This window comes from Paraflavitalea speifideaquila (assembly GCF_032395985.1).
Lineage (GTDB): Bacteria > Bacteroidota > Bacteroidia > Chitinophagales > Chitinophagaceae > Paraflavitalea > Paraflavitalea speifideaquila.
Genome location: NZ_CP135920.1, coordinates 1,179,376 through 1,234,096, shown reverse-complemented (window position 1 = coordinate 1,234,096; position 54,721 = coordinate 1,179,376). Strand labels below are relative to the sequence as shown.

Sequence of the window (54,721 nt, the reverse complement as noted above, 5' to 3'; positions counted from 1 at the left end):
CGTTTTGAAACCTTCCATGCGGCTTTACAGTATTTGTCTTTTGCACTGGCTGGCATGCCTTATATGGGTGTAGGCCGTAACCTATCGTACAAGAAAGGGTTATTTTTGCCAATAAAGGGTTTTCCTCCATTAACCATGTATTGAGTGGTGATGATGACCTGTTCATCAACCGGGTGGCCAATAAGGACAATACGGCCATTATGATCGACCAGGACGCTATTACGCTTTCTACGCCCAAGAAAACCTTTAGCGACTGGTGGCGGCAAAAGAATCGTCATTTCACCACCGGTAAGTTTTATAAACCTGTACATCGCTTTCTATTGGGCCTGTATTCCTTGACCCATTTTCTATTTTACCCATTGCTCATCCTCAGTGCCATATTCTTTGATTGGCGCATCAGCCTGGGTATCTTCCTGGTACGCAGTATCAGTCAAGCCATTATCTATAATAAGGTCATGAATAAGCTGAACGAGAAAGACCTTTTTGCCTGGTGGTGGTTATTGGATATCTGGATGTTCATTTATTATTGCATCTTTGCGCCGGCATTATGGAAAAAGCCCAAGAAAAACTGGCATTGATCACCAAATACTTTGGTGATTTTACTCCTGCTCAACTGGACAAGTTTGGAGCATTGGATGAATTGTATACAGAGTGGAACAGCAAGATCAATGTCATATCCCGCAAGGATATGGAAAGCTTGTATGAGAAACATGTATTGCATTCCCTTAGTATTGCGGCAGCTTTTGAATGGACGCCTGGCACTGAGGTAGTTGACCTGGGTACAGGCGGAGGATTTCCCGGCATTCCGCTGGCCATTTTTTACCCCGAAGTACGTTTTCACCTGGTGGATAGTATTGGTAAAAGATCAAAGTGGTACAGGCCGTTAGTGAGGCCCTTGGCCTGCAGCATGTAACTGCTCAACATAGCCGTATTGAAGATATTAAGAACCGTAAGTTCGACTTTGTCATATCCAGGGCTGTAGCCCCGCTTAAAGACCTTTGGCAATGGTCGAAACCATTGTTGAAAAAGCCTTCCGCCACGCCCCACCGTAACCCCGGCTTAATATGCCTGAAAGGTGGTGATTTGGCTGCTGAAATAGCCGAAAGCGGTTGCAAACCAACCGTTTTAGAGATGTTTGAAATATTCCCTGAAGAATATTTCAAAGAGAAGTACCTACTCTTTGTTCCCCACATTTAACATGGACCATCACACTGTTTTATAAGTGGCTGTACAGGCTATTCCCCATTTAGGTATACTTATGCACAACATTCGCCGACTGTATAAGGCATCCCCTACTTATTAAAAACTACCACAAAGTGGTATTCCCTGTTTCACCAAAACCCTGAACTTTGTGTTATGGATATTAGCATTTGCATAGTTGACGATAATAAGGATATCCGCTCAGCATTGGAACAAATCATCCTCATGTCTGACGGGTACCAGTTATTGGGAAGTTTTGGTTCTGCGGAAGAAGCCTTGCAACAGATCCCTTTGCTGAAACCCGAAATAGTATTAATGGATATTAACCTGGGTGAAGGAGAAAGTGGTATTGATTGTGTGCGGCACCTGAAAGCCGAATTTGCCGACATTCTTTTCATGATGTGTACCGTATATGAAGATGATGAAAAGATATTTGAAGCATTAACAGCCGGCGCCAGTGGATACATTCTGAAGAAAACAGCCCCCATAAGCTATTGGAAGCCATCCGGGAATTACAAGAAGGCGGTGCTCCCATGAGCAGCCAGATCGCCCGGAAAGTAGTAAGCGCTTTTCAACACAGTAAACCACACGAAAAAGGCGCTGAACCCTCTACCCTCAGCGTACTGTCAAACCGGGAAAAAGAAATACTGGAACTGCTGGCTAAAGGCATGTTGTACAAAGAAATAGCCGCCAGCCTCTTCATCAGTCAGGAAACAGTTCGCAAGCACGTATACCATATTTATGAGAAGCTGCATGTGAACAACCGGGTAGAAGCCATCAACAAATACTTTGGACGTTAACAGATAGATCTAAACGGCTTTGGCAGTCATACCTATAGCGATGATTACCAAGGCCGTTTTATATGCTACTGAAATACCTGATTGCCCCGCAAAGAATAGCAGCCAGCCAACTGGTCAGCAGCCCTTACCAGTTGATAATGGTCACCAGTTTTGTGGACTAAAAACTACCACAAAGTGGTATTGATTTCACTCACCGCTCCTTCTACCTTTGCTCCGGGTCGCACAAGTCTAATAACGTTAGCCATTATACCTTATCCAATTTTTTTCTGTCACTCCGCTTAGGCTGATCAAACAGACATTAACCAACCCACCTTATCATTAGTAAAAACCGTCTACTGATTCCAGTAAGACGGTTTTTCATTGTATACATTGCTGTTATTGAAATCAACTAAGGATATAATTTCCTGGTGTCCTTCATCGATTGTACGATCACTTTCTTCAACACTTCTATATCTATATCCATGAGCTTTTTTACATACAGGCAACCTTTACCCATTTTATGTTTACCCAGTTGTTGTAACAATTCATCCTTCCCTTCAAAGGTGGGGGCCAGGTAAATTACAAATGCATCTTTCCTGGGTGAGAAAGCTGCCAAGGGTGCATCTCCTTCATGCCCACTTTCATATTTATAATGATAATTGTCAAAACCAACGATGGTAGGTCCCCACATATAGGGTTCAACACCAGTAAGTGTCTTGAAAATTTCAATGAGTTGGAAGCTTTCATCCCGCTTCGTTTCATTGTCAACAGCAGTGATAAACTCCTTTACACTTTTGCCGGTAGCAGTAGTTTTAGTCTTTGCCATGTGTATTGAAATTTATATAAGCTACCATTTGTTGTGCACTTAAACAAATGATATACTTCGATCGAAAAAGAAAGGTGGGCCACCCTGCCGCGCTGCTATGCCTGGCAGCAGGGTGACTCACCTTTATTAAAATATTCGATGCTCAAAGAGATTAGGGTATCTCCAGCTTATTATTGAGCCTCTCCACATCGGCCATCCTTTGTGAGGGGTCAATTTCCAACAACTTCAGATCGCTCAAGCGGTGGTTCACTTCAAAAGTATAAGTTGTATGCGTCCATTTCCAGGCTTCACGTGTAGAGTAAGGCAAGGAAGCGTCTTCTTGCTTCTTAGTACCAAACATCAGGTACATAGGAATATTGACGATTTCCCTGGTGCCATCTTTATATCCCAACAATACATCGATGGGCATGGGCATTTTGCCAATGCGTTTCAAGCGGATCTTTGTTTTACCACCTTCTTCCCATAAGCTGTCAATACCATAATCAATCGTCTTGGTGGTATTCACAAAATACTCCCGGTACCAATCCAGTTTCATATCACTTACCTTTTCAGCCACCCGGATCAGGTCATTTACATTGGGGTGCTTAAACCGCCATTGACGATAATACTCCAACAGTATTTTATCCCGTACGTCAGCCCCTACAATGTATCCCAGCTGCTCCATGAATATTTCACCTTTTGAATAGGAGGCAATGCTATAGGCAAAATTGGTTTCAAAATGATCGGCATGGGTAGTAAGGGGTTCTTCCAGGCCACTCTTTACAAGTGCGAAATAGCCCTGATAGGCACCTTTGTGAGGGCTTTCCTTTCCGAGGAAGGTATTGCTGTGGGTAAGGGAATCTACCAATTGTGGTTTACGTGGACCGGTACCTATTTCCGATTGAGTTACCTGGTTTTTGGTCACGGCCTGGTAGTATTCTGTCACTAATGCTTCGGCATAGCTGGTAAAGCCTTCATCCATCCAGGCGTATTCTGATTCATTGGTGCCCAGCAGCATTTGGTACCAGGTATGCATCCACTCGTGGAAGGCGGTGCCCAGGCTGGCACTTACAATAAGGGTACCCATGGGATATTCCATACCACCATCGCCACCATGGATAAAAGTGTACTGCTTGTACGGATAAGGGCCAAACTTCTTTTCAATAAAGGGTAATACGGTTACGGCTGCATCGGCCACCCGCTTCCACTGATCGTCATAACTGGCGAAATATTTATTGACATCGTTTTCATAACGACGCTTGTTCACATCAGTCATGGCATCAAACTGCTTCCTCAACATGGCTTCATCTCTGTTGTAGATCACATGGATCACCGGGCCATTCACCATATTGCGGGAGATATGCGCATACTCAGGATCAGCAGCCCACATGAAATCGTGCACATTGGGCGCCACAAAATGCCAGGTTAGTTTATCACCGGCAGGCCGGGTTACTTTAGCACCGGGGTTTCATAACCATATCCTATCTGATTGGGGTTTTGCAGGTAGCCTGTTCCACCGATCAGGTAGTTTTTATCAATGGTGATCTTCACTTCAAAATCGCCCCATACGCCATAAAATTCCCTGGCGATATAGGGAGTGGGATGCCAGCCTTCATAATCATACTCACACAATTTGGGATACCATTGGCTCATGGATAAACGTACACCGGTTTGCGGATTGTCTCTTCCACTGCGGCGCACTTGTAAAGGCACCTGGGCTTCAAAATCCATATCGAAGGTAACTGTGGATTTGGGCAGGATAGGTTTGGTGAGCTTTACTTCCAGGATGGTTTCTTCCACGGTATAAGGCTGGGCTACGCCATTCAGTTTAAGGGACAAGATCTTCTGGTAACCAATTTCATCAGGCTGCAGGTTGGCAATACGATCTCTTACCCGGCCATCCCAATCGGGGCCTCTATTGGTTTTTATTTTTCCCAGCGCCTGGCTACGGGCATCCATCATGCTATTGGGCTGAAAGGCATTCCAGTAGAGGTGATAATATACTTTGGTCAGCGTATCGGGAGAATTGTTGGTATACTCCAGTTTTTGCTTACCGGTAAAGCGGTTGGTATTTACATCCATGTTGATGTCCATAGCATATTTCACCCGCTGCTGCCAGCGATCAGGCTGTGCTACTGCTGCCGTTACTGCAAGCAGACCAGCCATTACAAGCATGTGTTTTCTCATTGATTTCCTCGGTTTTTGTTCTTAAATCTAAAGCGGGAAGGTAGGGAAAAGTAGGAAAAGTCTGCAAAGACCGAAAGACGGAAAGTCCGAAAGCTTGTTTCCGGTAAAATAACACTTATGAACGGCAATAAAAAAGCCCGGAAGAAAACGGCTTACCTGCCTGTCTTTCTTCCGGACCTTCAACTTTCCGTGTTCCGGTCTCGATGGATTATAAGGTAATATTCTCTTTCAGCAGCCTGCCTTCGCTATTAAATAGCAGGTTCTTTTTTTGCAGGTCGCTTTTTACAGCCAGTACCCGGTATTGGGTTTTATTGTCGGGCAGGTCGATCTTGGTAACACCTCCCACCTTCCATTCGGCCCATTTGCTTTTATTGAATCCATCTTTTACATCTGCCGGCAAGCCGCTTTCACCAACTGCTTCTTCGGTATACTGCCATACTGCTTTATTGTTGAAACGGGCTTCATAGTGGTGACCATCATGATCAAATGCCGCTACAAATCCGGATAATTTATCTTTCCATGCTACATTGGAAGCCGAAGGGTATTTACTCTTGAAGGCTTCGGTAACGCTGGCTGGCACACTGCGTACTTGTGCTAATACGTTATTGGTCAATACCAAAGACAATACGATTAACAGTGAGGGGATTATTCTTTTCATACAGAACTATATTTTAGGATGGTTATACAAATATCAATCCTGGCTGTGGTAAGGAAAACTTAAATCCTGGAACGGGCAGCCGGCATTTACGACTCATATCCAGCAACGACCATTACTATTTCGCCTTTTACTTCTTTCTGCTTAAAGTGTTCACATACTTCCTGTAGGGTGCCACGGGCATTCTCTTCATAGAGCTTGGTCAACTCCCGGCTTACACTGCACAAGCGTTCTGCACCAAAATACTGGATCATATCCTCCAGGGTTTTCACCAACCGGTGAGGCGACTCATAGAAGACCATGGTACGTTCTTCTTCGGCCAGTTTTTAAACATGGTTTGCCTGCCTTTTTCTGGGGCAGGAAACCTTCAAAGACAAAACGGTTGGCGGGCAATCCACTGTTCACCAGGGCCGGAACAAAGGCTGTAGCGCCGGGCAGGCACTCTACCTTCACGCCAACCTTCACACATTCACGTACCAATAAAAACCAGGATCCGAAATACCGGGGTACCGGCATCAGATACCAGGGCGATGGTTTTGCCTTCCATCAACTGGTTTACCAGGTGCTGCAAAACCAAGTGCTCATTATGCTGGTGAAAGGGCGATAAAGGCCGTATCACCTGGTAATGATTCAATAATTTAATGGTAGTACGTGTATCCTCAGCCAGTATCAGGTCAACCTTCTTCAACACCTCCAATGCACGCAGGGTTATATCCTGCAGGTTGCCGATGGGTGTGGGAACGATATAGAGCATTAATTTGATAATTTGAGAATGAGGAAATTTGAAAATGCTTTACTTTCAATGGGCTTCCCACCAGCAACTTGCTGTTTTGGCAGCACTTCTTCCAGGTCTTCCATTTTCAAATTGTCAAATTATCACATTCGCTAATTAACAGATACTTCAAAGTATTCCATTACCGGGTTGGCCAGTAGTTTTTAGATGCTTCTTCAGCAATCTTTTTGGCTTCTTCGGGCGTATTGGCCTCAACCTGCAAAGTGATGTTTTTCCAACACGAACATCCTGCACTTTATTCAATCCCAGGTTTTGTAATCCGCCCATCACGGCTTTTCCTTGTGGATCCAGTAATTCTTTCAGCGGCATTACGGTAACCTGAACATTATACGTCATGTGGTTTTATTTTTGAAGGCCAAAGATACAATGATATAGAGAATAAATACGACTGGAACCGCCAGCCACTTCAATAAAATGGCACCCAATACGGCTCCCAGCAGCAAAATAATTTTGGGCAGATTGCTTTTCAGTGAAAAGTCTTTGAATTTTAAAGCCAGTAAAGGAATATTACTCACCATCAGGTAACTAACTATTACAATAATGGCATATAATACCCATTTATTGGCGAGTAATAGGTTAACAGATGATTGGTTACCATAGAAATAAATCAAAGGCAGGGAGGCTATCAACAAACCGGCTGCCGGGGTAGGCACGCCTTTAAAGCCATATTGCTGACTGGTATCGATATTAAACTTGGCCAGGCGATAGGCTGCCGCACAGGGTACAATAAAAGCAGGCAGTATCCAGCCAATGCTGATATCCAAACCATCGGGTTGCTGGGCATAAGAAAGGCGCAGGAATTGGTACAATATCAAACCAGGCGCTACACCAAAACTTACTACATCGGCCAGTGAATCCAGTTGTTTACCCATTTCGAAGTAGCCTTGAAAAGCCGGGCTACAAAACCATCCAGAAAATCAACCACTGCACTCAAACCAATGAATATGGAAGCCAGGGCCAGCTGTTCGGGAAACCGGACAAAGTATTCGCCCTGTTCATCAATAGCATGGTCAATACCATTTTGAAGAGTGAATACAATAGCACAGCAACCAAAAAATAAATTCAGTAACGTAAAAAGATTAGGGATCTGTTTCATTTAATTGGAGTGTTGGGAAATTTGAGAATTTGAAAATGTGATAATTTGAAAATGCCTCTGCCTAGCGCTATTCTATTCCATTTTCAAATTTTAAAATTAGCATATTAACACATTAGCAAATTGGTTATTTATTTCTTCATTATTGCTTCTATCTCTTCCACCGTGATCGGTATTTTAGCCATCAGGTCTTTATTACCGGTTTTGGTCAACCACACATTGTTCTCTATCCGGATGCCCATTTGTTCTTCCTCAATATAAATACCCGGTTCAATGGTAAATACCATACCGGCCGTTACCGGTTCGGTACGCGTGCCCAGGTCATGCACATCAATACCCAGGTGATGGGATATACCATGATACAAGTATTTTCGGTATGCCTGGTTATTCTTGTCTGCATTCTTCAGATCACCCTTACTTAGCAATCCCAGTTTCAGAAATACTTTATTGGCTTCCGCTCCTACCTTGTCGGTATAAGTGGCGATGGTAATACCTGGTTTCAAAATGCTTTTGGCATAATTGTGCAGGTGCAGGCAGCCGTTATATACTTCTTTTTGCCTTTTAGAAAACTTCCCATTCACGGGTATTGTTCGGGTAAGATCGGCACAATAACCACCATATTCAGCGCCAAAATCCATTAAGATCAATTCTCCATCCAGGCAAGCCTGGTTATTTTCAACATAATGCAGCGTGCGGGCCCGATCGCCACTGGCTACAATACTGTTGTACGACGGCCTGGTAGCTCTTTGGGAAATGAAACTATGGATAATTTCCGCTTCAATTTCATATTCCATCACCCCAGGCTTCACAACCTTTAATAAACGTAAAAAAGCGTTGTGTGTTATGTCCATGGCCTGTTGCAAAACAACTACTTCCTGGGGTGTTTTAACAGCCCGCAGGTCCTTCATGATCCGGGCGCTGCGTTTATATTGGTGCAGGGGATATCGTTGCTTCATGGCCTCGGCATAGCGGTAATCGCGTACTGCCACCAGGTTGGCCTTGCGGTCATTCTCATTACTATTGAGGTAAATATTATCGGCCAGGTGTATCCAGGGTTGTAAGATGCCTTCCAGGCTATCCAGCCAGATCACTGTGGATATACCCGATATTTTCCGGCCTTCTTCGGCCCTTAGCCTTTTTCCATCCCATTTTTCCTTCAACTCATTAGGGCGTACCAAAACCAGCACTTCCCTGAAAGCCGGGTCGGGATTGTCGGGGAAAAGGATCACCATACTTTCTTCCTGATCTATTCCACAAAGCCAGTACAGGTCGGCATTCTGTTTAAATGTGTAAGTAGCATCGCCATTGGCAGGCAATTCGTCGTTGCTATTAAAGATGGCAATACTGTTTTTTCCATCCTGTTGGCAAAGCGCTTCCGGTTTTGTACAAAGATGGTTGGATCAAGCGGCAAGTATTTCATGAGGTAAAAATAACCAATGAACGGATAAACGGGTGAATTCCAGTGTTTTTTAAAACCGGAGGCTGGAAGTCGGGAAGTCCGGAAGACGGGAAGACTGAAAGTCCGAAAGCCCGGAAGCCCCGATAGCTATCGGGAGGAAAGTTTGGGGTCTGACCGTTTACCCCGCCCTCGTTGCCTTGTTGCCTCGTTGCCTCCTTGCCTTTTTGTCTGATTCCCCCGTTGCCTTGATCTCCATCAAGCCAATCTGCCAGCAGGTCAAAAACGGTCAATGGGTTGATAAGTTTTAACTAAAAATTCCTCTTTTTAGGAATGATTCAGTGAAACCAGCTTATTGTTGAACATATATAAAAACTAACATTTGTTAGCGATATAATCATCAATGAATGCGTTATCCTATTGAATGATATTCAATTTTTGAGCCTTTTGGGGCTTTGCATTAGATTTTATTAAATTCTACCTTTACCGCCTAATCTATAAAGTCGCTTGTTATGTCATTACCAACCATCTCTATGCCCATTGATCAAATGACCCGTCTTGGGTTCCGACAGAACCTCACGCTGCATTATCAGTTGACCCCTGAAGAACTGGTACAAGATACCCTCCGTGTGAAGGAAGGTGTATTAAATGATACCGGCGCCCTGGTTATCCGCACCGGTGAGTTTACCGGCCGCAGCCCCAAGGACAAGTTCACGGTGAAGGATGAAATAACAGCCAATACAGTACATTGGAATGAGTTTAACCTACCCCTGGAAGAGAAGTACTTCCACATCATCCACAAGAAGATCGTGGAATACCTCAACACCAAGGAGGAACTGTGGGTACGCGACGGGTATGCCTGCGCCGATCCCCGTTACCGTACCAATATCAGGGTAGTGAATGAACAGCCGGCCATCAATCTCTTTGCGTATAATATGTTCCTGCGTCCTACAGAGGAACAATTGGAAACCTTTGCCCCCGACTGGCATATTCTGTCGGCCCCCGGCTTAAAGTTGGACCCTACCGAGTGTGGTACCCGTCAACACAATGCTTCCGTGATCAGCTTTAAACACCGCACCATCCTGATTGCAGGTTCTGGTTATACCGGCGAAACCAAGAAAGGCATCTTTACCATTTTGAATTATATCCTACCCCAGGAAAAAGGGGTATTGAGCATGCACTGTTCGGCCAATATGGGCAAGGATGGCGATACCGCTTTATTCTTTGGCCTAAGTGGTACTGGTAAAACCACCTTGAGCGCCGATCCGCAACGTTTGCTGATCGGTGATGATGAGCATGGCTGGACCAATAACGGCATCTTCAATTTTGAAGGTGGTTGCTACGCTAAATGTATTGACCTGAGTGAAGAAAAAGAACCCGAGATCTACCATGCCATCCGTCCCGGCGCCCTGGTAGAAAATACCCTGTTCCATCCCGGCACCACCCGGATCAATTTTTCGGATAAGACTATTACTGAAAATACCAGGGTATCCTACCCATTGGATTTCATCAGCAATGCACAAGAACCTTCGGTAGGTAATATACCCGCCAATATCTTTTTCCTGACCTGCGACGCCTATGGGGTACTGCCTCCTATTTCCAGGCTTACCCCGGCCCAGGCCATGTACCAGTTCATTTCGGGTTATACGGCCAAGGTAGCAGGTACAGAAGCGGGTGTAACCGAACCCAAGTCGACCTTCAGCGCTTGCTTTGGCGCTCCTTTCCTACCCCTGCACCCGGGCAGGTATGCCGCTATGCTGGGCGAAAAGTTGCGTAAGCATGAAGTGAAAGTGTGGATGATCAATACCGGCTGGACAGGCGGCGCTTATGGCACCGGCAACCGTATGAAACTGGCGTATACCCGCGCTATGATCACCGCAGCCCTGGAAGGCGACCTGAACCAGGTGGAATACAGCAACCACCCCATATTTGGTATGGCGGTGCCCCAAAGCTGCCCCCAGGTACCTGCCGAACTATTGAATCCCCGGAATACCTGGGCCGACAAAAACGCTTACGATACAGCAGCCTGTAACCTGGCACAGCAGTTTATCAAGAACTTTGAAAAATATGCTGCCGGCGTACAAGCTGAAATCCTGGAAGCAGCGCCTGTCATTTAACAGGTGTCTTTCTATAACACTTTGCTAATCCCTGCCAAACGAAACGAGTACTGACGGGTTTTAGCCTGGCCTCAAACGATTTTTGCTATAAGAACTCTATCCCATCAACCGGATAGAGTTTTTTTATGCAACTTTATGATATCGTTTGAAGAATTTCACCAAACTTTGCCTGCGTATCGCAAGCGTACTATGATCACACATCTTTTCACCTTCCTGCTGGCTGCCCTCACGGGCATCGAACAAGCCAGTCTTATCAATTGGTCTGCCTCACGGAAACTTACCTGGGACGATTTTAAGGCCCCGCCCGACCCTGCCTCCACCAATGCGGCCCTTACCAGCAGCTCTATCAATGTAGAATTTGGCTACGACGAAGAAGAATTACAATACACCATCAAATGCCGCTTTGATAAACATAAATCCTGGGTACGTATTCGCAACCAGGTGATCCTGTTGCATGAGCAAGGGCATTTTGATATTGCCGAATTGCATGCCCGCAAGCTCAACCAGGCATTGAAGACCTATCGCTTTAATGCCAAATCGGTGAATGATGATGTGAACAGGATCTATGACAGTGTGATGGTCCTGCACCATACGGCCCAAAGTGAATATGATAAGGAGACTGATTTTTCCCGCAAGAAAGAAAAGCAGGATCTATGGCTGAAGAAATTGGCCGATAACCTGGATGGGTTAAAAGTGTTTGCTAACTACGGCACTCCAATGCCTACTCACCAATAAGAAAGATAACCGGTTCTTTTTTATAGCAGTTTTTCGCATATAACTATCCCAATCCTGCCGGTTGGTGCCTGCTTCAATTTCCACTGCCTTAAATACAGGATCCCAAACTTCAGCCGGCTTCTTCTTCACCACCTTTTGGGCAATAGCACCGGTTACCGTGCTACATAAGATCAACGATAAAAATAAACGAAGTGTTTGCATAGGCGATACAATTGATGCCTATAAGAAGATGCAACAACACCTTATTTCCATAAAATGCCATTAAGGAACCAGGGAATCCTTCAACATGGGCATTTGCTGGTGAAAGAGGGTATTGAATAGCACCCTGAACTGGTTCACATTGGTCATGCCATCGTACCAGCCTGCATAATTACCGTCTGGCAGGTATACGGCATTCAGGTTGTGATAAACAAGTTCCCGGCTCTTTCGTATGGCACCCCGGAAACCGTGATCACTCATCAATAATATCGCCGCCTTTCCGTTCGTATGCTCTTTTAATGTGCGGATAAAACGCATGATCCGCTTATTCGTATAAATCAAATATTGTAGATAATCCTGATCCGCTTCTTCCAGGGTAATGCCCTTCCGCAATGCATAGGGAACCGTACGCCGGCCTGTGCTATCCGTTAAATAAGGGTTGTGGGGCATCATTAAGTGCACGTAATGAAATCCGGGTTGGGAGCCTTTGTGAACGGCATCATCCAGCACACGGTTCATCATCTTTTCATTGACGTTGAAATAGTCATCTTCTATTTTACGTACCCAGGAATGCATCAGCCCCATATGAGCGATACGGTTGAGCAGATCCGGTTCCAGCCGGCTCCACATCGTTTCGCTGGAGAGCAGATTGAGGTCGTTTGCCAGCAGGAAAGTAGTATATCCGCGGGCCTTTTGCTTCAGATCAAAAGGGGAATAATTATTAATAGAGTAGCCGAGGTTGCTAAAATAATTACATACCGCATTACTTTTGATATTGCCCACCGCCAGTTTGTAAGCATCGCGGTTTCGTCCATGAATATTATCTATGTCAAGATAATCCATTCCCAATACGGACGACATGGAATAGATGGTATACGGATAGTTACTGCGCGTTTGTTTCAATAGATGAAAACCTTCCTGCTGTAATGAATCGTCAAACAGTTGATTGTTGTGTTTGAAATAACTCAACTGGGCTGCGCTTCCCATATATTCATCCAGCAAGATCAGAAAAACAGGCGGTTTTGAACAGGTATCGCAAACCGGCAACGCTGCCTTCGTCAAAGCAGGGGGATACCAGGCAGGTGGCGCCAATTCATTTTTTAGGATAGTGCCAACATCCACCAATACATATACCCACAACAGAACGTTGATAAATAAAAGGGGCCTGTTCAACGGCCGGGAGGTTTTACGGAGCAGTATTAAAACAATGACCAGTGTAATAAAACAAACAGGCGCCAATATTTTTCGTTGGGAGAATCCGGCAAAAGGGAGGTGCCGGCCAGCACATCCTGAAAAGCGCCAAAGAAAAGGAGCATAATGAAAAACAGCGAAGTAAAAATGCCCGCTTTCCGCTGGCTCCTGAATAGTTTTGTACTCAGCCAATACAACAATAGGCCACCTGCTATGAGCCCGGTCAGCAGCCACAATAAATTGTCAAAAGAAATAATGGGACCACATTCAGCGTATCCATGAAGACCAAAAAACAAAATTACTCCTATGAAATGCCAGTTCGTGAGCAACAGTTTTTTCAGGCGTTCCTGTACCATGATGATGCTTTAAAACAAACCGTACAGTTGGGAATCGATCTTGCGAATGATCTCACCCAGGTGCTCTTCATTTTCGGGGAACTTATTCTTGTCGATGTCTATCACCAACAAGGGACCTTCTTTGTAGTTATCGATCCATTTATTGTAGAAGTCATTGAGTCGCTTGAGGTAATCCAGCCGAATATTCTCTTCATATTCCCGCCCTCTTTTTTGTATCTGGGCCACCAGGGTGGGTACAGAAGCTTTGAGATATATGAGTAAGTCGGGCGGTTGTACCATCGACTTCAGGGTTTCAAAAAACAGGAAATAGTTATCAAAGTCCCGCTTGCTCATCAGGCCCATTTCATGCAGGTTGGGTGCAAAGATGTGTGCATCCTCATAAATGGTCCTGTCCTGCACTACTGTTTCTGTACCACGGTGTATATCCAGTAATTGATTGAGACGGCTGTTGAGAAAGTAGATCTGGAGGTTGAAGCTCCAGCGGGGCATGTCCTCATAAAAATCAAACAGGTAAGGATTATGGTCAACATCTTCAAACTGAGGGATCCAGCGATAATGCTTGCTCAGCAGTTCTGTAAGGGTAGTTTTTCCAGCGCCAATATTTCCTGCTACAGCTATATGCTTGGGTTTTTGCTTTTTGCCATCGTTATTAGTTCATAGAATCAGATCCCTGTTTCCTGGATAGCGACCCAAGAATTATGGACCAAAAATTTAAGGTAATTAATTCTTTTGGTTTTGGTTTACAAAACAGGGGTTTTTAATAATAATTCAGCCCCATCGCTGTACGCACCAGTTCCATGGTAGCCTTGGCGCTGGCACTTGCCTTATCGGCGCCTTTCTCCATGACTTCTTTCAGGTACTTTTCGTCATTACGAATGGCTTCGGCCTTCTCACGTATGGGCGCAATGAAGTTCACCATATCTTCTCCCAACTGCTTTTTCATATCTCCGTAGCGGATGGTGCAATTGTTGTAATCCGCTTCAAACTTTTGGATCACCTCCTCTTTGCTCACCAGTTTCATCAGCAAAAAGATATTCTCGATATAATCGGGTTTTACAGAGTTGGATACCGTGGGGCCACTGTCGGTCTTTGCTTTCTTGACCTTATCCAGTATCTGTTTATCAGTATCAGACAGGTAAAGCGTAGCGTTCTGGTTTTCACTCTTGCTCATTTTGCCGGCGCCATCCAGACTGGGCACCTTGGTAAGCTGCTCGCCATAGTTGAAGGCAACGGGTTCGGGAAACACCTCACCATACCGATGGTTAAAGCGGTTTACATAGGTACGCGCCATTTCCAGGTGTTGCTCCTGGTCCTTGCCTACCGGCACCAATGTTGCGCGGTGCAGGATGATATCTGCAGCCTGTAATACCGGGTAGGTTAACAGCCCTGCATTGATATTATCTGGTTGCAGTTTGGCCTTATCTTTAAAGGTGGTGGTTTTTTCCAACTCCCCTTTATAGGCCAGCATATTGAGGTAGAGGTACAGCTCGGAGGTTTCATATACGTGGCTCTGGCAGTAAAGAGCTCCCTTGTCGGGGTCCAGGCCACAGGCGATGTATTCGGCCAGTACCCGCTGTATATTGGACTTCAGTTCTTTGGTATCCGGATGGGTAGTAAGGGCGTGTAAATCGGCCAGCATAAAAAAGCAGGTATATTCTTCCTGCATCCGCACAAAATTGCGCAAGGCGCCAAAATAATTCCCCAGGTGTAAAAAGCCGGTGGGCCTAATGCCACTCATAACAATCTGTTGCTGATCACGCTGTTCCATAGGGCGCGAAGATAGGAAGTTTGAAGCTTTTAGCCTTTGGGGCTGCAAAGTCTCCTATAAACTGTTATTTTTGTTTGGTATGGAAGTCAATGACGCTTTAGTGGAAAACCTGGCCAACCTGGCCCGTTTGCAGTTCAATGAAAGGGAAAAACAAATAATTAAGAATGACCTGCAACGAATGATCCATTTTGTCGACAAACTCAATGAACTGGATACAGCCGGCGTGGCCCCCTGCTACACATGACAGATAATGAGCATGTATTGCGGGAAGATACAGTGCAGGGATCTGTTTCCAGGGAAGAAGGAGTTAAAAATGCGCCTGATACAGATGGCATATTTTTTAAAGTACCCAAGGTGATCCGGAAAACGGAAGCCTGAGTACGTATCAACCAAAAACATTTATGAAGTCTATTATTCACCTCGAAGAGATCCGTAAGAGCTATTTCATGGGAAGGCAGGAAGTACGCGTACTGAAAGGTATCAACCTGGAGATCCTGAAAAACGAGTATGTAGCCCTGATGGGGCCTTCCGGGTCGGGTAAGAGTACACTCATGAATATTTTAGGTTGCCTGGATACGCCTACTGCCGGGAAATATATCCTGAATGGCCAGGATGTAAGTAAGATGCTGGATGATTCCCTGGCCGAGGTACGCAATTCAGAGATAGGCTTCGTATTCCAGCAGTTCAATCTGCTTCCCAGGCTTACTGCCTTAGAAAATGTGGCCTTGCCCCTGGTCTATGCGGGTGTTCTAAAAACGCCGTACCGAAATGGCCATGGATGTGATCCAAAAAGTAGGGCTGGAAGATAGAAGCCACCACAAACCCAATGAACTGTCGGGTGGTCAAAACCAGCGGGTAGCTATTGCCCGGGCCCTGGTAAACAGCCCCTCCATAATATTGGCCGATGAGCCTACCGGTAACCTTGATACCAAAACATCCATAGAGATCATGGAGATCTTTGGGAAGATCCAGCAAAGCGGTAATACCGTAGTACTGGTAACCCATGAAGAAGATATTGCCAACCATGCCCATCGCATTGTACGTTTACGCGATGGCGTAATTGAAAGCGATAAACGCAAAACGGATCAATTGGTTACTGCTTAGCACAACGTCCTTAGCTACGAGCTCCGAGCAGCGAGCTACGAGCAAAAAGCAACTCCGCAACAAAAGGCTCGCAGCTCGAAGCTCACAGCTCGCGGCTATAAAATCGTCAAATATGGCCTTCAAGATCTATACAAAAACCGGCGACAAAGGAAATACCTCCCTTATTGGCGGCACCAAAGTGCCTAAATCACACCTGCGCATAGAAGCTTATGGCACGGTTGATGAGTTGAATTCCTATATAGGCTTATGCCGCGATCTGATCATGGACAATACGGGCAGGGTGGTACTGCAGGAAGTACAGGATCGCCTGTTCACCATTGGATCGGCCCTGGCCTGCGATCCGGTGAAGGAGCCCAAAATGCGTATTCCCGATCTGAAGGATACCGATATTCAATACCTGGAAAAAGAGATCGACCGGATGACGGAGGCGCTGCCGCCCATGAAGCATTTTATACTGCCCGGCGGTCATGAAACCGTGTCGCAATTGCATATCGCCCGCTGCGTATGCCGCCGCGCCGAACGCTGTTGTGTAAGATTGGAGTTAGAAGGACAAGAAGTAGAACCCATTATTCTTAAATACATCAATCGCCTTAGCGATTACCTCTTTGTATTGGCCCGTTTTATTGGCCAGCAACTGCAGGCACCAGAAATACCCTGGAAACCAAGGGTTTAATGTGGTAATTTGAGAACTAGTCAATTTGAAAATGCCTTTGCGAGGCAAAGTTGTGGCCCCACTCGAAGCAGCCGTGTATTCCATTACCACATTTTCAAATGCTTAAATTAGCACATTATCAAACTAGCATTTTTCCGTCTTTCATATGCAGTATCCGGTCGCTCATTTTCGCCAACTCTTCATTGTGCGTAACGATCAGGAAAGTTTGATTGAACTGCTTGCGCAGGTCGAAGAATAGCTGATGCAATTCCCGGGCATTGGCCGAATCCAGGTTTCCTGTAGGTTCATCAGCAAATACAATTTTGGGGTTATTGATCAGGGCGCGAGCCACGGCTACGCGCTGCTGCTCACCGCCCGACAAAGCATTGGGCTTATTTTCGAGCCGGCTTCCCAATCCCAGCATTTCCAGCAGGTGTACCGCTCTTTCGGCCACCTCTTTTTTTCCGGTTGCCCGCCATCCATCCTGGAATGCAGACATTCTCTACCGCTGTAAATTCGGGTAGCAGGTGATGGAATTGGAATACAAACCCAATATGCCGGTTGCGGAAAGCCGCCACCTGCTTATCATTAAGGAAGTTGATTTTCTGGCCATTGATCGTTACCTCCCCCTTGGAGGGATGATCAAGTGTACCTAAAATATGGAGTAAAGTGCTCTTTCCCGAGCCCGAAGGGCCCACAATACTGGCTATTTCCCCCTGTTGAATGGTCAGGTCTACCCCCTTCAGTACCCACAGCTGATCGTAATATTTTTGTATGTTGGTGGCCGTTAACATCTATTGCAAATTGTAAAAGAAAGCGTCAAGATACTACAAACCATCGGCTTCCGGCCGGCCCAATGGAGGGGGTATTTTTTAAGAAAATGTTATTCCCGCTTTTCAAAGATTGATTTGGTTTTTCCCTAAGAAGGTTACTTTTGCGAAAAAATTGCCGGGTACTGTAGCGCCTGCCGGAAAAAGAAATCCAGCTCCAGGCAACTCTCCCGGGATCATAATTGTTAGGTTTTGCTGGCCTGGTGAACGGGCAGTTTCCTGATAAAAAATTAAAACGGCCAACTCATGTTTTGGACACTAGAATTAGCATCATATCTTGAAGACGCACCCTGGCCTGCTACCAAGGACGAATTGATCGACTACGCTATCCGTAGTGGCGCACCCATTGAAGTAGTAGAAAACCTCCAGGAGTTGGAAGATGAAGGAGAGATCTATGAAGGTATTGAGGATATCTGGCCCGACTATCCCAGCCAGGATGACTTCTTCTTTAATGAAGACGAATATTAATACCCGATCAAACTTATTTATAAAGCGGACTTCAGCAGTTCGCTTTTTTATTCTGTATTAGAGAGGTGACACTTTTTGTCCACGCGGCAAAAGAAAGGTGTCTCCTCTTTTTTTAAACACAAAAAGCAAAGGGTGAGCCGACTGCAAAAGGCGACGCACCCTTTGCTTTTTAATACAATCCAACAAAAAGAGAATGGTGGGTCAACCCTTGCAGGATGGCTTACTATTCTCTTTTTAGCTTTTACTTACTTTACCCGCTCGCCTCCGGCGAGTGAGGATATTTACAAACCTCCGGCTTGAGGCTGTGGGCCAGAGGCCCACCAGTACCGTCACCAGCGAGACGCTGGCGACTACCAACAAGCTGGCGACTATCGATTAGTAATTATTTCTCCATCTGATCAATCACAGCTTGTGTAACGCCTGTGAAAGAGAATCCGCCATCATGGAAAAGGTTCTGCATAGTTACCATCTTTGTAAGATCACTAAACAGGGTAACGCAATAGTTAGCACAGTCATCAGCACTGGCATTACCCAATGGGCTCATCTTTTCGGCATAGGTCAAAAATCCATCAAAGCCCTTTACCCCGCTACCAGCGGTTGTTTTTACCGGTGATTGAGATACGGTATTAATCCTTACTTTTTACGAATGCCATAATGATACCCAAAGTTGCGCGCTACTGCTTCCAGCAGAGCTTTGGCATCGGCCATTTCATTGTAATCGGGGAATACACGTTGCGCAGCGATATAGGTAAGTCCCACCACGCTGGCATGCTCATTCAAGGCATCCATATCCCAGGCAGTGCGTAATACGCGGTGCAATGACATAGAAGATATATCCAATGTCTTTTGATTCCAGTTATAATCGATCTCTGTATAATGTTTGCCCTTGCGCACATTCATGCCCATGGCCACAGAATGTAAGATAAAATCAATACCACCACCAAAATGATTCATGGCACCTTCAAACAACTTCTTCAGGTCATCCATATTGGTTACATCGGCAGGGATTACAGGCGCCTTGGTTGTTTCGGCCAGTTTATTGATCTCTCCCATACGCATGGCAACCGGTGCATTGGTCAGTACCAGTTGAGCACCTTCTTCATGGCAACGCAAAGCAGTTCTCCAGGCAATGGATTTTTCGTCAAGGGCCCCAAATATGATCCCTTTTTTTCCTTTCAGCAGGTTGTACGACATAGCAGGCTTATAGTTTATTGTTTTTATTATGGTTGAGGCGTAAAAATAGGAATAATTGACAATTAAAACTCAGCTCAACCATTCATATACCCTTACCAGCGCCAATATTCCCAGCAATACAATACCGAGGTTAACAGCAATCAATAAGAAGGAAAACAAGAGTAAAGCTGGCAGGTTACGGCTGCTGATGATCTTTTCATTGAAATAGTGGTACACCCTATAGCCTATCAGGAAAACGATGCCAATCAGCAGGGGAAACAGCAATAATTTAAGGATAGGTAGCATAAGAACCCATTAAGAAGGAAATACAAATTTCACCAATACGATAATCACAATACTGGTATATAGTACGGCTGCTGCCAGGCAGATAATAATATGGGCCAGCAGCCTGGCTACCGACTCCTTTGGTCTGATCAATTGCAGCAGGTATTTATTGGTATACCAGGCCGGCAATACAGCGAATACCAGGAAAAGCAATAAGCCAAATAAATTGGTCAGTATAGGGTGCATTTGCATTAATTCATCACCATTTCACGGGCATTTTCCAGGGCCGCGGCTGTAGGCTTCTCTCCACTGAGCATTTTGGCAATGGCCGTGATCCTTTCTTCCTGAGACAGTAATTTGATATTGGTTTTGATCGTATCGCCTTTGATCTGTTTGTACACGAAGAAATGGAAATCGGCCTTGCCCGCAATCTGCGGCTGGTGGGTGATGCTGATGAGCTGCCTTTTTTTGGCCAGGTCCTTCATAATAATACCTACCTGTTTGGCTGCTTCGCCAGAAATACCTGTATCAATCTCATCAAAGATGAGGGTACCCAGGTCGAGCGATTGTGCTACCAGCGATTTAATGCACAGCATTAACCGGCTCAACTCGCCACCTGAAGCCACTTTACGGATGGGCTCAAACCGGTTGCTTTTATTGGCATCGAACAAAAATTCAATGGTATCCAATCCATGCGCCTGTAATGTTTCGCCTTGTTGCGCCTCTACCTGCAAGCGGGCATTGGGCATACCTACCTGCGCCAGCAACTTATTTACTTTATCCTGTAATGGCTTTATTTGTTTTACCCGATTGGCCGATATGGTCTTAGCCACCGCCAGCGCATCCTGTTGTAATTGCTGCACCGCCTTTTCTTTACTTTGTATAGCTTCATCAATGTTCAATACCGCCTGCAGTTTTTCTTCCAGGGATGCTTTAATGGCCAGTAGTTCGGCAGTTGTTTTTACAGCATGTTTTTGAGCAGCTTATAGCCAGCCGCCATGCGGTCATTCAATTGCTCTATGCGCTGAGGATCGTATTGTACATGGTCATTAATACGCTCTACTTCGTCGGCTATATCCTGTAACTCTATCTGTGCTGATAGTAATCTTTGCAATAAAGCCGGCAGGTCGGTATGAAAACCGGTATAGGCCTGCAACTGGTTGCACAGTGATTTAAGTTGTTGCACCATGGGCTGCTCACCTTCCTGCAATTCATAAGCTATTTTGGTCAATGCTCCTTTAATACCTTCTGAATTGCTGAGTAGTTTCAGGGTAACTTCTGTTTCCTCCAATTCATTTTCTTTCAAGGCTACTTCTTCCAGTTCATCAAACTGGAACTTATTGTAATCATATTCCTTCGTAAACTGGTTCTTCTGTTGCAACAGTTCATCCAATTCCTGGCGACCGTGTACCCACTGCATAAATAGCCCACGGTATTGCTGTAATAAACTGGCATGACCCGCCAGGGCATCCAATACATCCCGTTGGAAATCCGAAGCTCCCAGGTCGAGTGTATCGAACTGACGGTGCAGATCTACCAACAGTGAACTTAACTGGCGTAATTGTTCCAGATTCACGGGTGTATCATTAACAAAGGCCCTTGATTTACCATTGGCGGCTATTTCCCGGCGTATCACCAATTCCTCTTCTGGATCCAGGTCATATTCCTTCAGAAAGGCTTTTATTTCCTTTTGTCCATTGGTTTCAAAAGTACCTTCTGCCACGCTTTTCTTAGCGCGGTCCAATAGTACGGAAGAATCGGCCCGGTCGCCCAGGATCAGCGACAAAGCACCCATGAGGATGGATTTACCAGCACCTGTTTCACCGGTAATAATATTCAGTTTAGCCGAGAAGTCGATTTCGATCTCGTCAATGATAGCGTAGTTCTGAATAAAAAGTTTCTTTAGCATAGGGAGTCAACGATTCGGCAAATTAGCTAATCCGGGAGTAATTCTATAAAGATGTTATCCTCATTGGAAAACTAGCTGTGAGCTTTGAGCTACGAGCTGCGAGCCCCTTGCGTCGCAACCTTTTGCTACGAACCTTGCAGCAAAGCCGGCTGTTTTAAAGCTCACAGCTCGAAGCTCGTGGCTCGAAGCTATTCTTTGCATCTCCCGATGGCAGCTTTTGCCCGCTGGTCGAGTGAGTTCTTAAAATCGTGGTCTTTCATGCTGATGCACTTCTCAAACCAGGCGATGGCCGTTGCTTTGTCTTTTCGTTCTTCACAGATGAAGCCGATATGCAGTGCAGCCCGGGCGGCAAAATATTCTTTGCGCTTTTCGCCCAGCGCAATGGCTTCTTTATAACAAACGATGGCCTCTTCATCGGCCCCCAGGTCATCATACAGGCGGCCTACCCGGTAAGCAAATTCCAGGCGTTCTTCAATGACCGGAAAATCGTTCACTGTTTTTCCATGCAGTAAATGCAGGGCTTCCCGATGGTAGCCCCCATCATTCAGCAACCTTGCCTGCAACAATAAACGATTGGGCCAGCGGGTGACTTTTCCTTCCTTTTGCGCCAACTTATCAGCGTCCGTATCCGTATTACCTCTTTGCCCAATTTCTTTGCGGTACCAATCTGCTTTGGCCAGATCATTTTGCAGGTAATAATGCCAGCTTAGTTTCAGCAATACATCCTTTACATAAAACTTCCCTTTGAATTGGCGGATAAAATTTTCAAAGTAGATAGCAGCATCCGGCTCCAGGTGGTGCAATTTGGCATAGCCCATCTCAAGGTCCCACACCGGTGTAACCAGGTATGCCGCCGATGGGCTCCTGGCTTCCAGTACCTGCTTTGCTTTTTCGGCTTGCTGATTATTCAGACTAAGGTTGGCAGCCAGGTAGGTAAACAGGTGATTGTTTATTACATCCAATTGCTGGCCGGCAATGAATGCTGCTACTCCTTTTTTATCGTTATTGAGGTAAAATTGCAGGTAACAATAATAAAATACGGCTTCCTCATGCAGCAATTGCGTCCATTCATCTTTACCATCCAGGAACTGCTTTACCCGGTCCATGCCCTCTTTCATATTGCCTTTCATGCCCAATAGGTTACTCAGCCATTTATACCCATCTGGTATAGTAGCGGTTACCATTTGCATGGCGCCATAATAAAGCTGGTTGGGTGAAAAAGAAGGCCAGGTTTTCATATTCTCTTTTGCCTGCAGAAAAGAACGCCTGAATGCCCATCCTGCATCCCAACGCTCGCCAAACTTAATACGGATGGCCGCCCACTGAAAATGCAAGACCGATTTGGTATAGAGATAAAATGGCGACTCCTTTGGACCCTCATTCATCAGGTCAAGCCGTTCCTCCAGGTGGTCGATCCGCGCTTTGTATTCAGCCGGATCTTCATTAAAGAATAGTGTAAAGAAATCAATATAGTTTTCAAGAAAATAAGGAATGAGGTTATTGGGGTGCCGGGCTTTTTCTGCATTCAATAAACGCTGCCCATTCTCCAGTTTCAGTTGAACTATTTCCTTATAAGCCTGCCGGCAGGCCGTATTGAAGTCGAAAGTCTTTTGCGCCACGGCGGTATATACCGGCACGATTAAGAGCAATAGGATATGACAGCATAGCCGGTAGTTCATAGATACTGCAATATAATGAAAGGTGAGACGTGAGCGGTGAAACGTGAGAGGCGGGAAAATAAAAAAGGCGCTCATTCCTGAACGCCTTTTCAATATTATAAGACATATTGTACTACTTCACTTCTACACTGTCAAACAGGTCACGGTCAACCAGGATACGACCACAGTTTTCGCAAACGATGATCTTTTGCGTTGGCGGATCTCGCTCTGACGCTGAGGAGGGATGGCATTGAAGCAACCACCACAGGCATCACGTTCTACCGGTACAACAGAAAGACCATTGCGGTAGTTTTTGCGGATGCGGTCATAAGAATTCAACAAACGCTCTTCTACCTTTTCACGGGCATCGGCCGACAGTTTATTGAAATGTGTTTCTTCTTTTTCAGTAGAAGCGATGATCTTTTCCAGTTCACCTTTCTTGGTATTCAATACCCCTTCTTTAGCGGCGATATTCTTTTGGCTTTGTCCAGGATCACTACTTTCTCTGCAATTTCTTCATTGGCATCGCGGATATGTTTTTCAGCCAGCTTCATTTCCAGCTGCTGCATTTCGATCTCTTTGTTGATCGCTTCAAACTCGCGGCTGTTCTTTACATTCTCGCTTTGCTTTTCGTATTTCTTGATCAGGGCTTCGGCATCCTTGATCAGGTTCTTCTTGGTATTGATGAACTCCTGGATACCGTTGATCTCTTCTTCAATACGTGTTTGGCGGGCATGTAACCCCTGTATTTCATCTTCCAGGTCACTCACTTCCATCGGCAGCTCACCTTTCAAAACCTGGATCTCATCAATTTTAGATTCAATTTTTTTGAGGGAAACCAATGAGGATAATTTCTCCTCAACAGAATACTCTTTTACGTTAGCCATATATGCTTTATGGTTTTTTATTTGCAGATACGTACCCAAATTGCTTTGGCCAGATCAGACGAAGTAACGTACCGGATTGGTTTTCACTTCGCTTTTAGGACGGCAAAGGTAGTAAATTTTTCCTGCAAAATAGTAATCAACAGGTCGGTGGTAAACTGTTCACTTTCAAAATGGCCAATATCGGCAATTACCATCCGGTCATTGGCATCAAAAACTCATGGTATTTCATGTCGGCTGTGATGTAAAAATCGGCCCCGGCAGCTAAAGCCCTGAAACCAATAAACTACCAGCTCCACCGCAGAGCGCTACTTTTCTTACCGGCTTGTCAGTCAAGGGAGTATGGCGAATGACGGCCAGGTCAAATTGCTTTTTAATCAGGGCCAGGAACTCTTTTCCCTCCATCAGGTCGGGCAATTCGCCCAGCAGGCCGGCGCCGATACCCGGATGGGCATTGGCCAGCTCAACCACATCATAAGCCACTTCTTCATAAGGATGTACGGCAATCAGGGCCTTTACAAGGGCCGATTGCAACCAGGCCGGAAAAATGGCTTCCACCTTCACTTCTTTCTCTTCATGCCGGGTTCCTGGTTGTCCTACAAAGGGGTTGGTGCCTTCCCCGCCCTTAAAAGTACCGGATCCTTCCACCCCAAAGCTACATTCACTGTACTGGCCAATATGGCCCCCGCCGGCAGCAAACAAAGCTGCCCGTACCTGCTCGACATGGGCAAGGGGTACAAAGGTGAAGAGCTTTTTGAGGGTAGCCGATTTAGGGGCCAGGATGCTCCTTTTTCCAATCCCAGTCTGTCGGCCATTTTTCCATTCACTCCGGCCAGTACATGGTCCAGGTTGGTATGTATGGCATAAATAGCGATATCGTGTTTGATGGCCGCTATCACCGCTTTTTCAACATAATTCTTTCCATTGATCTTCTTCAACCCTCCAAAAATGATGGGATGGTGGGCCACCACCATATTACAGTTACGGGTTACTGCTTCCAGGATCACTGCTTCGGTAGCATCGAGGGTACATAGTACCCCGGTACACTCCCAGGCGGCATCGCCGGTAAGCAGTCCGGCATTGTCATAACCTTCCTGTAAAGAGGGCGGCGCAATGGATTCCAGGTGGGCTATAATGGCGGCTATATGCATGATAAAGAGGCTTTAAAGTGGGCAGATAAGTCAGGTACCTACTACCCGATCACAACAATTGCCCAAAGATAAACATTGAGCCAGGCAGTGCGTCAAATCGCCGTAATATTCATACCCGGCCAGCCCCTCGAAATGGACTGATTCATGTTTAACCCATTTATAAGCTGCAGCTAACTCGTAGATAAACTGTAGATAAGCCGTACTTTATAAGGACAGCTTATCTACGGCTTATGTACAGCTTATATACAGCTTATATACGACTTATCCCCTAATAAGGGGAGAACATGACAGGTATTGGACCCCAATGGGGTCACCAAGAGGGATGAGCTGATCTAAAAGAAGGGATCAGGGGTTGGTAAAACCGCCATTAACGAATGAACAGCCTCTTAAAACAACATTTTCGCCTAAAAACAGCTATAGCCAGGGGTTCTAAACTATCAATTGAGGGTTTAAAATAGAGTTTTGATGTATAATTTAAAACCTACGTGGATAAAATATGCGTATAGGTTTTAAGTTAAGGTCATGTCGAGCTGTTATGTTATTTTTGATTAATATGCAATCCGGCTTAAACATGCTTTCGTATAGTTTTATGCGTTCTGCTGCCGGATAAGACCTTCAACCTCACTCCTTTTTGGTATTTATTCCTGTGTTTGATCCCCCTTGATTTAATGACCTGTTAGAATTTGTTTGTGTAACCAAACTGTGACTTCATGCCCAGGATCTTCCCTGCTGAAATGATGCAGGACTCAGCCTATTCCTGGCTGCCCAAAGTGCAGCCCAAAAGCCAGATCATCTATACTATCGTAGCGGGTGCGGTGGTGGCTGCCCTGATTGTAGCCATCTTTATTAAAGTAGATGTTTCGGTCAATGTGCCTGGTATTATCAGGCCGCTTTCGGAAAAATCAGAATTGCATAGTCTTACCAGCGCCAATATTGCCAAAGTATGGGTGAAGGAGGGGGAGCATGTAAAAGAAGGGCAACTACTGCTTAGCCTTCAGCAGGATGTAACCAATAATAAACTGGACCAGGCGGGTTTTGAGCTTTCGCAGCGGGAAACGCATATGCACGACCTGGCATTACTGGCCAAAGGGGCCGGCCCATCACGCCTGTATTCCAACCTTTACAAACAGCAATACCTGGGTTTCCAGGCCAACCTGGCCGAGAAGCGTTCGATATTGGACAAGCTGAAATCGGATTACCAGATGTACAGTAAGTTGTTTGACGAAAAGGTGATAGCAAAAAAAAGAATTCCTGGAAAAGAAATATGCCTATGAGCAATCCAGGGCATCTTACCAGGCGGCAATAGCTTCACAAAATAGTCAGTGGCAGCAAGAACTGGAGCGCCTGCGCCTGGAGGCCAGGCACTGGCAGGCGGGGAAAAAGGAATTACAACGGGAAAAGGACATGCTGGAGATCAGGGCTCCCGTAAGCGGCACCATACAGCAATTCAGTGGCCGGTATGCAGGAGGTAGTGTGCAGGCCGGTGAACTGATCGGTTATATATCGCCCGATTCGGGCATGCTGGCCGAAGTATATGTATCACCGCAGGACATTGGCTATATCTATGCCGGTATGCCGGTCAAAAGCCAGATAGATGCCTTCAATTACAACTCCTGGGGCATCCTTCCCGGTAAAGTACAATCCGTTGACAATGATTTCACGCTTGTCAATAATGCGCCTGTTTTTAAGGTTAAATGCCTGCTTGATAAAAACTATCTGCAACTTTCCAATGGTGTTAAGGGCAACCTCAAAAGGGATGACCCTGCAATGCCGTTTTATACTGGCCCGCCGGGGCTTATGCAGCTTTTGTATGAAAGGACCGATAAATGGCTCAACCCACATGCGGCGGCAGCAGCCAGTACCGGGAAGGCCCAATAATGCACTTCAATATCCAAACCGGCAATTTGCACCAATACCATGAAAAAGTCAATTAAAGTAAAACAGCATGATATTACCGATTGCGGAGCCGCCTGCCTGCAATCCGTTGCTGCTTTTTATAACCTGCAGCTACCCATCGCTGCCATCCGTCAATATGCAGGCACCGATACCAAGGGCACCAATGTACTGGGCCTTATTGAAGCGGCGCAAAAAATAGGCTTTGAGGCCAAAGGAGTAAAAGGGGGTTTTGAAGCGCTGTTTAATATGCCGGTACCCGCCATTGCGCATGTAGTGATCAATAAACGGTTGAGCCACTACGTGGTGATCTACAAAGTGACCAAGGATTTTATACAGGTAATGGATCCTGCGGATGGGGAAATACACCAACAAACGCACGATGCCTTTAAAGAGATATGGACCGGCGTTATTGTGTTGCTGATGCCCGCCGAGTCCTTTAAGGAAGGCAATGAAAAGATATCCCATCTCCGCCGCTTTTGGATCCTGTTGCGCCCGCATAAGGAAGTGACGCTGCAGATACTATTTGGCGCCGCGATCTATACGATATTAGGACTTGCCACTTCCCTGTATGTTCAAAACATCGTAGACCACGTATTGATCGGCGGCAATACCCGCCTTCTCAACATGATGGGTATTGTGATGTTGTTTATCCTGGTGATCCAGTTATTTATCGGCGGTTTTAAAAGTGTTTTTGCCTTGAAAACAGGACAACAAATTGACGCCCGGCTAATACTGGGTTATTATAAGCACCTGCTGAAATTACCACAGCAATTCTTTGATACGATGCGGGTGGGCGAGATAACTTCGCGTATTACGGATGCGGTAAAGATCCGGTCGTTCATCAATGAAACCGCCACCGGCCTGGTGGTCAATGTGTTCATTGTAGCTTTCTCCTTCCTTGTAATGTTCCTGTACCAATGGAAACTGGCGCTGTTGGTACTTACCATCATACCCATTTATATTTTACTGTATGCGCTAAGCAACCGGTTCAATAAAAATGGCAGCGTACGCTGATGGAAAACAATGCCGAACTAGGCAGCCAGTTGGTGGAATCATTGAATACCATCAGCACCATCAAGCGGTTTGGGCTGGAAGAACATGCCAATATGAAGACAGAGTCGAAGTTCATCCGGCTGCTGCAAACGATCTACAAAACCAGCATCTTCAATATTTATGCGGGCAATGTAGCCAGCTTTGCCACCAGTTTACTGGTGGTAGCCTTATTATGGACAGGGGCCTATATGGTGGTAAACCGTAATCTTAGTGCGGGTGAATTGCTTTCGTTCTATGCTTTGATCGGTTATTTCACCGGCCCTGCTATGAGTATTATAGGAGCCAATAAAAGTATGCAGGATGCGCTGATCGCTGCCGACCGGCTTTTTGAGATCATGGACCTGGAACAGGAAGACAGTACGCACAAGATAAAGCTTGCGCCGGGGGTTACGGGCGATATCATTTTTCAGGAAGTAGGTTTCCGCTATGGAACACGGGTGGAAGTATTCCGCCAGTTCAACCTTACCATACGGGGAGGCTGTATTACAGCTATTGTAGGAGAAAGCGGCAGTGGCAAATCGACCTTAATGTCTTTATTACAAAATATCTATCCATTGCGTGAAGGGCAGATCAGTATTGGGGGTAAGGATATCAAATACCTGGATATGGAGAGTTTGCGCCAGCGGGTAAGTGTGGTGCCCCAGCAGGTAGACCTGTTTGCGGGTACGGTATTGGAAAATATTGCGGTGGGTGATTTTGAGCCGGATATGCAGCGAGTACTTACTATTGCCACAGAACTGGGCATTGTTGAATTTGTAGAACAGCTGCCGGCAGGTTTCAATACCTGGCTGGGAGAACATGGCGCTACGCTTTCGGGCGGTCAACGGCAACGGCTGGCCATTGCCCGCGCGCTTTACCGGCAACCCGATATACTCATTATGGATGAGGCTACCTCTTCTCTCGACCCCATTGCCGACCAGTTGGTGCAGGCCACGATGCAAAAATGGAGAAAGGCGGGTAAAACGATCATCATCATTGCCCACCGGTTGAGTACGATCATAAAGGCCGATAAGATAGTAGTATTAAAGAATGGCCAGTTACATGAAGAAGGTTCGCATGAACAGTTATTGGCCAATAAGGCGATGTATGCCCGCTTGTGGGAGCGACACCAGGGTGTAATTGAAGTATTATGACCACCTGCCCAGTTAACCATTGTCATGGCTGATGAGTAGGATTGATCCAAATATATTCTGACATGAAAAACAAAGGCCGCCGGAAACGACATCAAGGGCCAATCCAAAAACCTGTTGAAATTATGCTACCGGAAACCAATTCAGCAACCGAATTGCTTGCCACCAAGATCAGGCTATTGCGGCGCAATAGGAGTACTCACAGGAGTACATGGCCGTGATGTTGCATATATCACAGAATGCGTATAGCCGACTGGAGACTGGCAAAACGCCCATGACCATCGACCGGTATTATGAAGTATGCCAGATACTTCAGATCAAACCTTCAGAATTATTGGATATGGTAGAAATGCCCAAGCCCAAGGCGGTCTGGCGTAGAAGTAGCTACTAGACCGCCAAGGGTGAGCTGTTAGTTATAGGGGACGCAAAAAGACATTAACCAGATTATTTAATACAGTTTTTACCCCACCAACTATACTGTGCACTGCGCTGGTTGCACCGTTGAACAATGGATCGACCACGGTGCCTATCAGGCCGAGTGGATCGTTCACAATGAGAATGGGCTGAAGAAGGTCGAGAAGACCGCCGCCATTGACGTTTTCTACTTCAGCTTCTGTTAAAGCTTCAAATTGATCAAAGTTGTTCATAAAAATGATTTTAAAAATGAAGGGACATTTTCCATCATAAAATTGTTGGCAATTCGTCTAAATACCTAACCACGTAATGATTAAATTATAGTCCCAGGTTGTAAGACTACCGCATAGCCTGGCTCTTTTATCCTACAAACAAGGGTATCCCTGGCTGGTAGCAGATCAAATCTACAGGTCGCTTATTGCTGTTATACAAGGAGGGGGCCGAATGTGTTATTATCAGTGCGTTGCCGAACTGCATAAAAAAGCCGGCATACGCCGGCCTTTAAGGCTTCAGAAAAGTTTGCACAATCCTGTTTGCCGTCACCGTCCAAGTGAATACGTTTTATTTCATCAGTCCTTATCAGGCCTTAGCCTGCTTAAATTATAACCAATGTGCGGGAATACAACGCCTTCCTGGATTAAGTGAGGTACCTGGTGTAGTACTTATACAGGCAGTTTGATACCAGCAATGAGTACGCCTAAACCTGTACCGATAGCGCCAATAGCGATACCAGTAAAGTTGAGGGTGCTGCCAGCACCAGCGCCAAGCAGTGTAAGGGCATTACCTGCACCAGTAGAAATACCACCTATTCCAGTCAGTGCATTACCGGCACCAGTGAAGAGGTTACCAAGACCATTAACCAAACCATCGAAGGTGCCACCGCCATTGATAGTTGCAACTTCGGTATCAGTTAATGCTTCAAATTGATCAAAGGTTCTCATAAAATAGTATTTATAAAATGAAGGAATGCTTGATGAGTTAAAATTGCTCTTTATCCACCTTTTTACCTAACCACTACGCGGTTAAATTATAGTCTCTGGTTGTAAAAGTGACGGGCATTCTATGGCATGATCGGCAACAGGATGAATCGATTATGCAGGGAAGGAGTAATACCGGTGTATCGTGCACCAGTAGCCGGGGCTAAAAAGATATCAACAATAATTTCCATCATGGGAATGGCGCCATTAGCATTCATTGACGCCTAAATGGCCCATAAACCGGTCCCATTGGACAAGAAAAAGGCTGGGGATTAGCCCAGCCTTTTTCTGACTATATATTCCCGACATCCTTATATAGGCAGATTTGGCAAATTCAATCCAAGGGAAGCCAGTAGGCCCTTAACAATATTGATCAGGCTTCCTAACAAGGGACCAACGATGGGAATACCATCAAAAATACCGCCGCCATTAATTGACATCATTTCTTTTTCCGTCAGTGGAGAAAACTGATTGTTTTTCATAATAATTGTGTTTTAAAGTGAAGAATAGATTTTGGAGGCCTAAAGTTGACAATTGCAGTTGGACTATCCTAACCCATAGGTGGTTAAATTAAACACAGAGGTTTTAAAAGATGGCGGCACATAAATTGTATAGATTTGTATTACCCAACCATAAAACACAAAAGATGCGCACTACCTGGCTAATCTTACTGGTAATGGTATTGGCTGGTGGTGCCATGTATTATATTGCCACCCGCAAAAGCCGGTTGCCCCTTTTGACACCATCAGCCTGCACAATACACCTGATAGTATTGGCAAAAAAATACGTGTATTTGTAGCTTTTAATCCCACTGAAATTACCTATCGGGACAGTGCCTGGTTTCAACAGGACTCCATTCCACTGAAGGAGATCCCCATCGACAGTACCCTCCGCTTCTTCAACAAGCATTATACGTCGGCTACTTTTTACCTGGATTATAACCATACCTGGTTCTATGATGTGGAGGTCAATAAGCCGGGGCCGGAGGTTTCGTACCAGATCAGTTTCGCTATTAATCAATTGCGGGATACCCTGCGCGTACAAGGAGTTATCAATGATCCGCTCAAAGATCAACTTCGCCTGAACGGCCCCATGATGAAAATGTATCAATCCTTTATACTTACCTATAATGACAAGTTGCCACCGGTGGTCGACTCCACCCAGGTGACAGATCCTACGCCGGGCGAGGCGCCCGTGAAACGGCCTACAAGAACGATTACAGTGGTAAAGAAATAAAAATCCGCTACCGGGATGAGCGATAGCGGATCACTATGATGGAAAGCGGTATTTATTGTTCGATCAGTTTTTCTATTCTTGTCAGCCGGCCTTCTTCATTCATACCTTCCAGGATCACCTTGATACGCCTGGTAACATCATTGTTATAGAATTGGATATTTACCCGGCGGGCCGATTTATCAGTCAGCAGGTAAGGCGCCCAGTAAAGGGTAGTACGTACATCGGGCACATCATGCAGTGCCGCTTCTTTGGAATAATCGGGCTGATAAAACTCTTTTAAAGAAGCATATCCCGCCAACAGGTTCTTTTCCATACCACCGGGAATGGACGCATTATTGGCTTTGGCATCATTGCCTTTGCGGGTATAGATGGCAATGGCGCCACCGGAACCACCTCCGGAAGCACCAAAGAAGGGCGGACGGAATGCTTTCACATAGGCAATATCAGAAACCGGTATGTTCTGGACCATGCTGGCATCTACCGGCATTTCATCCAAAAAGAGGGAGGTATTTGACTGGCGCCAAGTGAGGCTTGGTCCATTGGCACCATTCATATTGACCTGTAAGCCGGCTACCCTTCCTTGTAAATACTGGAAGATATTGGTGGCCGACTGGGCAAAAGGATCGTTGACCATATCGAATGAAATGGCATCACCACCGGAAAACAAACCACGGGCATATTTTTCATCCATGAGGTCTTTGGTAGACTTCTGTTTGGCTCTCACCGTTACGGCTTCCAGCGTTTTGACTTGTCTTTCCAGTTCGGGTCTTATCCTGGCTGCTTCGGAAGCAATGAACTTACTACGGTTCAAAGCACTGGTATCGAGCGGGATTGGTATACGCCAGGCCGAATCCATCGGCAGCGTACTTTGTCCTCTCAAAGTACCATTGTTGAAACTCACTACGGCCCTTTCGGTGAGGCGCTTGTCTTTATTGAATTGGTAGTATACCCGCACGGTATCAAAGAAGATCAGTCCTTCTTCTTTGAATTGTCCACGGCTATCCAGGGGCAGGGAAAAGAACTGGCGGGAGGAGTCTTTTCCTTCCACAAAGGCATTGATGGAAGAACCCGTAGGGATCTGGCTGGCCTGCATCCCCAACACTTCTCCTTTTAAGGAAAGATAATTGTCGCGGGGATATTTAATGGTGGGCAATTTACCAACGGCCAGGTCATTCCATTTAAAACGGCGCCAGCCATTGGTCAACATCACCAGATCCAGGTAATAACGGGTGGAATCATCTACCACATTAAAATAATAGGAAGGTTCATATACATATCCCTTAATATCGCCTGTAAGCATCAAGCGGGAAATGATATTATCCTCGCCTTTATCGGCCATGGCCGCATCAGTAATAGAAATAGAGAGGTTGGAACGCAGGGTATCCGGCACCTCTACCGAAATTACGTTCTTGCCCCTGTTATTGACATTTTTGGTGCCTACATTAATGGTGGCATCAAAAGTATAATCTTCCTTATTGATGTACACAATGCGTTCGGCCAGGGGCTCCCACTTGCTGTTGAAAAGCGTCAGTTCAAGAATACCGCTGGGCAATTCAGTGAGGGAATGGTACCGCTGGTCATGAAGTTGCCCGACAGGTTAATGGTTGCTTTATAAACCACCTGCTGGTACATATTGCCTACCAGGTACAATTTCTGCAGTTCGGGGAAGCGTTGGAAGAACGTTTGATGATAAAGGATTGCAGTTTTTCAGAACCGGTCATTTGCAGTAAGGCGCCATTGGGCCGGGCTGCCGGCAGATCGGTTTTATACGACTTCCCCTTTTCATCCTGCCATTCGGCATAATAGGTGGTATTGGGTTGAGGCTCCAGCTCAAATTTACCCATGCCATCATGTACGCTGTTAAAATTAGCCACCACAGCGCCTTTGGCATTCTTTACAACGCCTTTTACGCCTACGGGGATGCCATAGCTATCGACCGCTTTAAAGGCCACGGGGTTGGACAGTTCGGCAATCATATCGCCACCTTCCGGGAAGAATTTAAGTACCGTTTTATTATCAACAGGCTTTTTATCGGCCACGGTATTTTTATTGACGATCCGGATATTCTTACTGTATACGAATGCTGTATCGAAATTCAGCATCCAGGTAGTATAGGCCCTGAAAATAAGGGAAGCATTAGTGAGGGTAAGCGGCAGGTCGAAGGAGCCTGCCGTTGTACCCTCAAATATGGGCGTTATTTTTCTTTGCAACAGTTTGCCCGTAGCGGGGTCGATCAATTCTGTGTAAAAGTTGCGGCTAATGGGTGAAGGCAGTAAGCCGGAAAACAAATAGGCCTTGAACCAGATTGTTTCGCCGGGATTGTACAATGCCTTGTCAAAATGGATATGTACTTTCTCCTGGGGAAATCGCTCACCATACACATTGATCATGGAATCTATTTGTTGTGCCTGGGCCAGGCGCGGAGTTAAGGATACAATGAGTAGGGTAACTAAAATATAAAAAACGGATGCGTATTTCATGTACAGGTTTCTTATTAACAAATTAATGGCTTTATTGCCTTAAAATTCACAATTTTTGTCTACGAATTGTTAAAAGGCCCTAACAATCCTGGCTCATTCAATAAAATGACGGGCATATCAAACATTTTCGGACTTTAGCGGCGGAAAAAAATAATATATGACGCATACTTCATCAGATAAGTTATACCAGCAATATATCAGTACGATGCGCAAGATAGCGGACATCCGTTATTCTTCCGCTTTATTACAATGGGACCAGGAAACCTACCTGCCACCCAAGGGAGCTGGTATACGGGGACAACAAATAACCACGCTGACGGAAATAGCCCACCAATACTTTACTGATGATAGCCTGGGCGGATTATTGCAGGAATTGAATGGCCGTAATGACCTTACGCTTCAGGAAAAGAAAAACGTATCGCTTACCTGGGAAGATTATGCCAAGCAAAAGAAATTCAGTCCTGATTTTGTGCGGGAGCTTACAGAAACCATCAATAAATGTTTTCATAGCTGGCTGGAAGCGGAAGGCCAATAACTTTGGCTTGTTTGCTCCCGAGCTGTCCAAACTAATTACCCTGAAAAAGCAGGAAGCCCAGTTATTGGGCTATCAGCGGCATCCCTATGATGCTTTATTGAACGATTTTGACAAAGGCTCCAATGTGCAATTGCTGGATGGGGTATTCAATACCATCCGGCAACCTTTGAAAGAACTACTGACCAAGATTGGATCGCGGCCGCAGGTGAGCAATGCTTTTTTGCACCGGCATTATCCAAAAGATAAGCAATGGGCCTTTGGCATGCAGGTATTGAAAGACCTGGGCTATGACCTGGAGGCTGGCCGGCAGGATGTATCGGAACATCCCTTTACGATCAATTTCAACAGCAAGGATGTACGGGTAACGACCCGTATTGATGAAAACGACCTGGGCAATATGGTATGGAGCTGCATTCATGAAACGGGCCATGCACTCTATGAACAAGGGCTGCCCGATGAAGCCTATGGTTTGCCACTGGGCGAAGCCGCCTCTTTAACGATCCATGAATCCCAATCGAGGTTATGGGAAAACCATGTAGGCCGCAGCCGGGCTTTTTGTGAACATTACTTTCCGGTACTACAGCAATATTTTCCGGAACAGCTGAAAGATATAACGGTAGAAACTTTTTACCAGGGTATTAACCAGGTAGCCCCTCTCTTATCCGTACGGAAGCGGATGAAGTGACCTATCATTTCCATGTGATGATCCGTTATGAGTTGGAAAAGCAATTGCTGGACAATTCACTGAGCACGGGTGATATTCCAGCCTGGTGGAATGAACATTACCACCAATACCTGGGTGTACAGGTGCCCGATGACAAACGGGGCTGCCTACAGGATGTGCACTGGAGCCATGGCAGTTTTGGCTACTTTCCTACGTATAGTCTGGGTAGCTTTTATGCCGCCCAGTTCTATGCCAAAGCTTCGGCCGAAATCAAAGACCTTGAGGCTCAGGTACAAAAAGGCCAAACAGCCCCTTTGTTACAATGGCTGCGCAGTGGTATACACCAATACGGTCGCTTCTATACCAGTGAGGAGCTAAGCCAGCAGGTAAGCGGAGAAATACTCGATATTCAGCACTTTTTACGGTACCTGCTTGATAAATACAAGGATATTTACAAATTTTAGGGAAGCGAGTGGAAAAAGGCGAGTGGCTAATGGTGTTGACAATTCAGCAAACGGCCCACTGGTTACTTGCTACTAACCGCTGGCTCCCTAATATCCTACTATGAAAACACTTGTACCCTCTCTCCTGCTTTTGCTGGTAACAGCTTCGTCCTGTCAAAAATTGATTGACAAGCAAAAGGAGAAGATCGCGATGGACATCATCACCAATGGCGATTGGTATGTAGAGCAATACATTGAAGACAGCACCAATATCACCAGCGATTTCCTGAACTATACGTTCCGCTTTAATGAAGACCGTACGCTCACAGGAACCAGGGCTGCAGAAGTGTATTCAGGTACCTGGCAGGAAAATATCTCCACCATTTCCATTACCTCCCAATTCCCTACCGCTCCCTATCCACTCCAAAAGCTCAATGGCACCTGGAAGATCAAAGACAGTTCAAAAGATTTTGTAAAAGCAGAAATGACTACGACTAACGGGAAAAACCAGTTGCGCCTGCGTAAGAAGGTCTAAGACCTATATTAATTTTTCAACATTATATTTTAATGCCAGCTATGGCTCCACTTATTAGATTACACTATTGACATATATCAATAGATCAGACAGCCAATTATTTGCCTCCACTAATCACTAACTCATAATAGATTTCACTTATCTATCAGATCAAATATTATATACTTACTTCAATTATTACCCGCCCATTCACAGTTCATATTATCTTAATTAATTTATTTGAGTAAGTAAAGTTGTAAATTAGATACAGCTTTACCCAACCACATTAGATCATCACTCAAAATCCCCAATATTCTATGAGGACTCATAGCCTCATAAGCCGTGCTATATTGGCTAACTGCTTATTTCTGCTATGCAGTAATGTGCTTACTGCTCAACTGAAAGCAGGCTTCTCGGCCACTCCAGCTTCCGGCTGCGCTCCCCTCCTGGTTAAATTCACCGACGAATCGACCGGCAATCCCAATTATTGGCGATGGGACCTGGGTAATGGTACGGTTTCGTTTTTGCAGCATCCGGCCGCTACCTATTTCAATCCGGGTACTTATACGATTAAATTGGTGGTGCGCAATGGCAGTCAGGCCGACTCGATCATCAAGGTGAGCCATATCACGGTTTATTCCTCACCCGTGGTCAACTTCGCCGCATCTGATACCACTGGCTGTTTCCCACTCAATGTACAGTTTACCGATCTAAGCAGTCCCGACGATGGAAGTATTGAATCGAGGGAATGGGACTTTGGAGATGGTACCATTTCCACAGAACCCAATCCGGAACACCGCTATACCTCGCCCGGTCAATACAGTGTGTCCCTGCGTATTCGCAACAGTTATGGCTGCATACAAACCATTACCCGCACGGGGTATATCCAGCTCAATAATGGCGTGAAGGCCGATATTAGTTTTGCTGTTCCCAATAGTTGCAGGCCACCTACGGCGGTACATTTTACCAACAACAGCACGGGTACAGGTACGCTTGCTTTTGAATGGGATTTTGGGGATGGCAGCAGTTCAACAACGCTCAATCCTGTACATACCTATACTGCTATAGGTACCTATTCGGTTCAATTAAAGGTACACAACAATACGGGGTGTACCGATTCAATAATAAAAACCAATATCATCAATATTGGTACGGTAAAGGCAGGCTTTGCGGTACCCGCCCTGGTATGCCATAATGCCCCTTTTGCCCTGATCAATAATAGTACCCCCGCACCCGTTGGCGCCAGGTGGACTTTTGGCGATGGTAGTTTTTCCAGCGAACTCAACCCCATAAAAACGTATGCGCTGCCAGGCAATTATGCTATTAAACTGGTGAGTGATTTTGGCGCTTGTAAAGATTCCATAACACAGTCAATCCGGGTGATGGCCAAAACAAAAGCAGCCTTTACAGCCAATGACAGTACAGCCTGCAATGCTCCTTTCACCGCCCAGCTTACGGCTCAATTGCCAGGTGCTGTCAGCTATCAATGGTTATTTGGAGATGGTGGCCGGGATACCGGTAAAACTGTTTCACATACCTGGCAAATCAAGGGAGAATACGATGTAACGCTGGTTGTTACCAATGCCGCTGGTTGTACGGATACGCTGGTAAAAAGTAAGTATATCCAAATCAAAGCGCCCCAGGTAACGCTGATCAACCTGCCACAGGAAGGTTGTGTATCCTATGTATGGCAACCCCGCTTTACGGTGAATACGGTGGATCCATTGACTGATTTCGTATGGCATTTTGGCGATGGCAGCACGGCTTCCGGAATGCATCCCACGCATACCTATACACAACCGGGCACCTATACGGTTAAACTGGTTTACTCTACTGCCGGAGGCTGTTCTGACTCGGTAGTCATTAATGAAACCATCCGGGTAGGAAATAAACCATTGGTGGCGTTTTCTGCAGCCCCCGTGTATCCTGTGCTTACCAGCTTATCTGGTTCAGGGATGAAAGTAAAGGCGGCAAAGCCGACCGGTGGTTATGGGTGTTTGGTGATGGCAGCACATCCAACGAACAAAACCCTGGTCACTCCTATCTCGATACCGGTTATTTCAATATTAAACTTACTGTATGGAGTAATGGTTGTAAGGATTCACTCACCATTCCCAGGTACGTTGATATTAAACCGCCGGTAGCCCGATTCAATATCAGTCCTGTTAACTGTAGATCCAGGTTTGCCCGGCAGTTCAATGATAAGTCAATTGGCGCTACTGCCTGGTATTGGGATTTTGGAGATGGTAAAACATCAACCGAGCGAAACCCCTTGCATGTTTTTACCAACCCAGGCAGTTATTTTGTAAGCCTCACGGTAAAAAATGATACCTGCGAACATCAAATGGTGCAACAGGTGCTGGTGATCTCGGAAAAGGCCGATTTCACGGCCAGCGAAACAGAAGTTTGTAAAAATGTACCTATCACGCTGACGGCTTCCAACAACAATACGCAACATATTGCGGCCTATGCCTGGACCATTACCAAGGGCAATACTACCTATGGCACACCTGCCGGACGTTCTGTACAGTTTGCTTTTCCGGCAGCCGGTCAGTACAATATACGGCTGGTAATTACCGACATTTTGGGTTGTACAGATACGCTTACCAGGCCACTGTATATAAAGGTAAATGGACCTTCGGCCGACTTCAGTGTGATCAATCCGGAAGTTTGTACCAATACTACGATTGTATTTGCCGATTCATCTCAATCGGATGGTGTGCATCCCATACAACGATGGACCTGGAATTATGGTGATGGCGCAACGGAAACATTAACGGGTGGCCCCTTTCAGCATACCTATAGCAAAAGCGGCATTTATCCGGTACAATTGACGGTGGTAGATAACCTGGGTTGTTCGGACACACGTACCCGGCAACACGCGGTAACGATATCCAGGCCAGCAGCGCGTTTTGAATCGCCCGACAGCCTATCCTGCACGGGCAAACCTGTACGCTTCATTAACCAAACAACCGGCAATGACCCGGTATATACCTGGTATTTTGGAGATGGGCAAACCACGGCAGCCGTACAACCAGCCCATATTTATCAACAGGAAGGAGATTATACGGTAAAGTTGGTAGCCAATGACCGGTTTGGTTGTTCCGATTCGATCACCAAACCATTATACATCCGCATCAGGAACCCCGGGCCAGTTTCAAGATGAGTGATTCTGTTGCCAGTTGTCCGCCACTGGTGGTCAACTTCACCAACCAGTCACTGCATTTCAACCAATTGCTATGGGATTTTGGAGATGGTAATAAATCGGCGCTGCCCAACCCTTCGCATTTTTATACTTATTCGGGGGTATACCGGGCCAAGCTCATTATTACCAGTCCCGGAGGTTGTCAGGACAGTATGATCAAGACCATTACTGTAAAAGGCCCGCAAGGTAATTTCACGTATGACAAACTCAAAGGATGTATTCCCACTACGGTACGCTTTACGGCACAGACCAATCAAAGTGTTCGTTTTGTTTGGGACTATAATGACGGTACTGTAGATGAAGGCAACCATAGTTCCATTGCACATACTTATACAACTATGGGAGAATATCTCCCCAAACTTATATTGGAGGATGCCCAGGGTTGCCGGGTACCCATACAAGGAAAAGATACCATCCGCATTTATGGCGTTATTACGTCCTTTACCAGTAGTGAGGAATTGTTGTGTGATTCGGGCCTGGTGCGGTTTACGAATACCACGGTGTCCAATGACCTGATCACCCGGTATAACTGGTTATTTGGTGATGGGCAGACTTCGGGAGAAAGAAACCCTTCGCATTTCTACCGGCAATCCGGGCAGTATACGGTGCGGCTGACAGTAACCACCCAGGCTGGTTGTCAGGATTCAGCCCGGCTGCCCCTGCCATTGAAAATTGTATCAAGCCCGCTGGCAGCCATTCAGGGGATTCGGGGCCTGTATTCCGGCTTCCCTCCAATTCAGGGGCAGTTTGTTGCGGCCAGATACGACAGGAATGCAATGGCGATGGGATTTTGGCAATGGCAGTACCGCGCAGGAACAAAATCCACCAGCTATTACTTATGCAACAGCCGGTTCTTTCAATACCCAACTGATCGTTACCAATACGGCAGGCTGTGCCGATACGGTACTTAAAACTGTGAATGCCTGGCCCTTACATTCCATAAATGCCGGCCCCGATCAGTCAATTTGCCGCAATAATACCGTTACTTTGAGGGGCAGTGGAGCAGTTCAATACAACTGGTCACCTGCCACAGCCTTATCCTGCACCAATTGCCCAGCCCCTGGCATCACCTTTGGGAGATATTACGTATATGGTAACGGGGAAGAATAATTTTGGCTGTACAGCCACCGATTCTATACAGATAAGGGTAAAACAACCGTTTACTATAGCAGTAGGCAAGGGCGATACCTTGTGTAAGGGCGAATCTTTCCGGCTGATAGCTTCCGGTGCAGAAGAATACGTCTGGAGCCCCTCTCAATGGATGGACAACAACACCAGGAGTAATCCGGAAGTAAAACCCGATACGTCGATCACTTACCGGGTAATAGGAAGGGATGACCTGCATTGTTTTGCCGATACAGGTTATGTAAAGCTGGTGGTATATCCTTATCCGGTGATCGATGCTGGACAGGATAAAACGATTCCGGTAGGTAATTCGGTGACTTTAAGCCCTGTAGTATCAAAGGATGTAACAACATTGAAATGGTATCCTTCGGCAGGATTGAACTGTGCAACCTGCGCAACGCCGGTGGCGGCCCCAAACAAACCACTACTTATACCCTGGAAACAGTGAATGCAGGAGGTTGTATCAGCCGGGATAAGGTAACGGTGTTTGTTTTTGCAACAATGCCAATGTATTTGTACCGAATACTTTTTCGCCCAACGGAGACGGCAATAATGACGTATTTTATCCAAGAGGGAAAGGAGTATACAGCATCCAGTCATTCAAAATATTCAATCGCTGGGGCGACCTGGTCTATAATCAGATGAATATGCAGCCGAATGATGTGTCGAGGGGATGGAATGGACAGCACAAAGGACAGCCGGCCCCCAGGATGTATATGTGTACCTGATCGATATTGTGTGTGAGAACAATGTTGTTTTGAATTATAAAGGCAATGTGGCGTTAATCCGTTAAGATGGTATTATTATTGTTTGCAAGACGTACCCTTTTTGAAAACCAGTCTCTGTAAACCACCCAAACATTGCACCTTGGCAAGAAAACTGCTTTTAATACTATTACTGCATATCCTCTTTCAAAATGCGCAGGCAGAAGTGCCTGTTGCTGCATTCACGGTAGATAACCAATCGGGCTGTTCGCCACTTAGGGTCGCATTCCGTGATCAATCAACCGGCAGTCCTGCCTTCTGGAACTGGGATTTTGGCAATGGCGAGTTGTCCAACCTGCAAAACCCCATTATTTATTTTACCAATCCCGGCGTGTATACGGTGACCCTGGTGGTACGCAATGCGGATGGCACCAATGGCATCACCAAAACAAATTATATCGTTGTTAATCCGGCCCCGGTTGCAGGGTTTACCGCCAACCAAACAATTGGTTGCGCTCCTTCTACTATTCAGTTCACCGACCAGAGTAATCCTGCCGGTGTCGGTATCAGGTCATGGGCCTGGGACTTTGGCGATGGCGGCACTTCTACCCTACAAAATCCTTCTCATCAATATACTACCACGGGTTATTATACGGTTACCCTGAGGGTAACCAGCAATACAGGTTGTGAGGCAGTTTACTCCTTTGGCCGGTATATCCGTATTGTTGCAGGGGTAATCCCTGATTTTGAATTTACCCCCTTCCACCTGTCGTGCTCCCTTTGCAGTTAATTTTACCGATCTTACCAGTGGTCCGGGTACGCTAACTTATCAATGGAACTTTGGTAATAGTACTGGCTCGACACTGCAAAGCCCTACCGCCACTTATGGCACCACCGGCACTTATACAGTTACCCTCAATGTAACCAGTGAATATGGTTGTACCGGTAATATTCAAAAAACTGTGCCTGTAAATGGCACCGGCACTTCCTTCACCAGCCCAGATACAGTTTGTGTGCATAACACGGTAAGTTTTCAAAATGTTTCCACCACTACCCCGGTAAGTACCACCTGGGATTTTGGAAATGGTTTGCAATCCACCACGCTGAATGGCAGCAGTACTTATGACCTGGCTGGCAACTACACCATTAAGCTTACCAATGTATATGATCAATGCCTGGATTCATTTTCAAGAAGACTGGTAGTAGTAGATAAGCCGGTGGTCAATTTCACATCGCTTGCTACCACGGCCTGTAAAGCGCCCCTGACGGTTAACTTGCAGGACGCCTCACCGGATGCAACCAGTTGGCAATGGAATTTTGGCGATGGTAATACATCCACCCTACAAAACCCATCGCACCAATATAATGCAGAAGGCTCCTATGATGTTACGCTTACCATCACCTCCCGGCAGGGCTGTACCAATTCTCTTACCCAACCGGCTTTTGTACGTATTATTAAACCAACGGTAGCTTTTGGGAATGCACCCACCGGCGGTTGTGCTGCTACTTTTACGTTTACACCAACAGCCAATGTCAATGCTATTGATGGCGTATTGACTTATTTCTGGGAATATGGAGATGGGTTTATCGCTACCACTACCACACCCACCGGGCCAACGCATGCCTATCCAACACCAGGCAATTACACCATCAAATTAACCATCACCACCCGGGGCGGTTGTACAGAGTCGGTACAACTTATTGATGGTATAAAGGTGGGTACTTTACCAGTGGCCAACTTTTCAGTGGCCCCCACTGATGCCTGCGCATCGGATGCTATTAACTTTACTGACCTGTCTACGCCTACCACGCCTCCCGGCGCAGTAGATGAATGGTTATGGAACTTTGGTGACGGCAGCACTTCCAATCAGCGACACCCTACGCACATTTATGCAGACAGCGGATTTTATAACGTTACCCTAACTGCTTATAACAATAAATGCCCGGCAACTTCGGCCGTTCAACAAATACATATCAAACCGCCCATTGCCAGCTTTGATTATCAGGTGGCTTGTCCCAATGGCCTCCAGGTAAACTTTACTGACAGGTCGAAGGTTAACACGGCTGTTTATGGCCCTGTTACCTATACCTGGGATTTTGGCGATGGCAGTCCGGTATCCAATGCCGTCACGCCGCCTCCGCACACCTATCCGGGAATAGGTGCCTACACTGTCACCCTTACCGTGGCTTCCCCCAATCCTGGTGGCTGTAGTAATACCTTTGCCCAGGCTATCCGCCTGGTGGGAGAAAAAGCCGACTTCAGTATCAGCACCCCTACTGTATGTACAGATGCCTATGTTACCCTTGCCGCCATCAACAATACCCCTGCCAATATCCAACAGTATGAATGGCTGCTGGATGGTGTTCCGGTGAGCTTGGGCCTGGCTACTATTTATCTTAAATTTCCCACTACCGGCACGCATTCCATTACCTTGCGCATCACAGATATTAATGGTTGTACGGATGCAAAAACAGTAACAGGCGCTATTACTGTTACAGGTCCTACGGCTAATTTCAGGCCGGTGCAACAAGGCGGTTGTACCAATACAACAGTTAACTTTAATGACCTGTCGACCTCTACTGTAGGCATTAAGAGCTGGACTTTTGATTTTGGCGATGGTCACACACAAACCTATACAGCTGGGCCATTTACCCATACGTATACTGATACGGGGCGCTTTGTGCCTAAACTTACCGTAACGGATAATTTAGATTGTACGAATACCTATACTTCTACTGACACCGTTTTTATTACGAAGCCGGTTGCCGGTTTCAAGAATGATTTTAATACCATTTGCCCCAATACAGACCTTCCTTTTAGAGATACTTCTTCGGGCAAGGGCCTGTCCTGGCAATGGGATTTTGGAGACGGGAACGGTTCCAATGTACAATCGCCCATACACCGGTATACTGCTACCAGTGGTACTTATTCCGTCAAGTTGGTTATTACCGATGCGATGGGGTGTAAAGACTCTGTAACAAAGGCCAATCTTATTACCATCAAAAAGCCCCGCCCTGCTTTTACGATCCAGGATACCAGTTCTATTTGTCCCTTGCTGGAAACTAAATTCACTTTCCAGGGATCAGACTATGAATCGTTCTATTGGGATTTTGGTGATGGAAGCACCTCTACCTTGCCCAAACCCAATCACTTTTATAATGCCTATGGTACTTATGAGGCTAAATTATATGTAATTGGATTTGGCGGGTGCATTGATTCAACAAGTGATACGGTTAATGTGCACAATCCTTATACAGCCAGTTCACTCACTTATAGTCCACTCACCAATTGCAATTCGTTGTTAGTAGATTTTTCATTGGTTACTCCCCTTCCACAAAATTCACCTTCAATTATGGTGATGGCGGCCAGGACAATTCGCAGAGTAAAGTATTCCAGCATTTTTATAAATCACCCGGGTTTTATGCCCCTCCATCCTACTACAGGACAGCGTTGGCTGCCAGGTTTCAGTAGGAGGCCCCAATACCATCCGGGTAATTGGCGCCTTGCCTTTATTTGGCGTAGACAAAAGATCTTCTGCGATCAGGGCACGGTTAACTTTACCAACTATACGGTAGGCAATGATCCGGTAGTGACCCGTACCTGGGATTTTGGTGATGGCACTACCAGTACGGATACAGATCCTATTCACCAGTTTACCCAGCCGGGCACCTTTGTAGTAAAACATATAGTTACCACTCAATCCGGATGCGACAATACAGTTACCGATACCATCCGGGTATATGGTACGCCGCATCCTGTGATCGTAAGTGATACGGCTGTTTGTATCAATGCTGTATTGCAGCTGCAGGGTTCACTTACTGTACCCGATACAGCCATCACCTGGAAATGGGACCTCGGCAGCAATGGCCAGTCAACCACTCAAAATGCTTCGGTAAAATATCCGCAAACGGGTACTTATACTGTTTCGCTTGAAGCAACCAACAAGCTGGGGTGCAAGGATAAGACCACCAAGAATATTTATGTACCTCCCACCCCTGCAGTATCCCTAAATGGCAATGCTACTATTCCGGTAGGTACCGGTATTACTATACCGGTAACTTATAGTCCCAATGTAGTTTCCTATACTTGGTCACCTCCCACCGGATTGAGTTGTACCGATTGCCCCACCCCCTTCGCCAATCCGAAGTTCACGACCCTATACAATGTGCGGGCCGAGGATATTTATGGCTGTTCGGCTACGCAGGGTATTACCGTAACGGTTATTTGCAATAGTGAGAATTACTTTGTGCCCAATACTTTTACGCCCAATGGTGATGGACAAAATGATGTATTCATGCCACGTGGCAGGAGTATTGACCGGATAACCCGCATGCAGATCTTTAATCGTTGGGAGAGCTGGTATATGAAAAAGGAATTTTATGGCCAATGATGCATCGGCAGGCTGGAATGGTACCTACAAGGGAAAACCAGCAAGCGCCGATGTGTATGTTTATATCATTGAATTTGTTTGTGAAAATGCGTCTGTTGTTCCCTACCGGGGCAATGTGACCTTACTGCGTTAACCGCATGAATCCGATATTATACCATATTAAACCGGGTATTATGAAAAAGCTATGGAACTGGAAACGATATTCCCTGGCAGGAATATTGGTGTGTGCTTTTACCTTATCCTATGCCCAGGACATTCACTTCTCTCAATTTTTTTGAAACGCCCCTTTTGCGAAATCCCTCACTGGCAGGTATATATTCTGGTGACATCAGGATACAGGGGGTATACCGGGATCAGTGGAACAGTTTTACCAACGCCTATCGTACCGGCTCACTCAATGCCGAATATAAAATGCCGGCAGGCAGAGGCGATGATTTCCTGACCCTTGGCGGACAGGTGCTTTTGACAAAGCTGGCACAGTAGGTTTAACCACCACCTATATTTTACCGGCAATAAACTACCATAAATCTTTGAGTAATGAAAAAACCATGTACCTAAGTCTGGGCTTCATGGGTGGTATGGTACGTAAAAGCATAGATGTTTCTAAAATGACCACCGATAATCAATGGCGGCCGGGCGGGTTTGACCCCACGGCGCCTACGGGTGAAAATTTTACGGCTCCCAATTTCAATACCTGGGATGCCAGTGTGGGCATGAGTTTCAATACCACCTTTGGACAAGAACAAGCCAATAGCCTGTTTGTAGGAGCAGCCTACCACCACCTCAACAGGCCCAAGAACTCTTTTACCGGAAAGCCAGCATTGAGCTAAAACCCAAATACGTTTTTCGGCCGGTATCACCTTCGGCGTTGATGAATATTCCTATTTTATCATCCAGGCCGATCATACCACACAAGGCTCCTTTACCGAAACCATTGGGGGAGCGCTTTATTCTTATAAGTTGGGCGATGATCCTGAAAATGCGCTCTATACTATCCATGCAGGGGCATTCCTTCGCTGGAAAGATGCCCTCATACCCGTTATCAAGCTCGACCGGTACCCCCTTTCTGTAGCCCTTAGTTATGATGTAAACGTATCGCAATTAAAAACAGCCAGTCAGGGACGGGGTGGTGTTGAGCTATCCCTATCCTGGATCAGTTTCCTGGACAGGGACAATAGCAGCCAGAACAAAGTACTGTGCCCAAGGTTTTAAGAAAGTCCGGAAGTCGGAAAAGTCAGTAAAGTCCGAAAGTGACTGGCAGGATTTCACAATCTCTTGGACTTTCGGTCTGCCAGACTTGTATTTCTCCCACTTTATTTATTTAATATACACTTTCATCGATTGGGTATAGCAAATACCAGGCTGGCATGTTATTTTTGCTTTACTCAAAAAGCCATAACATGAAAATTGAAGTTGGACAAAAAGCCCCTGATTTTACACTGTATGATTCTGAAAAGAATAAAGTAACACTGGCTGATTATAAAGGAAAGCAGGTACTGCTCCTGTTTTTCCCACAGTCTTTCACAGGTGTATGTACCAAGGAACTGTGTAGCATCCGGGATAATATTGCCCAATACAACAAGGTCAATGCCCAGGTATTTGGGATCAGTGTGGATTCCATTTTTACCCTGGCCAAATTCAAGGAAGAACAAAAACTGAACTTCCCGCTGTTGAGCGATTTCAATAAGGAAATATCTACGGCCTATGGCGCTTTATATGAAGGCTGGATATTTGACATGAAAGGCGTTTCTAAACGGTCGGCTTTTGTAATTGATGAAGCAGGAGTAGTGCAATATGCCGAAGTATTGGAAAATGCTGGCGATTTGCCCAATTTTGAAGCAATTGAAGCGGCCCTGGCCGTCACCAATTGATAAATATCAAAAGGTCCGCTGTTAACATAATTTTAAAACTTCCGGGGATTGGGAGAATCCACTATTCCCCGGAAGTTTTCGGCAAATGAGTTGTAACTTTAGTTAAAAGGAAATATCTTGGATTTAAACCGTAAAATATTATCCTGCATGAGGATTATTTACACACTATCCATCATCCTTTTATTGACAAACGAAGTAAAAAGCCAGGAGCGTACTACGCCCAACCCGGCCGGGGATCCTATTACCAAGATCATCCGTTTCTATCCTAACCCTGCCACTTCCTTCATCACCTTTGATTTCCAACGTGGTTACGATAAATCTTACACCCTGCAGATATTCAATTTGCCTGGCAAAAAGTACATGAGGTCAGCGATATTACACCCAAGACCGTAGTCAATCTCACCGATTTCTTCCGGGGTATCTATGTCTTTCAATTACGCGACAAAGCAGGCAGGCTAATAGAAGCCGGTAAGTTTCAGGTTTCTAAATAAGGCAACGAGGCAGCAAGGCATTGAGGCAACGAGAAAACAGCTACAAATCTCACATTTCGCGTTTCACCTCTCACATCTTACAACACCTGCACAATCAGGAACTTCAGGTAATTGGTATTCTCCCAACCCCATACGATCGGGTGATCGGCAGACTGTGTTTGAAAAACAACCTGTCTTAGTTTGCGGCGGGCATCTTTGGCTGCCATTTGTATGATTTCAGGAACATAGCAGGAGGCACCAAGTTGGTACAACTGGAAGTAACCAAAAATCCGCCTGGCTTTATCAGCTTCATACCACGGAGGTTGATCTCTTTATAACCGGTAATGGCTTTCTGTATATTATCCCTGGTTTTGGTAAAGGAGGGAGGGTCAAGCATTACCACATCATGTTGGCGGCCCTCTTTGGCCCAAACCTTCAGGACATCAAACGCATTGACGCATTCAAAACGACAGTTCCTGGCATATCCATTCAGTTCGGCATTCCGGTTGGCCTGTGCAACGGCATTGGCCGATATATCAAGCCCCAATACGGACTTTGCGCCATAATGGGCTGCATGGATCTCAAAAGTGCCGGTATAGGTAAATGCTCCCAATACATCGGCTCCTTTCACAATATGTTGAATAGCCCGGCGATTGTCTTGCTGGTCTAAAAAATAACCTGTCTTTTGGCCATTCTCAATGTCAACATAGAATTTCAGGCCATTTTCCTGTATTATGATATGCGTATCAAAAGGAGCCGATAAAAACCCTTTCTGCTGGGCTAGCCCTTCTAACTCTCTCACTGGCACATCATTACGCTCATAAATACCTTTGGGTTGAAAGATCTTTTCAATTGCCTTTACAATGGCAGGCTTCCAAATATCAATACCCAGTGCCAGGGTTTGAATAACAAAATAATCGTTGAATTTATCAATGATCAGTTGTGGCAGGTTATCTGCTTCACCAAAGATCAAACGGCAATTTTCCACATACCCCAATTGTTGGCGGTAATCCCAGGCCTGCTTGAGTTTCTGGTAAAAAAACGCTTCATTCACTGTCTCCTGCTTTTCGCGGGTCAGTATCCGTACAGGTATTTGAGATTGGGGGTTGAAATATCCCTGGCCAATGAATTTTTATCATGTGTAAGCACTTCTACTACATCGCCAGCCTTTGCATCTCCATCAATCAAATTCACTTCATTTCCGAATATCCAGGGATGGCCATTGAGTACACGCGGACTGATCTTCTTTTGAGAATCACGTTTGTCATGGGCGCAAATGTAAGCAGAAGTCGGAAAACTGAAGGCGGAAGTCAGAAGACCGGAAGGCGGAAAGCCCGCTGTTACGATTTTTACTACAACTTTCCGACTTGCGGACTTTTCTGACTTTCGGACTCCCCAGCATTCAGATTTCTGACAGTTGAATTCGTTTTTAACTGCCTTTTTGACCATATTACCCGAATGGCAAAATAATTGCGCCAGATGGCTTTGCTAAGCAAAACTTGTATTTTTACAGTTTGGCATCCCGGCACTTCTCCAGGAAAGGGGAAAGCCGTCAATTTTGCAGTTATGAACGCGAAAAATACAGAACGACCTATGACAGAAAAGGACAACTTTAATCAGGACAATGGCGAAACCATTGATATCAACACCGATGAGAGCGTAAGCGGGTCTACCCATTTGAATGAGCCGGTAGCCAATGAAGACGAAATCGAGAAACTGAAGGCAGAAGTACAGGAACTGAAGGAAAAGTACCTTCGCCAGGTGGCAGAGTTTGATAATTTCAGAAAAAGAACGGCGAAAGAAAGGTTGGAATTGATACAAACAGCTGGAAAAGATGTAATTGTATCGCTGTTGGATGTACTGGATGATTGTGATCGTGCCGAAAAGCAGTTACAAACCAGCAATGATGCCGCCGCTATTAAGGAAGGGGTACAACTGGTATTTACAAAACTAAGAAATACCATGCAGAGCAAGGGCGTAAAACCCATGCAAACCATTGGTACTGAATTCAATCCTGACAACCAAGAGGCGATCACCGAAATACCGGCTCCCACCGAGGCCCTGAAAGGCAAAGTAGTAGATGAAGTGGTAAAAGGATATTACCTGAATGATAAGATCATCCGGTTTGCTAAAGTAGTAGTAGGTAATTAATTCAAAAACTCACAATGTCGAAAAGAGATTATTACGAAGTACTGGGCGTATCAAAAGGCTCCTCACCGGATGAGATCAAAAGGCCTACCGCAAGGTGGCTATGCAATTCCACCCCGACCGTAATCCGGGCGATAAAGCTGCGGAAGAAAAATTCAAGGAGGCAGCAGAAGCCTATGAGGTACTGAGCGATGCAGATAAACGTGCACAATATGACCGTTTTGGCCATGCTGGATTGAGCAATAATGGCCGCGGTGGATTTGGTGGCAGTCAGAATATGGATGATATCTTCAGCCAGTTTGGAGATATTTTCGGTGATGATATTTTCGGAAACTTCTTTGGTGGCGGTGGTAGAAGAGGCGGTGGCGGACAACGCAGCCGTGGCGTGCGGGGTAGTAACCTGCGCATCAAGCTCAAGTTGAACTATGAAGAAATTGCCCGCGGCGCTACCAAGCAGATCAAGGTCAAGAAATATGTAACCTGTACTACCTGTAGCGGCAGTGGCGCCAAGGATAAGAACAGTGTACAAACCTGTGGCACCTGTGGCGGTAATGGCCAGGTTCGCAAAGTAACCAATACCTTCCTGGGGCAAATGCAAACGGTGACAACCTGCCCCACCTGTAATGGAGAAGGCACAACCGTTACAGCCAAGTGTACAGCCTGTAAAGGTGAAGGAAGAGTATACAGCGAAGAAACTGTGACCATCGATATCCCGGCTGGCGTACAAGAAGGTATGCAGCTAAGTGTGGGTGGCAGGGGTAATGCCGGAGAACGTGGCGGACCTCCCGGCGATCTGATCATCTTAATAGAAGAAGAACAACATAAAGAACTGCACCGTGATGGACTGAATGTAGCCTATGAATTGCATCTATCCTTCCCGGATGCCGCCTTTGGTACCAATGCAGAAGTACCTACCATTGATGGCCGTGCAAAGATCAAGATACCAGCCGGTACCCAAAGTGGTAAGATATTCCGTCTGAAAGGAAAGGGCTTCCCCGGAGTCAATTCCTATGAAAAAGGAGATCAGCTTATTTACATCAATGTATGGACCCCTCAAACTATGACAGCAGAAGAAAGGGCCATGCTGGAAAAGCTGAACAACTCCCCAATTTCAAACCCCAACCAGATAAATCCGACAAGAACTTCTTTGATAAAGTACGGGAAATGTTCTCGTAAAATACTAGCTGCGAGCTATGATCTGTGAGCTACGAGCAATAGGCAACTATGTCACTAAACGCTCGAAGCACACAGTTCGTAGCTTGTTCCGCTTTGCAGAAGGTTGAAGCTTATTCACCTCTCGGCTTCCGCTTTTTCTTATTGCCGTATATTTTTTTAGCCTTAGCGATCATACTGATAAATTCTTTTGAATGGCATCTTGTGGGTTATGCGACTCATCGGCTATGATAGCAGCATCATTCCAGGTAGCCATGCGCATATAAGGTGAGTTTTTGAGCAGACTGGCAAATATAGAAACAGAAGTGGCAAAACGATAGCAATCGGGCAATTCCGCAAATTCAGTATAAGCTACTGGCGCAGTATAGCTGGTAACACGCCCAATGGAATCCCCGGCAATTTGTAACTCAGCGATACCCTGGCCAGCCCATCGTTGGCATTTCCCCAATCCAATGATTGGCTAAGGGGCACCAATTCAAACATAGCCAGCAGTGAATGCCCCGATCCAACTTCCCCTCCTTCTACTTCACTTAGTGAATCGGCCAATGCATTTACCTTATTGTCGAAACCGATCAACCGGTATTCTTTTACTACCGACGGATTGAACCATACATTGAGAAAGGCATCATCGGCCACTGTATAGAGGGTTTGTGTAAGTTCTTTTACCAATACTTTCTCGGCCTCTTTTTCATTGTCGAGGTAGGCAAAATTACCATTGCCCTTTTGGCCAGTATTTCCAGTTTTGAATCCTTATAGTTTCCCATACCCACCCCCAGGCAGGTAAGGTATATACCCGACTGCTGGTGTTGGGTTATCATTTTTCCAGTTCCTCCTCCGAGGTTTGACCTACATTGAAATCACCATCGGTAGCCAGAATAACCCGGTTATTGCCTCCCCAGATATATTGACTTTTGGCCAGGCGGTAAGCTGTTCTTATCCCCGATTCGCCCGGCGTGGAGCCACCAGGATACAATTCCTCAATCGATCGCCGGATCTTGTCTTTCTCAATACCCGAGGTAGGCGTAAGCCATACCCCTACGGTACTGCCATAAACAATAATTGAAACAGTATCTTTTTCCCTGAGATTATCGACCAATAATTTGAATGCCGATTTTAACAGTGGCAAGCGGTTGGGCATATCCATCGAACCCGAAACATCTACCAGGAATACCAGGTTGCTGGGGGTATTTTATCCGGATCAATTTTCCGGGCGCTGGCATGGAGGAATAAAAGCCGGCTATGCGGGTTCCAGGGACAATCGGAGAGATAAGATTTGAAACCAAAGATGCTGTCGGGCGGCGGTGCTGTATAATCAAAACTAAAATAGTTCAGGAGTTCTTCAATCCGTACCGCATCAGGCGGCACCTGCGTATTCATGCCCAGGAAACGCCGGATATTGCTGTAAGAAGCTTTATCAGTATGGATAGCGCAACCCGTTTCAGGGAATTTCCTGGCTGATACAAAATCGTTCTCTACCAACGAGCTATAGGTTTCTCCGGTAAGCAGGCGAAAGTTGCGGTCCTCGGGGTGCATATTCCGGGTAAAAGAAACCAGCCTGTTCCGTTGTAAGTTGGCCGAAGAATAGAGCATTTTCAGCACGATGGTCTGGAATTTACCGGCCTCCAGCTTGACAGAAACTGGTTGATACCCTTCCAGTGAAACGGTGATGGAATCAGTTAATTGGGAAGATAAGATACCAAAAGAGCCACTGCTGCCTGAATAGTATACATACCTGGTAGTATGCAGCAGTATTTTAGCGTTGGACAATGCATTCAGTTTTTCATCTTTTACCTCTCCACGCAAATAATACTGTGCAAAAGCCGGTGACACGGTAATCAACAATAAGGATATGGCAGCAGCAATTTTCAACAAGGGGTTATTTTGAGATCGTGAATTGGATTCCAAGGGTCATACATCTGTTAATAACGATGAGCCCCCGGTTATCTTATAAAATTCAACGCCTTATCTTCCCACTTTTTCTAATGTGCTATTCAACTAGCTTATAAATTTCCCTGATATTTCTTCCTAATCCATCATAATCCAGTCCATATCCCACCACAAACTTATTGGGAATGGAGAATCCAAGATAGTCAATAGGGATCGGGAAAACGGTGGCTTCTGGTTTGTGTAATAATGCCACAATCTTCATGGAGGCGGGCTGCTGATGATGCAGCTGGGGCAGGAATTCACTGAGTGTTTTACCAGTATCTACTATATCCTCTACAATAACGACTTCCCTGCCAAAGAGGTCCGTATCAAGCCCGATAGCGGTAATAACCTGGCCGCTTGATTTGGTGCCTTTGTAGGAAGCCAGTTTAATAAAACAGATCTCTGCGTCAATGCTCAATTCCTTGAACAGGTCGGCAGCAAATATAAAAGAGCCGTTCAGTATAGCTATGAACAAAGGCTTTTTGCCGGCATAATCCTTATCCAGTTGCGCTGCCAGCGCTTTAATGCGGGCATTGATTTCATCGGCAGTCAGGTACGGTTCGAACTGTTTATCATGTACACGAATAATGCTCATAGATCAGTTTTTGTAAATGATCAGCTCTTGTCCAATCTTCAGTTCATAGCCGGCCATTTTATTCCAATCCTTCAGTTGTTCTACTGTGATATTGTATTTCCGGGCTATGCTATACAGTGTTTCTTTGGTTTGTACCGTATGGGTGGTATAAGCAGCTGTAGTAATATCAGTAGTACGGGGAGTATTTTGCAGTTGGGCTACCTGTGGGGCCACCTCACTGGCCAACCGGGGCCGGGCAGGAGCTTTGCCCTGTAAATACAAGGCTTCACCAGCGGCGGGAATATCCTGCTCTTGCAGGTGATTGTGATCCAACAGCGACTCGAATCGAACTCCTTCCAGTTGACAAATACCATACAGGGTTTCGCCTGATTGCATGATGTG

General features: G+C 45.8%; 72 protein-coding genes and 7 pseudogenes (2 of these 79 running past the window's edge). 37 read left to right on the top strand and 42 right to left on the bottom strand.

Annotation, left to right across the window (positions count from 1 at the left end; genetic code table 11):
- From RS881_RS08700 to RS881_RS08675, 5 genes and pseudogenes are all read left to right on the top strand, one after another.
- Nucleotides 1-144, top strand: partial view of a glycosyltransferase gene (locus RS881_RS08700; protein WP_315820717.1) — the 3' end only. Its footprint begins 177 nt before the window's first position; the window shows 144 of its 321 coding nt (coding positions 178-321); its start codon lies off the left edge, out of view; it ends in the stop codon at nucleotides 142-144.
- Entirely contained in the window at nucleotides 141-578 is a 438-nt protein-coding gene (locus RS881_RS08695) for a glycosyltransferase family 2 protein (protein ID WP_315820716.1), read from the top strand. The genes RS881_RS08700 and RS881_RS08695 overlap by 4 nt, the downstream gene beginning before the upstream one ends.
- A pseudogene (rsmG, locus tag RS881_RS59180) lies at nucleotides 548-1,197 on the top strand (16S rRNA (guanine(527)-N(7))-methyltransferase RsmG). Before RS881_RS08695 ends, rsmG begins: the two are co-directional and overlap by 31 nt.
- A gap of 159 nt (nucleotides 1,198-1,356) precedes the next feature.
- Complete coding sequence (locus RS881_RS08680; protein ID WP_315820713.1) at nucleotides 1,357-1,737, top strand: response regulator; 381 nt, start codon at nucleotides 1,357-1,359, stop codon at nucleotides 1,735-1,737.
- Nucleotides 1,734-2,000 (top strand): response regulator transcription factor, encoded by a 267-nt coding sequence (locus RS881_RS08675; protein ID WP_315820712.1) that lies wholly within the window; start codon nucleotides 1,734-1,736, stop codon nucleotides 1,998-2,000. Before RS881_RS08680 ends, RS881_RS08675 begins: the two co-directional genes overlap by 4 nt.
- A 388-nt stretch (nucleotides 2,001-2,388) precedes the next feature.
- Here RS881_RS08675 and RS881_RS08670 read toward each other — a convergent pair whose 3' ends face one another.
- From RS881_RS08670 to RS881_RS08620, 11 genes are all read right to left on the bottom strand, one after another.
- Entirely contained in the window at nucleotides 2,389-2,805 is a 417-nt protein-coding gene (locus RS881_RS08670; protein ID WP_315820711.1) for a DUF1801 domain-containing protein, read from the bottom strand.
- 151 nt (nucleotides 2,806-2,956) lie between these two features.
- Entirely contained in the window at nucleotides 2,957-4,198 is a 1,242-nt protein-coding gene (locus tag RS881_RS08665; protein ID WP_315820710.1) for a M1 family aminopeptidase, read from the bottom strand.
- A gap of 35 nt (nucleotides 4,199-4,233) precedes the next feature.
- Nucleotides 4,234-4,950: a gluzincin family metallopeptidase gene (locus RS881_RS08660; protein WP_315820709.1), complete on the bottom strand. Its 717-nt coding sequence runs from the start codon at nucleotides 4,948-4,950 to the stop codon at nucleotides 4,234-4,236.
- Nucleotides 4,951-5,179: 229 nt separating this feature from the next.
- Nucleotides 5,180-5,629 carry a PepSY-like domain-containing protein gene (locus tag RS881_RS08655; protein ID WP_315820708.1) on the bottom strand — a complete coding sequence of 150 codons (450 nt, stop codon included), beginning with the start codon at nucleotides 5,627-5,629 and terminating at the stop codon, nucleotides 5,180-5,182.
- Nucleotides 5,630-5,715: 86 nt separating this feature from the next.
- Complete coding sequence (locus RS881_RS08650) at nucleotides 5,716-5,928, bottom strand: hypothetical protein (RefSeq protein ID WP_315820707.1); 213 nt, start codon at nucleotides 5,926-5,928, stop codon at nucleotides 5,716-5,718.
- 167 nt (nucleotides 5,929-6,095) lie between these two features.
- Nucleotides 6,096-6,380, bottom strand: coding sequence for an SAM-dependent methyltransferase (locus RS881_RS08645; protein WP_315820706.1), 285 nt, complete (start codon nucleotides 6,378-6,380; stop codon nucleotides 6,096-6,098).
- A 147-nt stretch (nucleotides 6,381-6,527) separates the two neighbouring features.
- Complete coding sequence (locus RS881_RS08640) at nucleotides 6,528-6,755, bottom strand: phosphoribosylformylglycinamidine synthase subunit PurS (protein ID WP_315820705.1); 228 nt, start codon at nucleotides 6,753-6,755, stop codon at nucleotides 6,528-6,530.
- Entirely contained in the window at nucleotides 6,752-7,291 is a 540-nt protein-coding gene (locus RS881_RS08635; protein ID WP_315820704.1) for a CDP-alcohol phosphatidyltransferase family protein, read from the bottom strand. Before RS881_RS08635 ends, RS881_RS08640 begins: the two co-directional genes overlap by 4 nt.
- The gene (locus RS881_RS08630) at nucleotides 7,258-7,515 is read right to left on the bottom strand and encodes a CDP-alcohol phosphatidyltransferase family protein (RefSeq protein WP_315820703.1); all 258 of its coding nucleotides are present in this window, start codon (nucleotides 7,513-7,515) and stop codon (nucleotides 7,258-7,260) included. The genes RS881_RS08635 and RS881_RS08630 overlap by 34 nt, the downstream gene beginning before the upstream one ends.
- Nucleotides 7,516-7,643: 128 nt before the next feature.
- The gene (locus tag RS881_RS08625; RefSeq protein WP_315820702.1) at nucleotides 7,644-8,828 is read right to left on the bottom strand and encodes an aminopeptidase P family protein; all 1,185 of its coding nucleotides are present in this window, start codon (nucleotides 8,826-8,828) and stop codon (nucleotides 7,644-7,646) included.
- 100 nt (nucleotides 8,829-8,928) lie between these two features.
- The gene (locus RS881_RS08620) at nucleotides 8,929-9,201 is read right to left on the bottom strand and encodes a hypothetical protein (RefSeq protein WP_315820701.1); all 273 of its coding nucleotides are present in this window, start codon (nucleotides 9,199-9,201) and stop codon (nucleotides 8,929-8,931) included.
- A 219-nt stretch (nucleotides 9,202-9,420) separates the two neighbouring features.
- Here RS881_RS08620 and pckA point away from each other — a divergent pair, with 219 nt between their 5' ends.
- Both pckA and RS881_RS08610 read left to right on the top strand, forming a co-directional pair.
- A complete protein-coding gene (gene pckA / locus RS881_RS08615) occupies nucleotides 9,421-11,025 on the top strand; it encodes a phosphoenolpyruvate carboxykinase (ATP) (protein ID WP_315820700.1) in 1,605 nt (534 codons plus the stop codon).
- Nucleotides 11,026-11,214: 189 nt separating this feature from the next.
- Entirely contained in the window at nucleotides 11,215-11,760 is a 546-nt protein-coding gene (locus RS881_RS08610; protein WP_315820699.1) for a DUF922 domain-containing protein, read from the top strand.
- A 261-nt stretch (nucleotides 11,761-12,021) separates the two neighbouring features.
- Here the strand turns inward: RS881_RS08610 and RS881_RS08605 are convergent, their stop codons facing one another.
- From RS881_RS08605 to trpS, 4 genes are all read right to left on the bottom strand, one after another.
- On the bottom strand, nucleotides 12,022-13,131 hold the full coding sequence (locus RS881_RS08605) for a sulfatase-like hydrolase/transferase (protein ID WP_315820698.1): 1,110 nt from the start codon (nucleotides 13,129-13,131) through the stop codon (nucleotides 12,022-12,024).
- Between the two features lie 26 nt (nucleotides 13,132-13,157).
- On the bottom strand, nucleotides 13,158-13,505 hold the full coding sequence (locus RS881_RS08600) for a hypothetical protein (protein ID WP_315820697.1): 348 nt from the start codon (nucleotides 13,503-13,505) through the stop codon (nucleotides 13,158-13,160).
- A 9-nt stretch (nucleotides 13,506-13,514) separates the two neighbouring features.
- Nucleotides 13,515-14,072, bottom strand: coding sequence for a deoxynucleoside kinase (locus RS881_RS08595; RefSeq protein WP_315824404.1), 558 nt, complete (start codon nucleotides 14,070-14,072; stop codon nucleotides 13,515-13,517).
- A 190-nt stretch (nucleotides 14,073-14,262) separates the two neighbouring features.
- Nucleotides 14,263-15,243, bottom strand: coding sequence for a tryptophan--tRNA ligase (trpS, locus tag RS881_RS08590; protein ID WP_315820696.1), 981 nt, complete (start codon nucleotides 15,241-15,243; stop codon nucleotides 14,263-14,265).
- A gap of 109 nt (nucleotides 15,244-15,352) precedes the next feature.
- Between trpS and gatC the strand changes: the two are divergent.
- The 4 genes and pseudogenes from gatC to RS881_RS08565 all read left to right on the top strand — a co-directional run bounded on the left by gatC (nucleotide 15,353) and on the right by RS881_RS08565 (nucleotide 17,050).
- A pseudogene (gatC, locus tag RS881_RS59175) lies at nucleotides 15,353-15,651 on the top strand (Asp-tRNA(Asn)/Glu-tRNA(Gln) amidotransferase subunit GatC).
- A 23-nt stretch (nucleotides 15,652-15,674) separates the two neighbouring features.
- Entirely contained in the window at nucleotides 15,675-16,082 is a 408-nt protein-coding gene (locus RS881_RS61570) for an ABC transporter ATP-binding protein (RefSeq protein WP_315820694.1), read from the top strand.
- The gene (locus RS881_RS61565; protein ID WP_315820693.1) at nucleotides 16,048-16,377 is read left to right on the top strand and encodes an ABC transporter ATP-binding protein; all 330 of its coding nucleotides are present in this window, start codon (nucleotides 16,048-16,050) and stop codon (nucleotides 16,375-16,377) included. The genes RS881_RS61570 and RS881_RS61565 overlap by 35 nt, the downstream gene beginning before the upstream one ends.
- Nucleotides 16,378-16,489: 112 nt before the next feature.
- Nucleotides 16,490-17,050, top strand: coding sequence for a cob(I)yrinic acid a,c-diamide adenosyltransferase (locus RS881_RS08565; protein ID WP_315820692.1), 561 nt, complete (start codon nucleotides 16,490-16,492; stop codon nucleotides 17,048-17,050).
- Nucleotides 17,051-17,168: 118 nt separating this feature from the next.
- Here RS881_RS08565 and RS881_RS08560 read toward each other — a convergent pair whose 3' ends face one another.
- A complete protein-coding gene (locus tag RS881_RS08560) occupies nucleotides 17,169-17,453 on the bottom strand; it encodes an ABC transporter ATP-binding protein (protein ID WP_315820691.1) in 285 nt (94 codons plus the stop codon).
- Nucleotides 17,422-17,823: an ABC transporter ATP-binding protein gene (locus RS881_RS08555; protein ID WP_315820690.1), complete on the bottom strand. Its 402-nt coding sequence runs from the start codon at nucleotides 17,821-17,823 to the stop codon at nucleotides 17,422-17,424. The genes RS881_RS08560 and RS881_RS08555 overlap by 32 nt, the downstream gene beginning before the upstream one ends.
- Before the next feature lie 282 nt (nucleotides 17,824-18,105).
- On the opposite strand from RS881_RS08555, the gene RS881_RS08550 reads away from it, so the two are divergent.
- Complete coding sequence (locus RS881_RS08550) at nucleotides 18,106-18,327, top strand: DUF2795 domain-containing protein (protein ID WP_014221625.1); 222 nt, start codon at nucleotides 18,106-18,108, stop codon at nucleotides 18,325-18,327.
- 382 nt (nucleotides 18,328-18,709) lie between these two features.
- Here the strand turns inward: RS881_RS08550 and RS881_RS08545 are convergent, their stop codons facing one another.
- The 11 genes from RS881_RS08545 to RS881_RS08495 form a co-directional block, all read right to left on the bottom strand.
- Nucleotides 18,710-18,958, bottom strand: a complete 249-nt coding sequence (locus RS881_RS08545) for an SDR family oxidoreductase (RefSeq protein ID WP_315824402.1) — start codon at nucleotides 18,956-18,958, stop codon at nucleotides 18,710-18,712.
- Between the two features lie 2 nt (nucleotides 18,959-18,960).
- The gene (locus tag RS881_RS08540; RefSeq protein ID WP_315820689.1) at nucleotides 18,961-19,521 is read right to left on the bottom strand and encodes an enoyl-ACP reductase FabI; all 561 of its coding nucleotides are present in this window, start codon (nucleotides 19,519-19,521) and stop codon (nucleotides 18,961-18,963) included.
- Between the two features lie 69 nt (nucleotides 19,522-19,590).
- A complete protein-coding gene (locus RS881_RS08535) occupies nucleotides 19,591-19,806 on the bottom strand; it encodes a hypothetical protein (protein WP_315820688.1) in 216 nt (71 codons plus the stop codon).
- A gap of 9 nt (nucleotides 19,807-19,815) precedes the next feature.
- Nucleotides 19,816-20,031 carry a hypothetical protein gene (locus RS881_RS08530; protein ID WP_315820687.1) on the bottom strand — a complete coding sequence of 72 codons (216 nt, stop codon included), beginning with the start codon at nucleotides 20,029-20,031 and terminating at the stop codon, nucleotides 19,816-19,818.
- Nucleotides 20,032-20,036: 5 nt separating this feature from the next.
- Nucleotides 20,037-20,687, bottom strand: coding sequence for a DNA repair protein RecN (locus RS881_RS08525; protein ID WP_315820686.1), 651 nt, complete (start codon nucleotides 20,685-20,687; stop codon nucleotides 20,037-20,039).
- 59 nt (nucleotides 20,688-20,746) lie between these two features.
- Nucleotides 20,747-21,694 (bottom strand): AAA family ATPase, encoded by a 948-nt coding sequence (locus RS881_RS08520; RefSeq protein ID WP_315820685.1) that lies wholly within the window; start codon nucleotides 21,692-21,694, stop codon nucleotides 20,747-20,749.
- Between the two features lie 188 nt (nucleotides 21,695-21,882).
- Nucleotides 21,883-23,331 (bottom strand): hypothetical protein, encoded by a 1,449-nt coding sequence (locus tag RS881_RS08515; RefSeq protein WP_315820684.1) that lies wholly within the window; start codon nucleotides 23,329-23,331, stop codon nucleotides 21,883-21,885.
- Between the two features lie 165 nt (nucleotides 23,332-23,496).
- Nucleotides 23,497-23,802 (bottom strand): zinc ribbon domain-containing protein, encoded by a 306-nt coding sequence (locus RS881_RS08510; protein WP_315820683.1) that lies wholly within the window; start codon nucleotides 23,800-23,802, stop codon nucleotides 23,497-23,499.
- On the bottom strand, nucleotides 23,799-24,239 hold the full coding sequence (locus RS881_RS08505) for a zinc ribbon domain-containing protein (RefSeq protein ID WP_315820682.1): 441 nt from the start codon (nucleotides 24,237-24,239) through the stop codon (nucleotides 23,799-23,801). The genes RS881_RS08510 and RS881_RS08505 overlap by 4 nt, the downstream gene beginning before the upstream one ends.
- Nucleotides 24,240-24,500: 261 nt before the next feature.
- Entirely contained in the window at nucleotides 24,501-24,884 is a 384-nt protein-coding gene (locus RS881_RS08500; protein ID WP_315820681.1) for a Nif3-like dinuclear metal center hexameric protein, read from the bottom strand.
- The gene (locus tag RS881_RS08495) at nucleotides 24,833-25,387 is read right to left on the bottom strand and encodes a Nif3-like dinuclear metal center hexameric protein (RefSeq protein WP_315820680.1); all 555 of its coding nucleotides are present in this window, start codon (nucleotides 25,385-25,387) and stop codon (nucleotides 24,833-24,835) included. The genes RS881_RS08500 and RS881_RS08495 overlap by 52 nt, the downstream gene beginning before the upstream one ends.
- Before the next feature lie 710 nt (nucleotides 25,388-26,097).
- Between RS881_RS08495 and RS881_RS08490 the strand changes: the two genes are divergently transcribed.
- The 5 genes from RS881_RS08490 to RS881_RS08470 all read left to right on the top strand — a co-directional run bounded on the left by RS881_RS08490 (nucleotide 26,098) and on the right by RS881_RS08470 (nucleotide 29,857).
- Nucleotides 26,098-26,661 carry an HlyD family secretion protein gene (locus RS881_RS08490; protein ID WP_315820679.1) on the top strand — a complete coding sequence of 188 codons (564 nt, stop codon included), beginning with the start codon at nucleotides 26,098-26,100 and terminating at the stop codon, nucleotides 26,659-26,661.
- A gap of 130 nt (nucleotides 26,662-26,791) precedes the next feature.
- Nucleotides 26,792-27,265 carry a beta-barrel domain-containing protein gene (locus RS881_RS08485; RefSeq protein ID WP_315820678.1) on the top strand — a complete coding sequence of 158 codons (474 nt, stop codon included), beginning with the start codon at nucleotides 26,792-26,794 and terminating at the stop codon, nucleotides 27,263-27,265.
- 39 nt (nucleotides 27,266-27,304) lie between these two features.
- A complete protein-coding gene (locus tag RS881_RS08480) occupies nucleotides 27,305-28,297 on the top strand; it encodes a cysteine peptidase family C39 domain-containing protein (RefSeq protein ID WP_315820677.1) in 993 nt (330 codons plus the stop codon).
- Nucleotides 28,297-29,469, top strand: a complete 1,173-nt coding sequence (locus RS881_RS08475) for a peptidase domain-containing ABC transporter (RefSeq protein ID WP_315820676.1) — start codon at nucleotides 28,297-28,299, stop codon at nucleotides 29,467-29,469. Before RS881_RS08480 ends, RS881_RS08475 begins: the two co-directional genes overlap by 1 nt.
- 208 nt (nucleotides 29,470-29,677) lie before the next feature.
- A complete protein-coding gene (locus RS881_RS08470; RefSeq protein WP_315820675.1) occupies nucleotides 29,678-29,857 on the top strand; it encodes a helix-turn-helix domain-containing protein in 180 nt (59 codons plus the stop codon).
- A 22-nt stretch (nucleotides 29,858-29,879) separates the two neighbouring features.
- On the opposite strand, the gene RS881_RS08465 is transcribed toward RS881_RS08470, so the two are convergent.
- The 3 genes from RS881_RS08465 to RS881_RS08455 all read right to left on the bottom strand — a co-directional run bounded on the left by RS881_RS08465 (nucleotide 29,880) and on the right by RS881_RS08455 (nucleotide 31,339).
- Nucleotides 29,880-30,113: a hypothetical protein gene (locus RS881_RS08465; RefSeq protein WP_315820674.1), complete on the bottom strand. Its 234-nt coding sequence runs from the start codon at nucleotides 30,111-30,113 to the stop codon at nucleotides 29,880-29,882.
- 429 nt (nucleotides 30,114-30,542) lie between these two features.
- A complete protein-coding gene (locus RS881_RS08460; protein ID WP_315820673.1) occupies nucleotides 30,543-30,821 on the bottom strand; it encodes a hypothetical protein in 279 nt (92 codons plus the stop codon).
- A gap of 347 nt (nucleotides 30,822-31,168) precedes the next feature.
- Nucleotides 31,169-31,339 carry a bacteriocin gene (locus RS881_RS08455; RefSeq protein ID WP_315820672.1) on the bottom strand — a complete coding sequence of 57 codons (171 nt, stop codon included), beginning with the start codon at nucleotides 31,337-31,339 and terminating at the stop codon, nucleotides 31,169-31,171.
- Between the two features lie 110 nt (nucleotides 31,340-31,449).
- Between RS881_RS08455 and RS881_RS08450 the strand changes: the two genes are divergently transcribed.
- Nucleotides 31,450-31,656 carry a hypothetical protein gene (locus RS881_RS08450; RefSeq protein ID WP_315820671.1) on the top strand — a complete coding sequence of 69 codons (207 nt, stop codon included), beginning with the start codon at nucleotides 31,450-31,452 and terminating at the stop codon, nucleotides 31,654-31,656.
- Nucleotides 31,657-31,817: 161 nt separating this feature from the next.
- Complete coding sequence (locus RS881_RS08445; RefSeq protein WP_315820670.1) at nucleotides 31,818-32,093, top strand: hypothetical protein; 276 nt, start codon at nucleotides 31,818-31,820, stop codon at nucleotides 32,091-32,093.
- 52 nt (nucleotides 32,094-32,145) lie between these two features.
- On the opposite strand, the gene RS881_RS08440 is transcribed toward RS881_RS08445, so the two are convergent.
- Both RS881_RS08440 and RS881_RS08435 read right to left on the bottom strand, forming a co-directional pair.
- A complete protein-coding gene (locus RS881_RS08440) occupies nucleotides 32,146-33,645 on the bottom strand; it encodes a hypothetical protein (protein WP_315820669.1) in 1,500 nt (499 codons plus the stop codon).
- 85 nt (nucleotides 33,646-33,730) lie between these two features.
- The gene (locus RS881_RS08435) at nucleotides 33,731-34,573 is read right to left on the bottom strand and encodes a hypothetical protein (RefSeq protein WP_315820668.1); all 843 of its coding nucleotides are present in this window, start codon (nucleotides 34,571-34,573) and stop codon (nucleotides 33,731-33,733) included.
- A 157-nt stretch (nucleotides 34,574-34,730) separates the two neighbouring features.
- Between RS881_RS08435 and RS881_RS59165 the strand changes: the two are divergent.
- The 16 genes and pseudogenes from RS881_RS59165 to RS881_RS08355 all read left to right on the top strand — a co-directional run bounded on the left by RS881_RS59165 (nucleotide 34,731) and on the right by RS881_RS08355 (nucleotide 48,418).
- Nucleotides 34,731-36,236 (top strand): annotated as a pseudogene (locus RS881_RS59165) (carboxypeptidase M32).
- A 100-nt stretch (nucleotides 36,237-36,336) separates the two neighbouring features.
- Nucleotides 36,337-36,750: a hypothetical protein gene (locus tag RS881_RS08415; protein ID WP_315820664.1), complete on the top strand. Its 414-nt coding sequence runs from the start codon at nucleotides 36,337-36,339 to the stop codon at nucleotides 36,748-36,750.
- A gap of 296 nt (nucleotides 36,751-37,046) precedes the next feature.
- Nucleotides 37,047-38,531, top strand: a pseudogene (locus RS881_RS08410) (PKD domain-containing protein); the annotation flags it as partial.
- 191 nt (nucleotides 38,532-38,722) lie between these two features.
- Entirely contained in the window at nucleotides 38,723-39,895 is a 1,173-nt protein-coding gene (locus RS881_RS08405) for a PKD domain-containing protein (RefSeq protein WP_315820663.1), read from the top strand.
- Nucleotides 39,892-40,521, top strand: a pseudogene (locus tag RS881_RS08400) (PKD domain-containing protein); the annotation flags it as partial. The gene RS881_RS08405 and the pseudogene RS881_RS08400, both read left to right, overlap by 4 nt.
- 184 nt (nucleotides 40,522-40,705) lie before the next feature.
- A complete protein-coding gene (locus tag RS881_RS59160) occupies nucleotides 40,706-41,044 on the top strand; it encodes a PKD domain-containing protein (RefSeq protein ID WP_350340100.1) in 339 nt (112 codons plus the stop codon).
- A complete protein-coding gene (locus RS881_RS08395; protein ID WP_315820661.1) occupies nucleotides 40,932-41,507 on the top strand; it encodes a hypothetical protein in 576 nt (191 codons plus the stop codon). The genes RS881_RS59160 and RS881_RS08395 overlap by 113 nt, the downstream gene beginning before the upstream one ends.
- Before the next feature lie 124 nt (nucleotides 41,508-41,631).
- Nucleotides 41,632-41,787: pseudogene (locus tag RS881_RS59155) on the top strand (T9SS type B sorting domain-containing protein); the annotation flags it as partial.
- Nucleotides 41,788-41,926: 139 nt separating this feature from the next.
- Nucleotides 41,927-42,553: a PKD domain-containing protein gene (locus RS881_RS08390; RefSeq protein ID WP_315820660.1), complete on the top strand. Its 627-nt coding sequence runs from the start codon at nucleotides 41,927-41,929 to the stop codon at nucleotides 42,551-42,553.
- Nucleotides 42,510-46,154 carry a PKD domain-containing protein gene (locus RS881_RS08385; RefSeq protein ID WP_315820659.1) on the top strand — a complete coding sequence of 1,215 codons (3,645 nt, stop codon included), beginning with the start codon at nucleotides 42,510-42,512 and terminating at the stop codon, nucleotides 46,152-46,154. Before RS881_RS08390 ends, RS881_RS08385 begins: the two co-directional genes overlap by 44 nt.
- Nucleotides 46,144-46,287: a T9SS type B sorting domain-containing protein gene (locus RS881_RS08380; protein WP_315820658.1), complete on the top strand. Its 144-nt coding sequence runs from the start codon at nucleotides 46,144-46,146 to the stop codon at nucleotides 46,285-46,287. The genes RS881_RS08385 and RS881_RS08380 overlap by 11 nt, the downstream gene beginning before the upstream one ends.
- Before the next feature lie 155 nt (nucleotides 46,288-46,442).
- The gene (locus RS881_RS08375; RefSeq protein ID WP_315820657.1) at nucleotides 46,443-46,637 is read left to right on the top strand and encodes a type IX secretion system membrane protein PorP/SprF; all 195 of its coding nucleotides are present in this window, start codon (nucleotides 46,443-46,445) and stop codon (nucleotides 46,635-46,637) included.
- Nucleotides 46,638-46,654: 17 nt separating this feature from the next.
- A complete protein-coding gene (locus RS881_RS08370) occupies nucleotides 46,655-46,984 on the top strand; it encodes a type IX secretion system membrane protein PorP/SprF (protein WP_315824401.1) in 330 nt (109 codons plus the stop codon).
- A 130-nt stretch (nucleotides 46,985-47,114) separates the two neighbouring features.
- Nucleotides 47,115-47,366 carry a hypothetical protein gene (locus RS881_RS08365; protein WP_315820656.1) on the top strand — a complete coding sequence of 84 codons (252 nt, stop codon included), beginning with the start codon at nucleotides 47,115-47,117 and terminating at the stop codon, nucleotides 47,364-47,366.
- Between the two features lie 188 nt (nucleotides 47,367-47,554).
- Nucleotides 47,555-48,025 (top strand): redoxin domain-containing protein, encoded by a 471-nt coding sequence (locus RS881_RS08360; protein WP_315820655.1) that lies wholly within the window; start codon nucleotides 47,555-47,557, stop codon nucleotides 48,023-48,025.
- A gap of 147 nt (nucleotides 48,026-48,172) precedes the next feature.
- Nucleotides 48,173-48,418: a T9SS type A sorting domain-containing protein gene (locus RS881_RS08355; RefSeq protein ID WP_315820654.1), complete on the top strand. Its 246-nt coding sequence runs from the start codon at nucleotides 48,173-48,175 to the stop codon at nucleotides 48,416-48,418.
- A 175-nt stretch (nucleotides 48,419-48,593) separates the two neighbouring features.
- On the opposite strand, the gene RS881_RS08350 is transcribed toward RS881_RS08355, so the two are convergent.
- The 3 genes and pseudogenes from RS881_RS08350 to RS881_RS08340 all read right to left on the bottom strand — a co-directional run.
- The gene (locus tag RS881_RS08350; RefSeq protein ID WP_315820653.1) at nucleotides 48,594-48,722 is read right to left on the bottom strand and encodes a hypothetical protein; all 129 of its coding nucleotides are present in this window, start codon (nucleotides 48,720-48,722) and stop codon (nucleotides 48,594-48,596) included.
- Nucleotides 48,692-49,549 carry a class I SAM-dependent rRNA methyltransferase gene (locus RS881_RS08345; protein WP_315824400.1) on the bottom strand — a complete coding sequence of 286 codons (858 nt, stop codon included), beginning with the start codon at nucleotides 49,547-49,549 and terminating at the stop codon, nucleotides 48,692-48,694. The genes RS881_RS08350 and RS881_RS08345 overlap by 31 nt, the downstream gene beginning before the upstream one ends.
- Before the next feature lie 75 nt (nucleotides 49,550-49,624).
- Nucleotides 49,625-49,944 (bottom strand): annotated as a pseudogene (locus RS881_RS08340) (hypothetical protein); the annotation flags it as partial.
- Between the two features lie 117 nt (nucleotides 49,945-50,061).
- On the opposite strand from RS881_RS08340, the gene RS881_RS08335 reads away from it, so the two are divergent.
- Nucleotides 50,062-50,646, top strand: coding sequence for a nucleotide exchange factor GrpE (locus tag RS881_RS08335; RefSeq protein WP_315820652.1), 585 nt, complete (start codon nucleotides 50,062-50,064; stop codon nucleotides 50,644-50,646).
- Between the two features lie 100 nt (nucleotides 50,647-50,746).
- Nucleotides 50,747-51,847, top strand: a complete 1,101-nt coding sequence (dnaJ, locus tag RS881_RS08330; protein ID WP_315824399.1) for a molecular chaperone DnaJ — start codon at nucleotides 50,747-50,749, stop codon at nucleotides 51,845-51,847.
- Nucleotides 51,848-51,988: 141 nt separating this feature from the next.
- On the opposite strand, the gene RS881_RS08325 is transcribed toward dnaJ, so the two are convergent.
- The 6 genes from RS881_RS08325 to RS881_RS08300 all read right to left on the bottom strand — a co-directional run.
- Nucleotides 51,989-52,147, bottom strand: coding sequence for a hypothetical protein (locus RS881_RS08325; protein ID WP_315820651.1), 159 nt, complete (start codon nucleotides 52,145-52,147; stop codon nucleotides 51,989-51,991).
- Nucleotides 52,148-52,167: 20 nt separating this feature from the next.
- Nucleotides 52,168-52,485 carry a YfbK domain-containing protein gene (locus RS881_RS08320; protein WP_315820650.1) on the bottom strand — a complete coding sequence of 106 codons (318 nt, stop codon included), beginning with the start codon at nucleotides 52,483-52,485 and terminating at the stop codon, nucleotides 52,168-52,170.
- A 145-nt stretch (nucleotides 52,486-52,630) separates the two neighbouring features.
- Nucleotides 52,631-52,954: a vWA domain-containing protein gene (locus RS881_RS08315; protein ID WP_315824398.1), complete on the bottom strand. Its 324-nt coding sequence runs from the start codon at nucleotides 52,952-52,954 to the stop codon at nucleotides 52,631-52,633.
- 20 nt (nucleotides 52,955-52,974) lie between these two features.
- Entirely contained in the window at nucleotides 52,975-53,688 is a 714-nt protein-coding gene (locus RS881_RS08310) for a VWA domain-containing protein (protein WP_315820649.1), read from the bottom strand.
- A 115-nt stretch (nucleotides 53,689-53,803) separates the two neighbouring features.
- Nucleotides 53,804-54,340: a hypoxanthine phosphoribosyltransferase gene (gene hpt / locus RS881_RS08305; protein ID WP_315820648.1), complete on the bottom strand. Its 537-nt coding sequence runs from the start codon at nucleotides 54,338-54,340 to the stop codon at nucleotides 53,804-53,806.
- A 3-nt stretch (nucleotides 54,341-54,343) separates the two neighbouring features.
- Nucleotides 54,344-54,721 carry the end of a glucosaminidase domain-containing protein gene (locus tag RS881_RS08300; RefSeq protein ID WP_315820647.1) on the bottom strand. Its footprint extends 858 nt past the window's final position, so 378 of the gene's 1,236 nt are visible here — the last part of the coding sequence; its start codon lies off the right edge, out of view — the gene reads right to left on this strand; it ends in the stop codon at nucleotides 54,344-54,346.

Excerpts from the sequence above, each read along its gene's own strand:
- RS881_RS08380 (WP_315820658.1), top strand. The coding sequence starts at position 46,144 with ATGGCCAATGATGCATCGGCAGGCTGGAATGGTACCTACAAGGGAAAA.
- RS881_RS08505 (WP_315820682.1), bottom strand. The coding sequence starts at position 24,239 with ATGGCTAACGTAAAAGAGTATTCTGTTGAGGAGAAATTATCCTCATTG.
- RS881_RS08480 (WP_315820677.1), top strand. The coding sequence starts at position 27,305 with ATGAAAAAGTCAATTAAAGTAAAACAGCATGATATTACCGATTGCGGA.
- RS881_RS08600 (WP_315820697.1), bottom strand. The coding sequence starts at position 13,505 with ATGGTACAGGAACGCCTGAAAAAACTGTTGCTCACGAACTGGCATTTC.
- RS881_RS08360 (WP_315820655.1), top strand. The coding sequence starts at position 47,555 with ATGAAAATTGAAGTTGGACAAAAAGCCCCTGATTTTACACTGTATGAT.
- RS881_RS08355 (WP_315820654.1), top strand. The coding sequence starts at position 48,173 with ATGAGGATTATTTACACACTATCCATCATCCTTTTATTGACAAACGAA.
- RS881_RS08335 (WP_315820652.1), top strand. The coding sequence starts at position 50,062 with ATGAACGCGAAAAATACAGAACGACCTATGACAGAAAAGGACAACTTT.
- RS881_RS08465 (WP_315820674.1), bottom strand. The coding sequence starts at position 30,113 with ATGAACAACTTTGATCAATTTGAAGCTTTAACAGAAGCTGAAGTAGAA.
- RS881_RS61565 (WP_315820693.1), top strand. The coding sequence starts at position 16,048 with ATGGATGTGATCCAAAAAGTAGGGCTGGAAGATAGAAGCCACCACAAA.
- RS881_RS08490 (WP_315820679.1), top strand. The coding sequence starts at position 26,098 with ATGCCCAGGATCTTCCCTGCTGAAATGATGCAGGACTCAGCCTATTCC.
- RS881_RS08530 (WP_315820687.1), bottom strand. The coding sequence starts at position 20,031 with ATGCACCCTATACTGACCAATTTATTTGGCTTATTGCTTTTCCTGGTA.
- RS881_RS08535 (WP_315820688.1), bottom strand. The coding sequence starts at position 19,806 with ATGCTACCTATCCTTAAATTATTGCTGTTTCCCCTGCTGATTGGCATC.
- RS881_RS08630 (WP_315820703.1), bottom strand. The coding sequence starts at position 7,515 with ATGAAACAGATCCCTAATCTTTTTACGTTACTGAATTTATTTTTTGGT.
- pckA (WP_315820700.1), top strand. The coding sequence starts at position 9,421 with ATGTCATTACCAACCATCTCTATGCCCATTGATCAAATGACCCGTCTT.
- RS881_RS08350 (WP_315820653.1), bottom strand. The coding sequence starts at position 48,722 with ATGGCAGCCAAAGATGCCCGCCGCAAACTAAGACAGGTTGTTTTTCAA.
- RS881_RS08470 (WP_315820675.1), top strand. The coding sequence starts at position 29,678 with ATGGCCGTGATGTTGCATATATCACAGAATGCGTATAGCCGACTGGAG.
- RS881_RS08460 (WP_315820673.1), bottom strand. The coding sequence starts at position 30,821 with ATGAGAACCTTTGATCAATTTGAAGCATTAACTGATACCGAAGTTGCA.
- RS881_RS08485 (WP_315820678.1), top strand. The coding sequence starts at position 26,792 with ATGCTGGAGATCAGGGCTCCCGTAAGCGGCACCATACAGCAATTCAGT.
- RS881_RS61570 (WP_315820694.1), top strand. The coding sequence starts at position 15,675 with ATGAAGTCTATTATTCACCTCGAAGAGATCCGTAAGAGCTATTTCATG.
- RS881_RS08670 (WP_315820711.1), bottom strand. The coding sequence starts at position 2,805 with ATGGCAAAGACTAAAACTACTGCTACCGGCAAAAGTGTAAAGGAGTTT.
- RS881_RS08660 (WP_315820709.1), bottom strand. The coding sequence starts at position 4,950 with ATGGCTGGTCTGCTTGCAGTAACGGCAGCAGTAGCACAGCCTGATCGC.
- RS881_RS08315 (WP_315824398.1), bottom strand. The coding sequence starts at position 52,954 with ATGCCCAACCGCTTGCCACTGTTAAAATCGGCATTCAAATTATTGGTC.
- RS881_RS08655 (WP_315820708.1), bottom strand. The coding sequence starts at position 5,629 with ATGAAAAGAATAATCCCCTCACTGTTAATCGTATTGTCTTTGGTATTG.
- RS881_RS08565 (WP_315820692.1), top strand. The coding sequence starts at position 16,490 with ATGGCCTTCAAGATCTATACAAAAACCGGCGACAAAGGAAATACCTCC.
- RS881_RS08635 (WP_315820704.1), bottom strand. The coding sequence starts at position 7,291 with ATGGGTAAACAACTGGATTCACTGGCCGATGTAGTAAGTTTTGGTGTA.
- RS881_RS08645 (WP_315820706.1), bottom strand. The coding sequence starts at position 6,380 with ATGCTCTATATCGTTCCCACACCCATCGGCAACCTGCAGGATATAACC.
- dnaJ (WP_315824399.1), top strand. The coding sequence starts at position 50,747 with ATGCAATTCCACCCCGACCGTAATCCGGGCGATAAAGCTGCGGAAGAA.
- RS881_RS08450 (WP_315820671.1), top strand. The coding sequence starts at position 31,450 with ATGGCGGCACATAAATTGTATAGATTTGTATTACCCAACCATAAAACA.
- RS881_RS08675 (WP_315820712.1), top strand. The coding sequence starts at position 1,734 with ATGAGCAGCCAGATCGCCCGGAAAGTAGTAAGCGCTTTTCAACACAGT.
- RS881_RS08475 (WP_315820676.1), top strand. The coding sequence starts at position 28,297 with ATGGAAAACAATGCCGAACTAGGCAGCCAGTTGGTGGAATCATTGAAT.
- RS881_RS08550 (WP_014221625.1), top strand. The coding sequence starts at position 18,106 with ATGTTTTGGACACTAGAATTAGCATCATATCTTGAAGACGCACCCTGG.
- RS881_RS08415 (WP_315820664.1), top strand. The coding sequence starts at position 36,337 with ATGAAAACACTTGTACCCTCTCTCCTGCTTTTGCTGGTAACAGCTTCG.
- RS881_RS08495 (WP_315820680.1), bottom strand. The coding sequence starts at position 25,387 with ATGCATATAGCCGCCATTATAGCCCACCTGGAATCCATTGCGCCGCCC.
- RS881_RS08680 (WP_315820713.1), top strand. The coding sequence starts at position 1,357 with ATGGATATTAGCATTTGCATAGTTGACGATAATAAGGATATCCGCTCA.
- RS881_RS08455 (WP_315820672.1), bottom strand. The coding sequence starts at position 31,339 with ATGAAAAACAATCAGTTTTCTCCACTGACGGAAAAAGAAATGATGTCA.
- RS881_RS08610 (WP_315820699.1), top strand. The coding sequence starts at position 11,215 with ATGATCACACATCTTTTCACCTTCCTGCTGGCTGCCCTCACGGGCATC.
- trpS (WP_315820696.1), bottom strand. The coding sequence starts at position 15,243 with ATGAGTGGCATTAGGCCCACCGGCTTTTTACACCTGGGGAATTATTTT.
- RS881_RS08520 (WP_315820685.1), bottom strand. The coding sequence starts at position 21,694 with ATGCTAAAGAAACTTTTTATTCAGAACTACGCTATCATTGACGAGATC.
- RS881_RS08435 (WP_315820668.1), bottom strand. The coding sequence starts at position 34,573 with ATGAAATACGCATCCGTTTTTTATATTTTAGTTACCCTACTCATTGTA.
- RS881_RS08555 (WP_315820690.1), bottom strand. The coding sequence starts at position 17,823 with ATGTTAACGGCCACCAACATACAAAAATATTACGATCAGCTGTGGGTA.
- RS881_RS08540 (WP_315820689.1), bottom strand. The coding sequence starts at position 19,521 with ATGTCGTACAACCTGCTGAAAGGAAAAAAAGGGATCATATTTGGGGCC.
- RS881_RS08640 (WP_315820705.1), bottom strand. The coding sequence starts at position 6,755 with ATGACGTATAATGTTCAGGTTACCGTAATGCCGCTGAAAGAATTACTG.
- RS881_RS59160 (WP_350340100.1), top strand. The coding sequence starts at position 40,706 with ATGCAATGGCGATGGGATTTTGGCAATGGCAGTACCGCGCAGGAACAA.
- RS881_RS08650 (WP_315820707.1), bottom strand. The coding sequence starts at position 5,928 with ATGGTCTTCTATGAGTCGCCTCACCGGTTGGTGAAAACCCTGGAGGAT.
- hpt (WP_315820648.1), bottom strand. The coding sequence starts at position 54,340 with ATGAGCATTATTCGTGTACATGATAAACAGTTCGAACCGTACCTGACT.
- RS881_RS08560 (WP_315820691.1), bottom strand. The coding sequence starts at position 17,453 with ATGCTGGGATTGGGAAGCCGGCTCGAAAATAAGCCCAATGCTTTGTCG.